The sequence below is a fragment of the Arthrobacter sp. KNU40 genome (assembly GCF_051515115.1).
GTDB lineage: Bacteria > Actinomycetota > Actinomycetes > Actinomycetales > Micrococcaceae > Arthrobacter.
Genome location: NZ_CP195850.1, coordinates 3,530,772 through 3,587,080 on the forward strand (window position 1 = coordinate 3,530,772; position 56,309 = coordinate 3,587,080).

The 56,309-nt window shown below is 63.8% G+C and carries 57 protein-coding genes (2 of these 57 cut by a window edge); 9 read left to right on the forward strand and 48 right to left on the reverse strand.

The genetic code is table 11. The annotated features are described in order from the left end of the window. From ACSKT0_RS16400 to ACSKT0_RS16420, 5 genes are all read right to left on the reverse strand, one after another. Positions 1–1,491, reverse strand: partial view of an AAA family ATPase gene (locus tag ACSKT0_RS16400; protein WP_437770732.1) — the beginning only. The gene continues 1,530 nt to the left of window position 1, outside the view; the window shows 1,491 of its 3,021 coding nt (coding positions 1–1,491); its start codon is at positions 1,489–1,491; its stop codon lies off the left edge, out of view. Continuing rightward, the gene (locus tag ACSKT0_RS16405) at positions 1,488–2,675 is read right to left on the reverse strand and encodes an exonuclease SbcCD subunit D (protein WP_437770733.1); all 1,188 of its coding nucleotides are present in this window, start codon (positions 2,673–2,675) and stop codon (positions 1,488–1,490) included. Before ACSKT0_RS16405 ends, ACSKT0_RS16400 begins: the two co-directional genes overlap by 4 nt. A 90-nt stretch (positions 2,676–2,765) precedes the next feature. Then, on the reverse strand, positions 2,766–3,704 hold the full coding sequence (locus ACSKT0_RS16410) for an MIP/aquaporin family protein (RefSeq protein WP_437770734.1): 939 nt from the start codon (positions 3,702–3,704) through the stop codon (positions 2,766–2,768). A gap of 142 nt (positions 3,705–3,846) precedes the next feature. Further along, entirely contained in the window at positions 3,847–4,197 is a 351-nt protein-coding gene (locus ACSKT0_RS16415) for a DUF202 domain-containing protein (RefSeq protein WP_236811668.1), read from the reverse strand. Beyond that, positions 4,194–4,550, reverse strand: coding sequence for a YidH family protein (locus tag ACSKT0_RS16420; protein ID WP_437770735.1), 357 nt, complete (start codon positions 4,548–4,550; stop codon positions 4,194–4,196). The genes ACSKT0_RS16415 and ACSKT0_RS16420 overlap by 4 nt, the downstream gene beginning before the upstream one ends. A gap of 77 nt (positions 4,551–4,627) precedes the next feature. Here ACSKT0_RS16420 and ACSKT0_RS16425 point away from each other — a divergent pair, with 77 nt between their 5' ends. After that, positions 4,628–5,713, forward strand: a complete 1,086-nt coding sequence (locus tag ACSKT0_RS16425) for an ADP-ribosylglycohydrolase family protein (protein WP_437770736.1) — start codon at positions 4,628–4,630, stop codon at positions 5,711–5,713. Positions 5,714–5,725: 12 nt separating this feature from the next. Here ACSKT0_RS16425 and ACSKT0_RS16430 read toward each other — a convergent pair whose 3' ends face one another. From ACSKT0_RS16430 to ACSKT0_RS16445, 4 genes are all read right to left on the reverse strand, one after another. Then, complete coding sequence (locus ACSKT0_RS16430) at positions 5,726–6,274, reverse strand: DUF4395 domain-containing protein (protein ID WP_437770737.1); 549 nt, start codon at positions 6,272–6,274, stop codon at positions 5,726–5,728. A 66-nt stretch (positions 6,275–6,340) separates the two neighbouring features. After that, on the reverse strand, positions 6,341–7,366 hold the full coding sequence (locus ACSKT0_RS16435) for an exonuclease domain-containing protein (protein ID WP_437770738.1): 1,026 nt from the start codon (positions 7,364–7,366) through the stop codon (positions 6,341–6,343). 71 nt (positions 7,367–7,437) lie between these two features. Then, positions 7,438–7,698, reverse strand: coding sequence for a DUF4235 domain-containing protein (locus ACSKT0_RS16440; protein ID WP_345449885.1), 261 nt, complete (start codon positions 7,696–7,698; stop codon positions 7,438–7,440). A gap of 129 nt (positions 7,699–7,827) precedes the next feature. Continuing rightward, entirely contained in the window at positions 7,828–9,051 is a 1,224-nt protein-coding gene (locus ACSKT0_RS16445; RefSeq protein ID WP_437774056.1) for an MFS transporter, read from the reverse strand. Positions 9,052–9,253: 202 nt separating this feature from the next. Between ACSKT0_RS16445 and ACSKT0_RS16450 the strand changes: the two genes are divergently transcribed. After that, entirely contained in the window at positions 9,254–10,018 is a 765-nt protein-coding gene (locus tag ACSKT0_RS16450) for a VTT domain-containing protein (RefSeq protein ID WP_437774057.1), read from the forward strand. Between the two features lie 76 nt (positions 10,019–10,094). On the opposite strand, the gene rdgB is transcribed toward ACSKT0_RS16450, so the two are convergent. The 6 genes from rdgB to clpS form a co-directional block, all read right to left on the reverse strand. Then, entirely contained in the window at positions 10,095–10,736 is a 642-nt protein-coding gene (rdgB, locus tag ACSKT0_RS16455; protein WP_437770739.1) for an RdgB/HAM1 family non-canonical purine NTP pyrophosphatase, read from the reverse strand. Continuing rightward, the gene (gene rph / locus ACSKT0_RS16460; protein ID WP_345449882.1) at positions 10,733–11,491 is read right to left on the reverse strand and encodes a ribonuclease PH; all 759 of its coding nucleotides are present in this window, start codon (positions 11,489–11,491) and stop codon (positions 10,733–10,735) included. Before rph ends, rdgB begins: the two co-directional genes overlap by 4 nt. A gap of 69 nt (positions 11,492–11,560) precedes the next feature. Then, the gene (locus ACSKT0_RS16465; RefSeq protein ID WP_437770740.1) at positions 11,561–12,358 is read right to left on the reverse strand and encodes an MBL fold metallo-hydrolase; all 798 of its coding nucleotides are present in this window, start codon (positions 12,356–12,358) and stop codon (positions 11,561–11,563) included. Beyond that, positions 12,355–13,425: a glutamate racemase gene (gene murI / locus ACSKT0_RS16470; protein WP_437770741.1), complete on the reverse strand. Its 1,071-nt coding sequence runs from the start codon at positions 13,423–13,425 to the stop codon at positions 12,355–12,357. Before murI ends, ACSKT0_RS16465 begins: the two co-directional genes overlap by 4 nt. Before the next feature lie 94 nt (positions 13,426–13,519). After that, positions 13,520–14,086 (reverse strand): DUF2017 domain-containing protein, encoded by a 567-nt coding sequence (locus ACSKT0_RS16475; protein WP_345449879.1) that lies wholly within the window; start codon positions 14,084–14,086, stop codon positions 13,520–13,522. After that, a complete protein-coding gene (gene clpS, locus ACSKT0_RS16480; protein ID WP_345449878.1) occupies positions 14,079–14,489 on the reverse strand; it encodes an ATP-dependent Clp protease adapter ClpS in 411 nt (136 codons plus the stop codon). Before clpS ends, ACSKT0_RS16475 begins: the two co-directional genes overlap by 8 nt. Before the next feature lie 100 nt (positions 14,490–14,589). Between clpS and ACSKT0_RS16485 the strand changes: the two genes are divergently transcribed. Beyond that, the gene (locus ACSKT0_RS16485; RefSeq protein ID WP_437770742.1) at positions 14,590–15,918 is read left to right on the forward strand and encodes a nicotinate phosphoribosyltransferase; all 1,329 of its coding nucleotides are present in this window, start codon (positions 14,590–14,592) and stop codon (positions 15,916–15,918) included. Further along, the gene (locus ACSKT0_RS16490) at positions 15,919–16,545 is read left to right on the forward strand and encodes an isochorismatase family protein (RefSeq protein ID WP_437770743.1); all 627 of its coding nucleotides are present in this window, start codon (positions 15,919–15,921) and stop codon (positions 16,543–16,545) included. It abuts the gene before it with no gap. A gap of 24 nt (positions 16,546–16,569) precedes the next feature. Here ACSKT0_RS16490 and ACSKT0_RS16495 read toward each other — a convergent pair whose 3' ends face one another. The 8 genes from ACSKT0_RS16495 to ACSKT0_RS16530 form a co-directional block, all read right to left on the reverse strand. Continuing rightward, positions 16,570–18,348, reverse strand: coding sequence for a DEAD/DEAH box helicase (locus ACSKT0_RS16495; RefSeq protein WP_437770744.1), 1,779 nt, complete (start codon positions 18,346–18,348; stop codon positions 16,570–16,572). A gap of 180 nt (positions 18,349–18,528) precedes the next feature. Beyond that, on the reverse strand, positions 18,529–18,867 hold the full coding sequence (locus ACSKT0_RS16500; protein WP_437770745.1) for a DUF3039 domain-containing protein: 339 nt from the start codon (positions 18,865–18,867) through the stop codon (positions 18,529–18,531). A 36-nt stretch (positions 18,868–18,903) separates the two neighbouring features. Then, the gene (gene nagB, locus ACSKT0_RS16505) at positions 18,904–19,686 is read right to left on the reverse strand and encodes a glucosamine-6-phosphate deaminase (protein WP_437770746.1); all 783 of its coding nucleotides are present in this window, start codon (positions 19,684–19,686) and stop codon (positions 18,904–18,906) included. Positions 19,687–19,779: 93 nt separating this feature from the next. Next, positions 19,780–21,351, reverse strand: a complete 1,572-nt coding sequence (locus ACSKT0_RS16510) for a transporter (RefSeq protein ID WP_437770747.1) — start codon at positions 21,349–21,351, stop codon at positions 19,780–19,782. Then, entirely contained in the window at positions 21,333–22,124 is a 792-nt protein-coding gene (locus ACSKT0_RS16515) for an ABC transporter ATP-binding protein (protein WP_437770748.1), read from the reverse strand. Before ACSKT0_RS16515 ends, ACSKT0_RS16510 begins: the two co-directional genes overlap by 19 nt. A 98-nt stretch (positions 22,125–22,222) precedes the next feature. Next, complete coding sequence (locus tag ACSKT0_RS16520) at positions 22,223–23,326, reverse strand: NADH:flavin oxidoreductase/NADH oxidase (protein WP_437770749.1); 1,104 nt, start codon at positions 23,324–23,326, stop codon at positions 22,223–22,225. After that, positions 23,326–24,291, reverse strand: a complete 966-nt coding sequence (locus tag ACSKT0_RS16525; RefSeq protein ID WP_437770750.1) for a co-chaperone YbbN — start codon at positions 24,289–24,291, stop codon at positions 23,326–23,328. Before ACSKT0_RS16525 ends, ACSKT0_RS16520 begins: the two co-directional genes overlap by 1 nt. A 36-nt stretch (positions 24,292–24,327) precedes the next feature. After that, on the reverse strand, positions 24,328–26,136 hold the full coding sequence (locus tag ACSKT0_RS16530; protein WP_437770751.1) for a hypothetical protein: 1,809 nt from the start codon (positions 26,134–26,136) through the stop codon (positions 24,328–24,330). A 299-nt stretch (positions 26,137–26,435) separates the two neighbouring features. Between ACSKT0_RS16530 and ACSKT0_RS16535 the strand changes: the two genes are divergently transcribed. Next, a complete protein-coding gene (locus ACSKT0_RS16535; protein WP_437774058.1) occupies positions 26,436–27,626 on the forward strand; it encodes an AI-2E family transporter in 1,191 nt (396 codons plus the stop codon). A gap of 39 nt (positions 27,627–27,665) precedes the next feature. On the opposite strand, the gene ACSKT0_RS16540 is transcribed toward ACSKT0_RS16535, so the two are convergent. Both ACSKT0_RS16540 and ACSKT0_RS16545 read right to left on the reverse strand, forming a co-directional pair. Continuing rightward, a complete protein-coding gene (locus ACSKT0_RS16540; protein WP_437770752.1) occupies positions 27,666–28,460 on the reverse strand; it encodes an alpha/beta hydrolase in 795 nt (264 codons plus the stop codon). 18 nt (positions 28,461–28,478) lie between these two features. Continuing rightward, positions 28,479–28,811 (reverse strand): ATP/GTP-binding protein, encoded by a 333-nt coding sequence (locus tag ACSKT0_RS16545; RefSeq protein WP_236811708.1) that lies wholly within the window; start codon positions 28,809–28,811, stop codon positions 28,479–28,481. Positions 28,812–28,880: 69 nt separating this feature from the next. On the opposite strand from ACSKT0_RS16545, the gene nucS reads away from it, so the two are divergent. From nucS to ACSKT0_RS16560, 3 genes are all read left to right on the forward strand, one after another. Continuing rightward, entirely contained in the window at positions 28,881–29,576 is a 696-nt protein-coding gene (gene nucS, locus ACSKT0_RS16550; RefSeq protein ID WP_437770753.1) for an endonuclease NucS, read from the forward strand. 64 nt (positions 29,577–29,640) lie between these two features. Next, entirely contained in the window at positions 29,641–30,888 is a 1,248-nt protein-coding gene (nagA, locus tag ACSKT0_RS16555) for an N-acetylglucosamine-6-phosphate deacetylase (RefSeq protein WP_437770754.1), read from the forward strand. A 311-nt stretch (positions 30,889–31,199) separates the two neighbouring features. Further along, on the forward strand, positions 31,200–31,403 hold the full coding sequence (locus tag ACSKT0_RS16560; protein ID WP_028264741.1) for a cold-shock protein: 204 nt from the start codon (positions 31,200–31,202) through the stop codon (positions 31,401–31,403). Between the two features lie 142 nt (positions 31,404–31,545). Here the strand turns inward: ACSKT0_RS16560 and ACSKT0_RS16565 are convergent, their stop codons facing one another. The 14 genes from ACSKT0_RS16565 to ACSKT0_RS16630 form a co-directional block, all read right to left on the reverse strand. Continuing rightward, entirely contained in the window at positions 31,546–34,038 is a 2,493-nt protein-coding gene (locus tag ACSKT0_RS16565; RefSeq protein WP_437774059.1) for a bifunctional lysylphosphatidylglycerol flippase/synthetase MprF, read from the reverse strand. Positions 34,039–34,103: 65 nt separating this feature from the next. Next, entirely contained in the window at positions 34,104–35,378 is a 1,275-nt protein-coding gene (locus tag ACSKT0_RS16570) for an alpha/beta hydrolase (protein ID WP_437770755.1), read from the reverse strand. Between the two features lie 5 nt (positions 35,379–35,383). Continuing rightward, positions 35,384–35,815 carry a DUF2550 domain-containing protein gene (locus tag ACSKT0_RS16575; RefSeq protein ID WP_437770756.1) on the reverse strand — a complete coding sequence of 144 codons (432 nt, stop codon included), beginning with the start codon at positions 35,813–35,815 and terminating at the stop codon, positions 35,384–35,386. 10 nt (positions 35,816–35,825) lie between these two features. After that, positions 35,826–36,110, reverse strand: a complete 285-nt coding sequence (locus ACSKT0_RS16580; protein ID WP_059387616.1) for a F0F1 ATP synthase subunit epsilon — start codon at positions 36,108–36,110, stop codon at positions 35,826–35,828. Between the two features lies 1 nt (position 36,111). Further along, positions 36,112–37,566, reverse strand: a complete 1,455-nt coding sequence (gene atpD / locus ACSKT0_RS16585) for a F0F1 ATP synthase subunit beta (RefSeq protein ID WP_284984685.1) — start codon at positions 37,564–37,566, stop codon at positions 36,112–36,114. 86 nt (positions 37,567–37,652) lie between these two features. Further along, positions 37,653–38,540, reverse strand: coding sequence for a F0F1 ATP synthase subunit gamma (locus ACSKT0_RS16590; RefSeq protein ID WP_236811718.1), 888 nt, complete (start codon positions 38,538–38,540; stop codon positions 37,653–37,655). Positions 38,541–38,633: 93 nt separating this feature from the next. Beyond that, positions 38,634–40,271 carry a F0F1 ATP synthase subunit alpha gene (atpA, locus tag ACSKT0_RS16595; protein WP_234748626.1) on the reverse strand — a complete coding sequence of 546 codons (1,638 nt, stop codon included), beginning with the start codon at positions 40,269–40,271 and terminating at the stop codon, positions 38,634–38,636. Between the two features lie 83 nt (positions 40,272–40,354). Beyond that, a complete protein-coding gene (locus tag ACSKT0_RS16600; protein WP_234747860.1) occupies positions 40,355–41,182 on the reverse strand; it encodes a F0F1 ATP synthase subunit delta in 828 nt (275 codons plus the stop codon). Beyond that, the gene (locus ACSKT0_RS16605) at positions 41,182–41,742 is read right to left on the reverse strand and encodes a F0F1 ATP synthase subunit B (RefSeq protein ID WP_236811722.1); all 561 of its coding nucleotides are present in this window, start codon (positions 41,740–41,742) and stop codon (positions 41,182–41,184) included. Before ACSKT0_RS16605 ends, ACSKT0_RS16600 begins: the two co-directional genes overlap by 1 nt. Before the next feature lie 54 nt (positions 41,743–41,796). Beyond that, positions 41,797–42,015, reverse strand: coding sequence for an ATP synthase F0 subunit C (atpE, locus tag ACSKT0_RS16610; protein ID WP_028264751.1), 219 nt, complete (start codon positions 42,013–42,015; stop codon positions 41,797–41,799). Positions 42,016–42,097: 82 nt separating this feature from the next. After that, positions 42,098–42,898: a F0F1 ATP synthase subunit A gene (gene atpB / locus ACSKT0_RS16615; RefSeq protein WP_236811724.1), complete on the reverse strand. Its 801-nt coding sequence runs from the start codon at positions 42,896–42,898 to the stop codon at positions 42,098–42,100. 81 nt (positions 42,899–42,979) lie between these two features. Next, positions 42,980–43,318, reverse strand: coding sequence for a hypothetical protein (locus ACSKT0_RS16620; protein WP_345452836.1), 339 nt, complete (start codon positions 43,316–43,318; stop codon positions 42,980–42,982). Then, positions 43,305–43,793 (reverse strand): hypothetical protein, encoded by a 489-nt coding sequence (locus tag ACSKT0_RS16625; protein ID WP_437770757.1) that lies wholly within the window; start codon positions 43,791–43,793, stop codon positions 43,305–43,307. The genes ACSKT0_RS16620 and ACSKT0_RS16625 overlap by 14 nt, the downstream gene beginning before the upstream one ends. Before the next feature lie 128 nt (positions 43,794–43,921). Continuing rightward, positions 43,922–45,031, reverse strand: a complete 1,110-nt coding sequence (locus tag ACSKT0_RS16630; RefSeq protein WP_437770758.1) for an MraY family glycosyltransferase — start codon at positions 45,029–45,031, stop codon at positions 43,922–43,924. Between the two features lie 213 nt (positions 45,032–45,244). On the opposite strand from ACSKT0_RS16630, the gene ACSKT0_RS16635 reads away from it, so the two are divergent. Continuing rightward, complete coding sequence (locus tag ACSKT0_RS16635; RefSeq protein ID WP_437770759.1) at positions 45,245–46,141, forward strand: glycosyltransferase; 897 nt, start codon at positions 45,245–45,247, stop codon at positions 46,139–46,141. Here the strand turns inward: ACSKT0_RS16635 and ACSKT0_RS16640 are convergent. The 9 genes from ACSKT0_RS16640 to lysA form a co-directional block, all read right to left on the reverse strand. After that, entirely contained in the window at positions 46,138–46,935 is a 798-nt protein-coding gene (locus tag ACSKT0_RS16640) for a WecB/TagA/CpsF family glycosyltransferase (RefSeq protein WP_437770760.1), read from the reverse strand. The genes ACSKT0_RS16635 and ACSKT0_RS16640 overlap by 4 nt on opposite strands. Further along, positions 46,932–47,744 (reverse strand): L-threonylcarbamoyladenylate synthase, encoded by an 813-nt coding sequence (locus ACSKT0_RS16645; protein ID WP_437770761.1) that lies wholly within the window; start codon positions 47,742–47,744, stop codon positions 46,932–46,934. Before ACSKT0_RS16645 ends, ACSKT0_RS16640 begins: the two co-directional genes overlap by 4 nt. Positions 47,745–47,756: 12 nt before the next feature. Then, the gene (gene prmC, locus ACSKT0_RS16650) at positions 47,757–48,629 is read right to left on the reverse strand and encodes a peptide chain release factor N(5)-glutamine methyltransferase (protein ID WP_437770762.1); all 873 of its coding nucleotides are present in this window, start codon (positions 48,627–48,629) and stop codon (positions 47,757–47,759) included. Positions 48,630–48,647: 18 nt separating this feature from the next. Beyond that, positions 48,648–49,721, reverse strand: coding sequence for a peptide chain release factor 1 (gene prfA, locus ACSKT0_RS16655; RefSeq protein ID WP_028264759.1), 1,074 nt, complete (start codon positions 49,719–49,721; stop codon positions 48,648–48,650). A gap of 177 nt (positions 49,722–49,898) precedes the next feature. After that, the gene (gene rho / locus ACSKT0_RS16660) at positions 49,899–52,055 is read right to left on the reverse strand and encodes a transcription termination factor Rho (RefSeq protein WP_437770763.1); all 2,157 of its coding nucleotides are present in this window, start codon (positions 52,053–52,055) and stop codon (positions 49,899–49,901) included. Between the two features lie 301 nt (positions 52,056–52,356). After that, entirely contained in the window at positions 52,357–53,331 is a 975-nt protein-coding gene (gene thrB / locus ACSKT0_RS16665; RefSeq protein ID WP_437770764.1) for a homoserine kinase, read from the reverse strand. 2 nt (positions 53,332–53,333) lie between these two features. Continuing rightward, positions 53,334–54,440, reverse strand: a complete 1,107-nt coding sequence (thrC, locus tag ACSKT0_RS16670; protein WP_345452819.1) for a threonine synthase — start codon at positions 54,438–54,440, stop codon at positions 53,334–53,336. After that, positions 54,441–55,757, reverse strand: a complete 1,317-nt coding sequence (locus ACSKT0_RS16675) for a homoserine dehydrogenase (RefSeq protein ID WP_437770765.1) — start codon at positions 55,755–55,757, stop codon at positions 54,441–54,443. Beyond that, positions 55,750–56,309 carry the end of a diaminopimelate decarboxylase gene (lysA, locus tag ACSKT0_RS16680; RefSeq protein ID WP_437774060.1) on the reverse strand. It continues 862 nt past the right edge of the window, so the window shows 560 of its 1,422 coding nt (coding positions 863–1,422); its start codon lies off the right edge, out of view; it ends in the stop codon at positions 55,750–55,752. The genes ACSKT0_RS16675 and lysA overlap by 8 nt, the downstream gene beginning before the upstream one ends.

The window sequence follows — 56,309 nt, forward strand, 5'->3', positions numbered from 1 at the left end:
CAAGCGGGATTCACGGAGATCCAGCCAGAGTTGTCGGAGGTCTTGGGAAAGCGCCCGGGCAAACGCGTGGCGCTTCACCGCCGCGGACTGGGAATCAAGGGCGCCTGCGTAGCGGGCTACGGTCTTGACGGTGTTCTGCGCTGCTGCAGCTTCGCTTTCCCGGAGGGGCAGCTCCGAGGCGGCCGCATCCAGCTGGCCCAGCGCGCGTTCCAAAGCTACCGCCTCCGAGCGAAGCCCGGTCAACGCAAGGGACCGCGCCGCATCGGCCGATTCCCGCTGCCGTGCAGCGAGGTCGAGGGCTTCAAGCCTTGCAGTGATGTCCTCGAGCTTTTGTTCGTCCCCGACCCTGGCCTCGACGACAGCCATCGTCTCTTGGATCCTGGCGAGCGAGGTGCCGGGGTCCTTCGTGTCAAGAGAAGCGGCGAGTAGCTTCGCCGTCGCCGATTCCGCCTTCGAGGCCGCCAGGTCGAGGGCCTTAGAGCCACGGTCGACGGCGTCGAGCTGTCCGCCGAGGACGGCGGCTTTGCGGTGGCGTCCAAGTCGCTCCCGGAATTCCTGCACTTCAGCCGCGCGTGCGGAGAGGGCTTCGTGCCGGCGCGTGGCGGCGTCGAGCTTTGCGTGCCGCTGAACCCGTTCCCGGGCGGAGTTGAGCTTGTCTGCCAGCTGACGCCGGAAGGCATCGGCAGAGCCAGCAGCTTGATGCCGCTCCAAAGATTCGCTCCGGGCCCGGGCCTCGAGGTTCCCGAGACGGAGTTCAGGCGTATGCTCACCGGATCCGGAGTCATCAAGATCCGGGTCAGCGCCCTCTTCAATACCCAGTTGCGCGTACTCTGACTCCGCCCGCTGCACGAGCAACTGAAGTCCGTTCTGGTTGTCCTGCACTTTTGCGCGCGCGGCGTTGGCTTGGAGGGCCAGCTGCTGCTCGATCGCTTCAAAACGCTGGGTTCCGAAGAGCTTCTGCAGGAGATCCAGCCGGTCGGACGCCTTGGAACGCAGGAAAGCCGCGAAGTCTCCCTGAGGAAGCATGACCACGCGGGTGAATTGTTCCCGGTCCATCCCCAGGACGTCGCCGATTTCCATGCCGGCTTCGTCGTTGCGTGAGGTCTTTTCTTCCCACGATCCATTGACCCGTTCGCGCAGAAGCGTTTTGGCCTGCTGGGTGGTAAAGCCCTTGCGCCCGCGGGCACTTGGCCTGCCCCACGCCGGGGAACGAGTGACCTCAAAGCGCCTGCCGCGCGCCGAAAATTCGCAGACAACCCGCGGCTCCGCAGTCGGTTCCGCGTGGTCGCTCCGCAAGCGTTTGCCGTCCTGGCGTGCGCCCGGTACCGAGCCATACAGCGCAAAGCAGATAGCGTCGAGCACACTGGTCTTTCCCGCACCGGTGGCGCCGTTCAAGAGGAACAGGCCCTGGGCTCCCAGCTGATCGAAATCAATCGACTGAAGCCCGGCAAACGGCCCGAAAGCCTCAATTTCAAGGCGGTGGATTCTCACAGCTCCGCCCCTTCCAGCCGGACCGCTTCCAAGGCTTCTCGAAGGGCGGAAAGTTCAGCGTCGTCTGCCGGCCTTCCGCGCACATGGTCAAGGAAGCCGCAACAAACGCCAAGATCGTCCTCGGCCTCTGCAAGCCTGCTGCTGTAGCTGGCCTTGACCTTTCCCGCAGCGTCTTCAGGGTCAAAGCCCAGCACTAGTGTGTCAGGGAACCGGGCTCGCAACTGTTCCATGGCCTGCGCCGGCCGCGCGGAGTCCGTGAGGGTGACTTGGCAATACGCAGTCTCGGCCCAGGAGTATTCCTCAGATTCCAACAGCTCGGCAAGCTTCCCCCGGAGAATCGCCAGCTCCCGTGGCGCTTTCCACAGAATTTCCTCGACGCTCTCCACACCGTCGACGCCGACGTCAATCAACCATGCACCCTTGCGATGCTTGGCCTCGGAGAACGAGTACGCCAGCGGCGAACCGGAATACCGGACGTGCTCCGAAAGTTCCTGTCGCCCGTGCAGATGTCCAAGGGCCGTGTAGCCGAAGCCGTCGAAGAGATCCAGGGGCACTGCCCCGAGACCTCCGATGCTCAAATCGCGTTCGCTGTCCGAAGTGATGCCGCCGCTCGCGAAAGTATGTGCCAGCACAACGGAGTGCACCGGTCCTGCCTCACTTCTCCGGGCAACGTCCGCGCGGATAAGCTGCACTGCGGCCTGCGTGACGTCAAAATGACTCGCGGTTTGTGTACCGAGCCGTTCGGCGACAAGCCTCGGTTCAAGGTAAGGAATACCGTAGACGGCAAGTACCGGGGCGCCTGCCTGAGCTGGCCGGTGCTTGCTGTCCAGTGGAAACAGGATAGGGGAATCGAGATCCTCTACCCGGGTCCGCAGATGGACTCCCCCGCGCTCCAGCAGGCGTGAAGCGAAACCAAGGCGGATCGCGGAATCGTGGTTGCCGCTGGTCAGCACCACCTTTGCGCCGGCGTCCGTAATCCGCACGAGGGCGTCGTCGAGGAGCTTCACGACGTCAAGGCCCGGAAGGGCACGGTCGTAGACGTCGCCTGCAATCAGGACGACGTCTACCGACTGCTCCCGGATGACTGCGAGCAATTGCTCAATGAAGTCGCGCTGGGCGTCAAGCATCCCGACGCCATGGAACGAGCGTCCCAGGTGCCAATCCGAAGTGTGCAAAAGCCTCATGTTTTCAAGCTAACTGGAGGCCCGGACACTATTGGCGCGGCGCGGCGGCACCGTCCGTAACAAGGCCTTCCAGGCAGCTGAATTCCCGCGTCAGCCCCGCTTGCCGTCGAAGAAATCACGGGCCGGGTCGACGTCGGGCTTCACTTCAGTGGGAGCCACAGCGGGAGCCTCAGCGGGCGCATCAGCCGGTGTGGAAACCTCAGCCGCACTTTCCGGGACAACCGCTTCAGCGTCGTCGTCGGACTTTTCTTCCAGGCCGTCGGCCGGCAAAGGCTCCTCGATCTCAGCCACGGCAACCGGGGTGGTCTCGCCGAAACCGCGGAAGATGAGGCCTGCGATCGCCGCTCCGACCAACGGTGCCACCCAGAAGAGCCAGAGCTGCTCCACTGCCCAGCTGGAACTGAAGATGGCGGATGCAGTGGCACGGGCCGGGTTGAAGGCAAGGTTGCCCGTGGTCTGACCCAGCTGCAGCAGGACTGCAACCGTCAGGCCGACGGCAAACGGTGCTGCGAGCTTGCTGGGATTTCGTCGAGCGGTGACGCCTAGGAAGACTCCCACGAGGAGAGCGGCGCCGAGGACCTCGATGAGCATCACGCCGGTCACGGGCACCTGGAAGCTGGAATGGGTACCAAAGCCGGAGGTTGCCGTGTCAAAGACAGTCCGGCTGTCAGTGATCCCGGGAACGGTTCGCACGACAGCGAAAATCGCCAGCGCGCCCAGCAAGCCACCCACGATCTGGGCCCCCACGTACGCAGCCCCATCTACGAGCTTCATCCGGCCGGCAACCAGGTGACCAACCGTGATGGCGGGGTTGAAGTGCCCGCCTGACAGGTAACCGAAGGCAAGCATGGCCGCTGTGACGGTCAGCCCGCTGGCTAGCGAGGCCGGCATCGGAACCGCTTGGGGATTGATGAAGATCAACACGCCCAGGCCAATAACCACAAGGAACAGCGTCCCCAGAGCTTCAGCGAACGCCCGGGCAAGGAGCCGGGGGCCGCGGGAGGAGGGAATGGACACAGTCGTGGTCATGTCGAGGGATTCCTTAGTTCGAAGATCGGGTGGTCTTGTGCGGAGGCGAATGCTCAAGCCAGGGCAACAAGCCACGCGGCGGACCGCATTCCTGCCCCGCAGCATCCTGTCAGCCGAGTCTGGACGCTTCCTGAATCCGAGCCTAGCCGCCCAACGCGATTGCTGCGACCGCAGCACAGGCGAGCGCGATGATGGACACTGCGCTTGCAAGCATCAACGCAGCCGACGCTTCCTCTGCGCCGTGGTGCAACTGGTGGGACCTGACCCAGACAACGCAGCCCAGGACGATCGTGGCAGCCGCGGCCGTCAAGGCGCAGATTCCTTGGTAGTCGAGTCCCGGTATCCCGGTGGGAAGTTGCCCCGCGCCGGACTTGGCCGTCAACCACCTTCGCCAGATAAAGAGATCCACCACAAGAAGCGAAATCAGGGTCCGGCGCCAAGCGAGCGTGGTGCGCTCGGGTTGCAGCCCCGGATCCCTGGCGTCAATCGTCAACGCGCCACCAGGATCAACACGGCAAAGGTGAAGGCTGCCACGGCAACCACGATGGTCATGAGCAGCATGACCCGGGAGAACGGCAAGGCCTGCTCGTTACGCATGGCGGCCTCCATCTGCGCCCACCGGCGGTAGGCAAGCGTCGCGAGGCCCGCGCCGATCATGGATAGCACGACGCACAAAACGATGCGCACGGGCTGGGGCGCAATGTTCGGAGCAAGCTGGTCGATGGCGACGGCACCCGCCAGCAGGGCCAACGAGGTACGGATCCATGCAAGGAAAGTCCGCTCATTTGCGAGGGAGAATCTGTAGTCCGGGGTCTTCCCGGTTTTCCGCCACGCGGGTTCACGCATCACTGCCTCCTGGTTCACGAGCCACCGTATCAGCGGCGATGTGAAGACCGACGAAGCAGCCACGGTAAATTACCACTATGAGTGCTGAACCGTCCCCCTCCGCCGTGCCATCCTTCGAATCGCGGGTCCACGGCTGCCTGCTGGGCGGTGCCTTGGGCGATTCGCTCGGCTACGCCGTCGAGTTCGACGACGTAGCCACCATCCGATCCCGCTTCGGCCCCGCGGGCCTCAGCTCTTTCGGCCAGCTCGACGGCGGCAGCCACTTCTCAGACGACACCCAGATGACGCTGTACACCGTCGACGGACTCGTGGAAGCCCTCGAGTGGGCCAACGACGGCGTAGCGGCGGATGAAACAGCATGTCTCTGGCTGGCTTACCTGCGATGGCTCGCGACCCAGGGCGTCGCGTTGCCGTCGTCGGCCCCCGTTCCCCAACCGCGTTGGATCGACAGCCAGGAGGTGCTCCGGCACCGCAGGCATCCGGGCAAGGCGTGCCTGAGCGGACTCGCCACGGGCCAGATGGGGACCAAGTTCCGGCCCGTCAATCCGGAATCGAAGGGATGCGGCACGGTGATGCGGTCCGCTCCCTTTGGCTTGGTCCCGCATATTTCCGAAGCCACGGTCTACAAACTGAGCACCGATGCCGCGTGTTTGACCCACGGGCACCCTTCGGCGCGGCAAAGCGCGGGTGCCTTCAGCGTGCTGGTGCACCAACTGACCGCGGGCTCGGATGTACGGACTGCGGCCGAGCACGCCTTGAGCGTGGTGTCAGCGCTGCCGGATCCAGCTCCCGAGCTCCTGGAGCGCCTCCGCCAGGCGCTGGAACTTTCTTTCTCCGGCACGCTGCTCAGCCCGGAAGAACTCACGGCGCAACTGGGCGAAGGCTGGGTCGCGGAGGAGGCACTCGCCGTCGGGCTCTATGCCGTGCTGGCAACCACCGCGGCAGCGAAGAGACAGCGTGATCCGTCCGACCATTTCCGCCAGGCCATTGCGGTGGCGCTGAACCACAGCGGTGACAGTGACTCCACCGCTTCGATCGCGGGCAATATCCTCGGGGCCCTCCATGGGGAAGAGGCCCTGCCCCCGGAGTGGCTTGAGGCCCTCGAAGCTCCCGACGTCATCCGCGGGATGGCGCAGCGGCTGATCGCAGTCACGGTCGGCTAGGAAGCAGCAGGTTCAAAGCCTGCGAAGCTCGATGTTGTTGCACGCTTCGCACACGTCCTCAGGGATGAGTCCGTGCCTCTGCAGGAACCCGAAAATGGCGCAGCCAAGGCAGAATCCGACAAACGATTCGAGGGACGCAGCGACGATCAGCAAGGCGAGCAGGATCCAGGCACCTACGGCGAAACCGGCGAAGAACAGGACCGCGGCCGCCGTGCTGAGCGCCGCGCCGATTCCCTGTGCGAAACGCTTGGGCGGGCCCGGGACAAGTTTGGCGGGACCCACCCTGGGTGCCAGGACCTTGACAGACAGCAAGGCGAACGGCGAGATCCTCGGCCCGAACAACACCCGCAGCCAGAAGCCGACGGCGATCAGCACGAGTCCCCAGCCGAGGCCGCTCACGAGGGTGGCCACTGCCGCAAGAACCACCAGGCCGGCCGTGATCCTCGCGGCGTACTCATTGACGGGGTTGGGGAAAGCGAAGACGGCGCGCCATCCAGTGGCTGACGGAGCCGGCGTTCCTGCGGTGAGCCGTGCAGTGGCTGCCTGTTTTCCCTGAGTCATGGCTCAAGGCTAGGAGCGCCGCGACACAACGGGAAGCTTTGTTGCTCCGTGTGAACGTTGCCCCCGCTAGCGTCCGCCGACCATCTGCAGGAACTCCCCTTCGGACAGGACCTCGATCTGCTGGCCGCGGCTGTGCAACTCCAAGACCCGCTTGGCCTTGCCGGTGAGGCGGCCGTTCCGGAGATCGCCGGCAACGAAGCCGTCGCCCACCACCAGGACCGTGGTCCTTCCGGTCACGCGGCTCTCTGGACGCGCGCCCAACTCGGCCGTCCGCTGTTTCGCTTCCGGCCGGGCAATGGCAAGCTCACCGGTGAAGACGACAGTCTGCCCGAACAGGGGGTGGCCCGGTTCGGCCGCAGGGTTGGGGGCCGGGTTGGTGCCCTCTTCCGGCCAATTACTCCAGGCGCGTCCAAGCTGGCCGGCGCCATTCCCGACGCCGGTTCGCCCGGCGACAGCACTGCCCCCTCCTCCGACGCCCGCGAGCGCGGCCATCGTTTGCTTGGACAGTCCGTCTCCGGGCTGGAAGGCCTGCTGTTTGGGTATGGCCAGGCCAAGGGACAAGTAGAGCTCGGCGATGCTGTTGGCGTTGTTCCGGTGTGCGATGTCCACCAAAATTCCGGCGCACGCCCGTGCGTCCTCCGCGGCGTCGTGATGGTTCACGAGGGGCACGCCAGCCTCCTCCGCGGCGTAGGGCAAGGAATTGGATACCAAGGAGTAGCAGCGCCGGGACAACATCACCGTGCAGACGTACTCGTAGCCGGGGCCGGGCAGGCCGGAAACTTCGAGTCCGGAGCGGATCACCCCCAGATCGAACGCAGCATTGTGGGCGGCAAGGATATCTCCGCCGATGAACGCCCCTATTTCAGGGAAGAGTTCGCCAAAGCGTGGAGCACCGGCGACGTCCTCGGCGCGAATGCCGTGGATCCGGGTGTTGTGGTACTCGAAGTGGTCGTGGTTTTCCGGCGGCCGCATGAGCCAGGAGGCTTCCTCCACCACGACTCCGCCGCGGACCTTGCTCAGCCCGACCGAGCACGGAGAACCCCTGAAGCCATTCGCAGTTTCAAAGTCGATCGCCGTAAAGTCCAATGCCACTGGTCAAGGTTACAGGTGGATATGGCTTCCTATAGCGGTGGTGATGGCCGCCACTTGCTACGAATCGTCGTTCAGACCTCGTCCGCGGTCTCCTGCAGCTTGGTCAGCGCCTTCTTGGTTGTCCTTTGGGTCAGGACATGGATGACCGCCCCTACCGCACCCCCGGCGAAGGCGAACAGCACTACGCCCGGCAAGGAGTCCTCCAGATTGGTCGCATCCTTTGGTGCGGGCTTCCCGGTGGACTTACTCCAGATGGCCTCCAGGGCCTTGTTCGCCGCAACTCCGGCGCCCATGCCCACGACCAGGCCAAGTAGTTTGATCAAGATGTTCATCTCGCTCCTCCGATTGTGGCTGGCCCTGTGGTCCAGTGCCAGCCGCCTGCGCCCTAGATTATCAGCAGGCTTATCTTCTCTTCCCGACGAGGGTCGCGCCCGCAATGTCTGGCGCAGCACGGGTGGGACCTACCGAGTCCCCTTGGGTTTCGTCTCCCGGGGACCGGCAGGGTAACCGCCGCGGCGGCTGGCCAGGATGATTGCGAGCGCTGCCGCCGTCGGGACGGCTGCAGCCAGTGGCACCCACAGTGCGCCGACAGTAGTCAAGGCCAGGGCGCCATAACCGGCGCCGACGGCGATGCCGAGTTGAATGGTCACCACGGTCAAGCCGTTCGCGGCGTCCCTGTGCTCTCCGCCGGCGCGGAGGATTGCTGCCTGGTTGTAGATGCCGATGGCCCCAAAGGCGCTTCCCCACATGGTGACCAGGACGAGTTCGCCCACCCATGTGCCACCAAGTAGCGGCAAGAGGCCGAAGGCCACCACGAGCAGGGCGACCGCGCAAAGCAGGGAACGCCGCGGATGGGAATCGGCGGTGAGACCGGCGATCCAGATCCCCACGAGGCTAGCCGCCCCCACGACGGACAGCGAAATGCTCGTGAAGGCATCCGGCAGTCCGGAGACGTGGAGGAACGGCGCGATGTAGGTGAACAGGGTGAAATGGCCCAAAAGCAAGAGCGGCCAGGCTGTGGCCACGGCGATCACGCCGGGCAGCTTCAGGGCTCCACGGAGGGTCGGCGTCGTATGGCCGTCCTCGTCGGGGGCTGCGGGGAGCACCCAAACGGCGAACAAGGCGAGAACCGCACCGACTCCGGCCAGGATAAGGAAGGAACCGCGCCAAGTGAGCACCGAGCCCATGAGTGTGCCGATCGGAGCGCCGACCGCCAGCGCGATGCTGTTACCGCTGAAGACCATGGCCATGGCTTTTCCGACAGAGTGCGCGGGGACGATCCTGGCAACGTAGGGGGCCATGCTTGACCACAGCATCCCGTGGGCGACGCCCCCGAGGAGCCTCGCCGCAACTGCCAATCCCAGGCTCGGGCTGGACGCCAACAGTACGTTGCTGAGTGCGAACGCGAGCACGGTGCCGATCAACAACGCCTTTCGGGGAACTCGTCCGCCGAGCAGTCTGGACAAGGGAAGCGCTGTGAAGACGATGACGGCCGCATAGGCGGCAGTCAGGGAACCTACGGCCGATTCGTCCACTCCCAGGTCCCGGCTGATCTGGGGCAGCAGTCCGGACGGCAGGAGCTCGGTGGTGACGGCAGTGAAGCCTGCTGCGGCGAGGATCAAAAGGCTTCCCCACGGGAACACCGGGGCTGACCCAGCAGCGACCGTCGCCGGTGTCCTGGATATGGCTACATCTCGCTTCAAAAGTTCTTCCTCGTCATTCACGTGCAGTTAGCTGCGCATGCAGAAGTCTTCATGTCTTCTGCCCACCTCCACCACGCTACGCACGTCGGGCGACTGGAGGCAGGGTCTACCAGACACCCCCAACGGAGGTCCCAAGGGCCCGACGGCGGTTGTCCCGTACCCTTGAAGGGTGACCCTTTCTGCGATGAACGACTTTGCCGTATCCGCTTTGGTGGGTGCAGGACCGGTGCAGCCGCATATGTCCGCGCTCCTCCCCGACTGGTTGAACCCCCAGATCTTCCTGGCCGACCCCGCCTTGGCGCCATGGGTAGTCCTGCTCGTGTGCGGCATCGTGTTCGCCGAGACGGGACTCCTGGTGGGCTTCTTCCTGCCGGGTGACTCGATGCTCTTCACCGCGGGGCTCCTCGTCGCCACGGACACCATCAAGTTCAATATCTGGGCACTCGCCGCCCTCATCGTCGTGTCAGCGATCATCGGCAACCAGAGCGGCTACCTCATCGGTTCCAAAGCCGGACCCGCCATCTTCAACAAACCTGATTCCAAGCTGTTCAAGCGGGAGAACGTCGAGAGCGCGCACGCCTTCTTCGAAAAGCACGGCGGCAAGGCCCTGATCCTGGCCCGCTTCGTTCCGATCATCCGCACTTTCGTCCCGGTGATTGTCGGCGTCGCGCAGATGGACAAGCGCAAGTTCTTCATTTTCAACGTCATCGGGGCGGTGCTCTGGGGCGGTGGCGTCACGCTGCTCGGCTACCTTCTCGGCGACAAGGTTCCGTGGGTCCGGGACAACCTCGACATCATCTTCGTGGTCATCGTGCTGCTCTCCGTGGTTCCCGTGGCCATCGAGGTCATCCGCGGCTTGCTCGCCAAGCGCAAGGCCACTGCCCGCGGAGCGGAACCCGCCGAAGAATTCGGGGACCGAAGCGAAGCCGGAAAGCACGGCGAGCGCTAAGCGCACTGGCTTAAAGAAAGAGGCACCCCGCAGTTCGTTTGCGGGGTGCCTCTGGCGTTAATGCTTGCCCGGAGTCTTAGCGCAGGGCGTCCACAATGGCCGGTAGCAGCGCCCGGAACGCCTTGCCGCGGTGGCTGATGGCGTTCTTCTCCTCGGCACTCAGCTCCGCGCAACTGCGGTCCAGCCCCTGCGGCTGGAGCACGGGATCGTACCCGAATCCACCGGCGCCGCGGGGTACACGCAAGAGAGTGCCTTCCAGCTGGCCGTACTCGACCACCTCGCGTGCCCCGCCGTCGACGGCGGCCGGTACAGCGAGTGCTGCCGCGCAGACAAACGCGGCTCCCCGGTGTGCGTCGGGAACGTCCGAGAGTTGCGCCAGCAAGAGCTGGAGGTTAGCGGCGTCGTCACCGTGCCGCCCGGACCAGCGGGCCGAGAAGATGCCCGGAGCTCCACCCAGGACGTCCACGGCCAGGCCGGAGTCATCGGCAATCGCCACCATTCCCGTGGCTTCAGCCACGGCCCGTGCTTTGAGCAGGGAGTTCTCTGCAAACGTCACGCCGGTCTCGGCAACATCGGGAGCGCCGGCCGCGGCCGCGTCAATCACCTGGGTATCGACGTCGAGTCCTGGCACTTGCCCCCTGAGCAGTTCCCTGAGTTCGCGCAGTTTTCCCTTGTTGTGGGTGGCGAGGACTAGCCGCGGCGTGGTGTCGATGCTCACGGGGCCTCGGCCAGGGTCTCGCGCTGGATTGCTGCCAACTCCCCCGTGCCGATGAGGGCAAGATCCAGCAAGGCATTCAGTTCATCGCGGTCGAAGGGGGCTCCCTCGGCGGTGCCCTGGACTTCCACGAACTTGCCGGAGCCCGTGACCACGACGTTCATGTCGGTTTCGGCGCGCACGTCCTCGACGTAGGGCAGGTCCAGCATCGGGATACCGTCGATGATTCCCACGGAAACGGCAGCAATCGTGTCGATCAGCGGCTGCGCATTCTTTGCGATCATCTTGTTCTCGCGGGCGAAGCGGATCGCTTCGGCGAGTGCCACGTAGGCGCCGGTGATGGCGGCGGTGCGGGTGCCGCCGTCGGCCTGCAGGACATCGCAGTCCAGCACGATCGTGTTCTCGCCCAGGGCCTTGGTGTCAATGATGGAACGCAATGAGCGGCCGATCAGGCGCGAAATTTCGTGGGTGCGTCCGCCGATCCTGCCTTTGACGGACTCACGGTCGGAACGGGTGTTCGTGGCCCGCGGCAGCATCGCGTACTCGGCCGTGACCCAGCCGCGGCCTTCGCCTTTGAGCCAGCGCGGGACGCCCTCGGTCAGGGAAGCCGTGCACAGCACCCGGGTGTTGCCGAATTCGATCAGGGCCGAACCTTCGGCCTGCTTGGACCAGCCGCGGGTGATGCTGATGGGACGGAGTTGATCGGGCGTACGGCCGTCGGCACGGATGACGGGGGCAGATGTGGCTTCGGAAGTCATACTGCAAGCTTAGCGATCTCCCGGCCTCCGCTGGACTGCACGGTCGGTCTGGGCAGCCGGACTCCGGGGTCAGACGGTGTAGTGGACTCCGGCCACCGCGACGGCGACATCGCCGGCGAACTCGGGCCGCGCCTCGGCCATGACTTTAGTCTGCGATGTCCAGACCGGGATGTGCGTCAGCAGGAGGCGTCGGGCTCCGGCGGCTGTCGCTGCCTGCCCCGCGCGCTTGCCGGTCAAGTGCACATCCTTGATGTCGTCGTCGCGCCCTTCTTCGAAGGCAGCCTCGCACAGGAAGAGATCGGCGTCGCGGGCGGCATCCTCAAGGCCCTGGCACGAGTCGGTGTCTCCCGAGTACGTGAGGACCCTGCTCACAGCCTTGCCGTCCTTGCCCGGCTCGGTGACCTCGACGCGCAAGGCGTAGGCCTCTTCCACCGGGTGGTTCACGGCATACGGTGTCACGGTGAACGGTCCTAGCTGCACGGATTGGCGTTCGCTCCAGTTGCTGAAGTCGAATTCCTCGTGCATTCCGGGGTCCAGCTCAAGCCCGTAGGCGGTGGCCATCCGGTCGGCTGTCGCGGCGGGACCCCAGACGGGGATCCTGTCCCGTCCCCAGCCGCCCGGCTTCCATCGGACGGCCACGTGCAGTCCGCAGAGGTCCATGCAATGGTCCGGGTGCAGGTGGGTCAGGAAGATGGCGTCGATATCTTCGAGGTCCGTGTAGCGCTGGATGGCCCCGAGGGCACCGCTGCCGAGGTCCATGACGATCTTCCACTGGCGTTCACCGTCGTGCGCGGTCAGCAGATAGCACGACGCCGGAGAGCCGGGACCGGGGAAGGAACCCGTGCAGCCAACGATGGTCAGTTTCACTGGATGCGGCCCCCGCGGGCCGCGCCGAATTCGTTCACGCTGAACGCTGCAGGGTCGACGAAATTGGACGTCCTCGCATGATGTCCGCCGGCGCGGGCGGCCTCCAACATTTCCGGGGTGATGCGGGCGAGGCTTCCGGTCGGGTATTGGGCGGCCACATGGTCCACGTGCCTTACGGACAGGACCTCCGGGCCGAGGAAACGGCGCGCCAGGGTTTCGAACTGGACAGCGTCGCCGGTGGCCATGAAGTCGTGCCGCGGCAAGCCGGGATCGGTCCGCTGGATCCCGTGGGTGGCCAAGGCGCGGTAAACGTCTTTGGCGGTTTCCTCGGCGCTCGACACAAGGGTGACGTCTTCCCCCATGACGAAGGAAATCACGCCGGTGAGCAAGGGATAGTGCGTGCAACCCAGGACCACAGTGTCCACACCGGCATCCCTGAGCGGTTCCAGGTATTCGTGGGCCGCGGCCAGCAGCTCGGGACCGGTGGTGATGCCGGCTTCCACGAAACTCACGAATTCCGGACAGGCCACCGAGGTGATGCTCAGGTCCGGGGCAGCGGCGAAGGTGTCCTCGTAAGCGCGGGAACCCACCGTGGCTGACGTCCCGATCACGCCGATCCGGCCGGACCTCGTCGCGGACACCGCGCGCCGGACTGCGGGTTGGATGACCTCGATGACGGGAATCCCGTAGCGGGCCGTGTAGCGTTCACGGGCATCGCGCAAGACCGCGGCCGAAGCTGAGTTGCAGGCGATGGTCAAGAGCTTGACGCCGGAGTCCACGAGCTCGTCCATGACGCCGAGGGCATTGGCCCGGACTTCGGCGATGGGCAGCGGCCCGTAAGGTCCGTTGGCAGTGTCTCCCACGTAGATGATCGATTCATGGGGCAACTGGTCGATGATGGACCGTGCGACGGTGAGTCCGCCGACTCCGGAATCGAAGACACCGATGGGGCGTGATCCCAGCAACGGGTTGGGTGCTGTGCTGTTCAGTGTTTCCGGCTTGCGCTGGGACTCCAACGCCGCTGCGGCGCTCTCCCCATCCGATACCGCGTCCGATGCTGAGTTCATGATTCTTAGAGAATAAGCCAAGGCATGTGCTGCAGCCACGACATGTGGCGGGGGCCTCGTGTCTGTTTTGTCACACGGCCGGCCACAAGCCCCTTCAGGGCTTCCGGTCCATCGAGGCCATCATGGCCTGGACCAACGATTCCTGGAGCCAGGTGGTGAAGTTGTAGACGAGCGCCAGGTAGCTCTCTACGTCTTCGGCCTGGGACCAGTCCTGCATGGCGTGGACATGGTCGGCATCCGCCTCGTCGCGGATATCGAGGCGCTCGGCCAGCACCAAACGAACATCGTTGAGGGCCATGGACCAGAGCTTCGCCTCCTCCGGGGTGAGGACGAGCTCGTTGCGGTCCAGGCCCATCGCGGCGGCCCGAAGGGCGCCGATTTTTCCTTCCCGCAGCGAGCGCTCGGTGAGCTGACGGAACTCGAGGGACGCGGCGTCGTCGTTCTTCATGACGTTCGGCAAGAGCCGCAAAAGGGCGCGATCGGACGGTTCCTTGACGTTCATGTCCAGGCCGATCATGGCCGTCAGGGGATCTTCGTTGCTGGACAGCTCCGGTTCGAGCATTGAAATGACATCATCCAGGAGTCCGCGCAGGAGTTCGCGCTCGGCGGGCTCAAGGTAGCCGGTGATGCCCTTGAGTCCGTACTTGAAAGCCTTAGCCACGTGCGCCACCCTTGCGTCCCCGGCCGTCGCCGCTGCTGCTTGCCTTTTCAACCGTTGCCCACAAACCATAGCCGTGCATGGCAACCGCGTGCTGCTCCACTTGTTCCTTGCCTCCGTGCGCCACGATGGAACGGCCCTTCTTGTGGACCTCGAGCATGAGTTTGTTGGATTTGGCCTCGGAATAGCCGAAATAGCTCTGGAACACGTAACTCACATAGCTCATCAGGTTGACGGGATCGTTCCACACCACCAGGTTCCAAGGGATGTCGGCAGCGCTGAGGACGTCGGTGGACGACTGCTCCGAGAGGTCCGTCCGTTCTTTCCCCTTTAAGCCTGCGTCTGTCACTGTGCAGGTGGCTGTATAGGTGCCGGGGGCTGTGCCGGGGCCGACGGTAGTGGTCATCTGTCCATTCTAATGGTGATGGATGGGCGAACTAATGGCGGTTGAGCGAAGCACCCACAGCGGCGAGACCTGGGAGCCGCTGGGGACTAGAGTGAATTTCGTGAGTAGATCCGTCGCCTGGGACCACCCCCGCACGTCGTTGTACACCGATCACTATGAGCTGACCATGCTGGAAGCTGCCCTCCATTCGGGCGCGGCGCACCGGCGCTCCGTCTTCGAGGCCTTCGCGCGCCGCCTGCCCGACGGCCGCCGCTACGGAATCGTCGCCGGCACCGGCCGGCTGCTTGAGGGAATCAAGGACTTCCGATTCGGAGACGCCGAGCTCGCGTTTCTCGATCAACACAAAGTAGTTGACAGGCAGACACTGGACTTCCTCGCCGACTACAGGTTTTCCGGCGACATCTGGGGCTATCCGGAGGGCGAGGCCTACTTCCCCGGCTCCCCCATCTTGATCGTCGAATCCACGTTCGCGGAAGCATGCATCCTGGAAACATACATCTTGTCCGTGCTCAACCATGACACCGCGATCGCTTCGGCTGCCTCCCGGATGACCAGCGCGGCCGGCAACCGGCCGTGCATCGAGATGGGCTCCCGGCGCACCCAGGAGGAATCCGCGACGGCGGCAGCCCGTGCCGCGGTCATCGCCGGTTTCGGCAGCACGTCCAACCTTGAGGCCGGCCGGCGCTATGGCATCAAGACCGTGGGCACGGCCGCCCACTCGTTCACGCTCCTGCACGATACCGAGCGCGAGGCCTTCGAAGCCCAGATCGCCGCCTTCGGGCCGGGCACGACGCTGCTGGTGGACACGTACGACGTCGAGGCCGGGGTACGCACCGCGGTGGAACTCGCGGGTGACAAGCTCGGGGCAGTCCGCCTCGACTCCGGAGACCTCGTGGCCCAGGCCCAGTGGGTTCGAGAGCTGCTGGACAACCTTGGCAACACCAACACCCGGATCGTCGTCACCTCGGATCTCGATGAATATGCCATCGCGGCACTGCAATCGGCGCCCGTGGATGTCTACGGCGTAGGCACCTCCCTGGTCACAGGATCGGGAGCCCCGACGGCCAGCATGGTCTACAAGCTCGTCAGCCGGACCAACGATGCCGGGGAATTCGTTCCGGTGGCCAAGGTAGCCAAAAACAAGGCCAGCGTGGGCGGCCGCAAATACGCCCTGCGCAAACTCAACGAACTCGGCATCGCCACCCAGGAGATCGTGGGCATCGGACACCGGCCGGAGGACGACGGCAACGACCGCCCGCTGCTCCAGCAGTTCATCAAGAACGGCGAACTGCTCCCGGGATGGACGGGACACGAGGGCGTCGTCCGGGCACAGGAACGCCACGCTGCCAGCATGGCCGAACTCCCCCCGGTAGTCCGGCGGCTGCAGCGCGGCGAGCCGGCAATCCCCACCGTCTATGAGGAGGACTGAATGTCCCGTGCCCTGATTATCGTGGACGTCCAGAACGATTTCTGCGAGGGCGGGTCCCTCGCGGTGGAAGGTGGCGCCGCCACGGCTGCCGCCATCAGCGAATACCTTGACGAGAACCACCAGCACTTCGACCACGTCGTGGCCACGCAGGACTGGCACGTAGACCCGGGCAGCCATTTCTCGGAAACACCGGACCTTGTGGACACTTGGCCCCCGCATTGCCGCGCAGGGAGCAAGGGCGCCGAACTCCACCCGGATCTCGACGCCGAGTACATCCAAGCTTACTTCCGCAAGGGACAATACACCGCGGCCTACTCAGGCTTCGAAGGAGTCCTCGCTCCCGAAGACGAAGTGCCCATGGGCGAACTAGCGCCCGGCGCCGACCCCTCCGTCGAGCTGGACGAGGACGCCCTCGGGCTCGATGACTGGCTGCAGAGCCACGGAGTGGAGGAAGTGGTCGTGGTAGGTATCGCCACGGACTACTGCGTCAGGGCCACGGCACTGGACGCCGTGCAGGCGGGCTACTCCGTGACAGTGATCGGTGAACTCACCGCCGGAATCGCCGAGGATCTCGACGAAACCTACGCGGAACTGGAAGAAAACGGCGTCGAACTGGGGCAGCGCTAAGGGGTAGGGCCCGGCCAAGCAGTCCTACTTCCGTCCGATGAACCAATCCTGGAGCTTGCGCAGCCGTGACTGCAACTGCTCCTCGTTCGCCTGCGCGACTGCCGGTCCGCCGCACACCTCGCGCAACTTGTTGTGGACGACGCCGTGCGGGGTACCGGTGCGGGCCGACCAGGCCGCGACGTTTTTTGCGAGCTCATTGCGCAGGTCCATCAACATCCGGTGGTCCGGAACCGCGGGTGACGCGGCGGCAGCCAACGGAGATTGGCGCTTCTTCCTCGACTGCTGATCATGCTGCCGCTGCCGGAGCAACGTTCCCACTTGTTCAGCGTCGAGCAGCCCGGGGATCCCGAGGAAATCAAGTTCATCCTCGGAGCCGATATCGGCTCCCGTGCCGAACTCGCCGCCGTCGAACAGCACCCTGTCAAAGGATGCCTGCGAATCGAGGGCCTCGAATTTGCCCTTCTCGAGGGAGTCCGAGGCCTTCTCTTCGCGGTTGGCCTCGGCCATCAGGTTCTCTTCGGGGTTGAAGAGGCCGTCCGGATCTTCCTTCTCGGGCCGGTCCAGGGCGTGGTCCCGCTCGGCTTCCATGGAGTTGGCCAAGGCCATGAGGGGCGGAACCGACGGCAGGAAGACCGAGGCCGTTTCCCCGCGTTTGCGGGCACGGACGAAGCGGCCCACAGCTTGGGCGAAGAACAGGGGCGTCGAGGTGGACGTCGCGTAGACGCCGACCGAAAGCCTGGGGACGTCGACGCCCTCAGACACCATCCGGACAGCCACCATCCAGCGCTTGTCGCTGGCGGTGAACTCCTCGATCTTGTGCGAAGCCTTGGAATCATCGGACAGGATCACCGTGGGCGACTGACCTGTGATTTTCTTGAGCTGACCTGCATAGGCGCGGGCGTCGTCGTGATCCGTGGCAATGACGAGGCCGCCGGCGTCGGGCACGGTACGGCGCACCTCGCCGAGGCGCTTGTCGGCGGCAGCAAGAACCGCGGGGATCCATTCGCCGCCGGGGTTCAGCGCGGTCCGCCATGCCTGGGAGGTGATGTCCTTGGTGACGGCGGCCTCGCCGAGCGATGCCGCCATTTCATCTCCCCCGCTGGTACGCCAACGCATCTGGCCCGAATACGCCATGAACAGCACGGGACGGACAACGTGGTCCCTCAAGGCATTGCCGTAACCATAGGTGTAATCCGCCTTCGAGCGGCGGATGCCATCGCGGTCTTCGGCGTATTCCACGAAAGGGATGGGTGAGGTATCGGAACGGAAAGGCGTGCCTGTGAGCGCCAAGCGTCGCGCGGCAGGATCGAAGGCCTCGCGCAATCCGTCGCCCCAGGACAACGCTTCGCCACCGTGGTGGATTTCATCGAGGATGACCAGCGTGCGGGCGGCCTCGGTCTTGGCCCTGTGGAGCATGGGCTTGCTCGCCACCTGCGCATAGGTGACCGCGACGCCGACGAAGCCCCTGCCGTGCTGGCCGTCGGAATTCTTGAAGTTCGGATCGATAGCAATGCCCACCTTGGCCGCGGCGTCCGCCCACTGCCGTTTCAGGTGGTCAGTGGGAGCGACGATCGTCACGCGGTTCACGGTTCCACTCTCAAGGAGTATTGAGGCAATCCGCAGGGCGAAGGTTGTCTTACCTGCTCCCGGCGTTGCCACGGCGAGAAAATCGCGCGGGCTCGCGTTGAGGTACAAGTCCAGCGCTTCCTGCTGCCAGGCGCGCAGCTTCGGGGCGGTTCCCCAGGCTGCGCGTTCCGGATATGCCGGAGGCAGCGCGGGGCCGCCGAAGAGTGTTTCAGTCACGCGGATTCCCCCCGACCAGCAACGATTCCAAGCAAGTCCGCTGCGGCCAGCGAAACCCAAATAACCACAAAAAACACCAATCTGTTCCGGACGCGCCGAATCACGCAGGGCAGCAAACAGGCAGGAGGAAGCGCTCCCCCGCCTACTACCAGGAAATACCCGACTACTTGGGCTTACTCGCTACTCGGAGCCGCCCGGGCCGCCTTTGTCTCCGCCGTCGTTACCGGGGCGAAGTCCTTCATAGATTTCTTTGCACTCGGGGCAGACCGGGAACTTCTGCGGGTCCCGGCCAGGGGTCCACACTTTGCCGCACAGGGCAATCACGGGTTCGCCTGTCAGGGCGGACTCCATGATCTTTTCCTTGCGGACATAGTGCGAGAAACGCTCCCGGTCACCGGGTTCCACTTCCTGGCGCACTTCCTCGCGCTCAATGGTTGCAGTGGAAGTTCCGGCTCCGGAAAGCTCGCGCATGGGATCGTTTTCGAATGGGTCCGGAGGCAGCGTCGTCATGCCATCCATCTTAGCCGCTGATGCTTCGCGATCAGATGCACTGTGTCAGATGCTCTGCCATTTCGGCTTGTTGTCATAGGTGTGGCGATAGTAATCGGCGAGCTTGAGCGAGGAAGCCGCAGCCTCATCGATCAGGATGGTAGCGTGCTGGTGCATTTGCAACACCGATGCCGCGCAGATGGCCGCCACCGGCCCCTCGACAAAGTCCCTGACGGTCTGGGCTTTCTGCGCCCCCGTGGCAATCAGGACAACGTGCCGGGCGTCCATGATGGTTCCCAAGCCCTGCGTGACCACGTGGTGGGGAACGTCGTCGATACTCTTGAAGAAGCGCGCGTTGTCCTTGCGGGTCTGCTCGATCAGCGTCTTGATCCGGGTCCGCGAAGCGAGCGAGGAACCGGGCTCATTGAATCCAATATGGCCGTCCGTGCCCACGCCAAGGATCTGCAGGTCAACGCCACCGAGTGCCCGCATGGAGTCCTCGTACGCCTCGCAGGCTGCGGGAAGGTCGGCCGCAGTACCGTCCGGGCTGTGCACGTTGGCGGGGTCGATATTGACCCGGTCCGTGAATTCACGGCGGATGACTTCACGGTACGACTCCGGATGCCCGGGTTCGAGCCCGACGTATTCATCAAGGGCGAAGGCGTGTGCCTGGCTGAAGTCGAGACCCTTTTCCTGGTGGCGGCGCGCCAGTTCGTCATAGACAGGGAGCGGAGAGGACCCTGTGGCCAGGCCCAGGACGGCGTTCGGCTTTCGGCGGAGCAGTGCCTCGATGGCATCCGCGGCAAGCGCCCCGATCTGTTTGCTTCCCGGAAGGATGACAACTTCCATCGTCCACGACCTTTCTAGCTGTGTTTCCCGGATGAACTGATTCAAACTCGAGGTTATCCCATGTCCCATAACTTGTCATTGTTGGTCATGGAATCAACGGTTGACGCTCAATTGTGCGAAGAGCTCGGGCCCGCGCCGGTCAAGCCAACGTCCGCCGATCCGGACTCCCGACACGAACAATGCCACCCCAAGAACCGTACCAATTGCCAGATTGATCCATCCCCACAGCGGATCGCCCGTGACCGACTGGACAATCACGAGGACAAGTTCCGGAAGGACCAGGAGGAACAGCACCGCCATTCCCCCGAACTGGACCGCCAGTGTCTGGGCAACGTTTCCCGGCGGCTTCTTGAACGGACTGTCCCCGGGCAACGGCACAGTGGACGTGTACCGCGCCGACACGACGGAGGCCAAGCCCAGGCCCGTGAACAGCACGCCCAGGGAAAGCCCCAGGACACCTGGCAACCAGCCCCACTCGCGGGTCAGGAAAAAGGGCCCGACGGCGAAGATCAACACCACCGGGAGGGCGAATGCCAGGCAGGCCAAGGCCCGGCCGAGCCGGTCATGAACGCCGCGGACCCCGGTGGCCAGATGCAAGGCAAATGCGGTGTTGTCGTAGGAGACATCCGCGGCGATGGACCATGCGAGGACAAAGGCAGACATTGGTCCCAGAATCACCAGCATGGAGTAGCTTCCGGACTGCCCGGACTGGAACAGGAAAATCACGGGCAACAACGGGACCACCATCAGCGAGGCTGCGTAGCGCGGATCACGGATCCAGTAGCTGAGGGAGCGTGCGGCAACGGCACCGGTGGGAGTTGCCGGCAGCAGTCCGAACAAGCCAAGCTTCCCGCCGCGTTTCCTTGATCCACCGGAATATGGCGGAGTGACCAGTGCCCGCTTGAGCAAGGCATTCCAGGCGGCAAACAACACGAGGAGAGTGGCGAGGGCGATCAATGCCTTCAGGCCGGCGGCGGCAAAATCTCCGGACGCCAGATCCCCGCCAAGCGACCAGGAAGCTCCGAGTGGAGTCCAGGAGACCGTCCGGGCAAGTTCCGGGAGGTAGCCCGTGGAACCGGACACTCCCCTGAAGACGCCGGCCACGATCGGTCCCATCAGCACGAGTGGCACAAAGACCACAATGCTGCTCGCATCTTTGAAACGGCGGGAGGCAGCGAGGCTTGCAGTCGCCGTCGTGATGACTTTCGACAAGACCACGCAGCTCAGCACGCCCAGCACGGCACCCAGAAGGGCGCCGAGCACCGCCGGCACGCTGCGCCACCATGTCGCCGCGGTGAATAATGCCACAATCGTCGTGGACAAGCCCGGCAATCCGATGAATCCGGCGAGGGCAAGCCCGGTCAGCAGCTGGCGCATCGGGATCGCCGACGTCGTGAAGCGGGAAGGGTCAAGCGTCATGTCAGCGGCCGAGGCCATCAGGGGCACGATCGCCCAGGCCAGGATCGCGGCGGCGCCACCGAGGACGACGGCGGTGTGGGCCGTCTCGGCGTCGGCCCAGCGCAGGGCGACGAGCGTCACCACGAGGGTCGCGACGACTCCCAGCGCATAGAGCCCGCCGATCGCGATGCCCACAAGCTGGCCCGGGCTGCGCCGGAAGCCGTTCCGCAGGAGCCGCCACTTCAGGCTCAGAAGGTGCGCAACCATTCCAGGCCCCCTGTCTGGTTTCCGCCGCCCACGAGCTGCACAAACCGGTCCTCGAGCGTGACACCGTCACGGACCTCGTCGACGGTTCCGGCGGCGAGGACCCTGCCGGCAGCCACGACGGCTACGTGGTCGCACATGCGCTGCACAAGGTCCATGACGTGGCTCGAGACGATGACCGTCCCTCCCGAGGCCACATAGTTGTCAAGAATTCCCCTGATGTTGGCTGCCGACACGGGATCCACGGACTCAAAGGGCTCGTCCAGCACGAGCAGCCTGGGCGCATGGATGAGCGCCGACGCGAGGGCAATCTTCTTTGTCATGCCGGCGGAGTAGTCAACCACGAGGGTGCCGGCGTCGCCGCTGAGATCCAGCGCGGCCATCAACTCTCCCACCCTTTGGGCAACGACGTCCCGGTCCATGCCACGGAGCAAGCCGGCGTAGGTGACCAGCTGTTCACCCGTCAAGCGGTCGAAGAGACGGACGCCGTCGGGCAGTATCCCCATCAGTTTCTTGGCTTCGAGCGGCTTAGTCCACACATCCACGCCGTGGATGAAGGCCGTCCCGAAATCCGGCCGCAAGAGCCCGGTGGCCATGGACAACGTGGTCGTCTTGCCCGCCCCGTTGGGACCAACGACGCCGTAGAAGGAGCCGGCGGGGACATCGAGGCTGATGCCGTCGACGGCGATTTTGCCGCCGAAGCGTTTTGCCAGTCCGCGCAGGGCCAAGGCCGGCACCGGGAAGATAGGAGGGGAACCGGGAAGCTGGACAGTCATGCAGCCAGCCTAGCCCCGGTGACGGTTCCAGGAGTCGTCCCGGAGGGGGAACTACGGGGCCCCTTTTCCGGAGCAGCCTCATCCCAAAGGACTAGCTCTTAGAAGCTGTGCCGTGGAACTGCGCGCTGATACTGCGGAGCCCAATCCAAGGGAAAGCCGAGTTCAAAAGCCGCGCGAAGCCACCAGTGCGGATCGCGGAGGGCTGCCCGTGCCATGAATACGCCATCGGCTTGGCCCGTGGCCACCGTGTGTTCGGCCTGTCCTGAGGATGTCAGGAAGCCGACTGCACCGGTGGGAACCCCTGCTTCGCGCCGGATCTGTTCCGAGAATCCCGTCTGGTATCCAGGACCCGCCTTGATCCGCTGGTGGGCCACTGCGCCTCCGCTGGAGACGTCCACCAAGTCCACGCCGTGCTCGGCCGCCGCCCGCGCAAGGCGCACGGAGGCGTCAATGTCTACGCCACCCTCGGCCCAATCACTGGCGGATATCCGCAGCAGCAACGGCATCGAATCGGGGATGACCGCACGGACGGCGTCGATGACCTCAAGCATCAAGCGGTTTCGTGCGGCCTCGCTGCCTCCCCAGGAATCGTCGCGCTTGTTGATCAAGGGACTTTGGAATTCGTGCAGGAGGTAGCCATGCGCGCCGTGGATCTCCACCGTGTCGAACCCGGCGTCGACGGCCCGTGAGGCTGCCGCCGCGAAATCCGAAATCACGGCATAAATGTCCTCATCGCTCATTGCAAGCGGACTTGCAAGGCCGGCAAACGCCTCGTTACCCGGCCCCCGGGCCACCCACCCGCCGTCGGACTCCGCGACGGATCCGCTCTCTTCGGCGAACGGCCAGTAGGTGGAAGCCTTGCGGCCGGCGTGCGCCAGTTGGACGCCGATCTTGCCGCCCACGGCACTGTTGCGGTGGACGAAGTCCACAATCCGCTCCCAGGCGGCCGCCTGCTCGTCCGTGTACAGTCCAGCGTCGCGCGGACTGATCCGCCCCTCGGGGCTGACGGCCGCCGCTTCGGTGAGGATGAGCGCGGCGCCGCCCGTGGCAAACGCGCCAAGATGCACCAGGTGCCAATCGTTGGGTACGCCGCCCCCGCCGTCGGGCGAGCAGCTGTACTGGCACATCGGGGAAACCCAGCCACGATGCGGGACCGTCAAGGAGCGCAATTGAAGCGGGCTGAACAACGCCGGTTGCGTCATTAGAAGAGGACCCGCGCCAGACCTTGCCGGGCCTTGGCGACACGCTGGTCCGAAATGCCGACGACGTCGAACAGTTCCAGCAGGCGCACACGCGCCGCCTCACGCTCGGGACCGAAGTTGCGGCCAATGAACGCGATGATGCGGTTGAACGCGTCCTCGATGTGTCCACCCGAGATGTCGAGGTCGGCCACCGTGAGCTGTACTTCGATGTTGTCCGGCTCCTCCGCCGCCCGCTGACGCATGGCTCCGGCTTCCGTTGCCGTCAGGAGCTCGAGCCTGCCCATCAGTTCCACTTGGGCGAGTCCGGCCTTCGCCTCGGCATCAGCCGGTTTCTCAGCGAGCGCCTGGCGGTAGGCGGTGGCCGCAGCGGCGTAATCTCCGGCTTCAATGGCATCGAAGGCTGCCTGGTGCAGCGGAGGCAAAGGACGGGCTTCCGCACCCGCGGCGCCCGCGCCGATGCTGCCTGTCACTCCGTTGGCTTCGGCCACCTTGAGGAGTTCGTCGATGAGGGCACGGATTTCCTGGTCCGACGCGGGCCCCTCGAAGAGCGGCACGGGCTGGCCCTTCAAGACCGCGACGGCGGTGGGGATGGCCTGGACCTGGAATGCCTGCGCAAGCTGCGGGAACGCGTCAACATCCGCCGCAGCCAGCACGACTTTGCCGGCGTAACCTTCGACGACAGCTTCGAGGCTGTGGAGGAGGGTCGAAGCCTCCAGGGACCGGTTGGACCACAAAAGGAAAAGGACGGGAATCTTCGCGGACAGCTGGACGAGATCCTGGAAGTTGGCCTCGCTGGCATCTACGCGAAGGGGCTGGCTGCCTCCGGGGCTCCCGCCGGACGCCGCCGGGGCACCACTCGGTGCCGCCGGCGCAGGGCGCCGCAATGCAGAGAGGTCGACGGCGCCGCGCAGGTTGAGCTGGCTGGCAGCGGCTGGAGAGACGGGACGGGATCCTGGCGAACTCATACCGTCCACTCTAGCCGCTGCGCCAACAGCATTTGCCTACTGGAAGCTGGCCCCCACCAGACCGCGGACCGCGGCAACGAGCTTCATGGGAGCAGTCGAGCCTGCCGGTGGAACGTAAATGGCTACCGACTCCGAGAAGGTCTGCACGAGGCCGACTTTCGTGGAATCCCCGCCCGCGAGCACTGCCGCGGCTTTGTCCACGGTCAGGGTGTCGCCATCCGACTTGGGCTTGCTGGTGAAATCGAAGTTCAGCTTTCCCACGACCACGGCGCCGCCGTCGGACGTCCGGAACACAGCCGTATCCGTCGGAGAGGGCGTGTGCGTGAAGGTGAAATTGCCGTTGGTGCCGGACTTGACGGTGCTCGCCTGGTAGTCAAGGACATCGGCAATGTAGGGCGAGTTGGTGCCTTCCACGAGCTTGTCCTTGAACGCCGAATCGGCCTTCGTCAAGCGATCGCCCAGGGCTGCCATCGCCTCGGTCCCGCTGTACTGCAGCCCGGGCTTGTCTCCGGCCGCCAACTGCGCGGTTCCGCCCAAGGGAATCGCCGGGAAGGACGTTCCCGGCTGAAGCGGGGAAGTGCTCTTCAGCTTGTAGTTCTCCCGCGGCGAGGCCTGCACGAGGGTCAGGACCTGGGGAACCACGTTGCCATCGCCCTGGGTCAGGGCGATCACTGTGCGCGGCCAGGTTCGCTGGGTGGAGATGACGCTGCCCAGCAGTTTGCTGGACCGGACGGGCATCCGCGCCTCGTGCGTGGCGACCTGGGACCGGATCTTATAGTTCTGTGTGCGCACCTGCAGCTCCGTGCCGTCAACCCTGGGAGCGAGTTTGGAGGCATCACGAGCGGCATCCCCGGCAGCCACGGCGCCGGCGACCTGGTCCAGGATGCGCTTGAGCTGAGCGTCCACCAAGACGGGGACGTTCTGCGCACCGGCGGTCCCCGCGGGGCTCGCCGTCGCGGATCCGGACGGTGCCGCGGATCCGGAGGGAGACGGAGTCTCGGCCGCCTGGGCGCTTGCCGCGGTGCCACCGACGAGGGCGGTCACAACAGCTGCAGCTACAAGTGAAATACGAAGTGCGGGACCACCGCTTGTGCCTTTGTTGGTCTCCTCGGCAGGTGCGTCCTCGCCGATGATTTCCTTGCCGGTTTCCCTGGCGGTGTCTTCGCCGGCGGTCTCCGGAACAGTTTCCGTGTTCCCACCGCCCCGCGGACCGTTCGGGCGGGAGCCCCGACCCCTGGTGAACTTGCTGACGAACGGCAACGCCGCACCCGCGACGATGAGGATCGCGCCAATGACGATAAGCGGGACCGCCCACGGCATAGTGGCATCGTTGGCGAAAGTTATGGAGACCGACGACGGCGCCGGCTTGGTTCCGTCGCTAGCCAGGAGGAGGGACCAGTTGCCACTCGCGGGAGGGGTAAAGGTGTAGTCCAGCTGTCCGTTGGCGTTCTCCGTTTGCACCCACAGGTCCGATCCGGCAGGCGACGGAGAGCTTGCTTCGCCGTCGGTGCCGGCAACCTGGAGGGACTTGCCGTCCTCGGAGACACCGGTGATGCTGTTGTGCGCGGTCTTGCCTACCCACGCATCGACGTCATCCGGACGTCCGACAGCCAACACGAACTTGCCATCGCCCTTGATGCTGATTTGTCTGGGACCGCCCTTGTGGGTCAACACATCTTGGGTTATCACGGTCAGCGGAGCGGCTTTGGAGTCGCCGGGGGCGGACGCGGTTACGGTCTCGGCCGGGGCCCAAAAGGTCAGCTGGCCAATGCCGGCCAACAGTGTCAGCAGGCCAAGCAGCACCAGCGAAACTGCAGTCTTCAAGCGCACAGGAATACCAATCATCAGCGGTCGTTGAACTTCAAGGGTAACGGTTTTGTTACCAAGGAGTCAGTTCGGGGCCCTCCCGAAGGGCTTCCCGCCGCATGGCTCACCCTCTAGAATTCGCCGATTCCGGCCTGCTGATAGTGTGGCGAACAACATGACATCGGGCGATCCTGGAGCCTGACCGCGGAACGAAAAGGCAGCTGAAGAACGTGAAAGAGCGCATGGATCCCACTCCCGCCGGACAAGAACCGGGGACCAGCCCGGATGGCTTGGGTGATGGGTCTGCCCGGGACGGCAAAGATCATGGTGAGGGACTGATGGCCTCCTTCGTGCGCCGCCTCCGCCAGCCCATTCCCGGAGCCCAACCGCGGGTCCGTTTCGAAATGCCTCCCGAACTTGAGCACGATGCAACAACCGAGCCCGCCCAGGATGAATCCGACGGTGCGCGCTTCGGTTCCCCCGGCCCCAGGATGTCCGCGCAACACCCCCTGTACGTCGGCTTCATGGGCACGGCCGGCGTCGGCGTCGCCCTCATGCTGTATTACATCGGCACCAGTACCGTCCAACTGTTGTTGTGGATCGTTACGGCCCTGTTCATTGCCTTGGGACTTGACCCCGTGGTCCGTGGGCTTGAGGAGCGCAAGGTGCCGCGCCCTGCCGGCGTCGTCATCGCCGTCGGGGTCCTCGTTGCTGGAGTAGCGGCGTTTTTCGCCACCCTGATCCCCACCATCGTCGAACAGGTCTCGCAGATTGTGCGGCAGGCTCCGGACTGGATCCGGGGTTTCGTGGATTCGGATTTCTTCCGCTCCCTCGACAGCCAATTCGGCGTCCGCGACAAGATCAGCCAGGAGCTCGACAAGTTCGTCAAGAACCCCGACGCCATGGGCGGTATCTTCGGCGGCGTCGTCGGTTTCGGATCCACGGTGGCCAACGGGGTCTTCGGAACGCTGATCGTCCTGGTCCTCAGCCTCTACTTCCTCGGCGCCCTGCCTGCCATGAAGAGATGGGGATACCGGCTCGCACCACGGTCACGCAGGCCCCGGGTGGAAGCGCTGTCCGAGGAGATCACACGCTCGGTGGGCAATTATGTGATCGGCCAGGTTTGTGTCGCCTTGCTCAACGCGTTGTTCGCGTTCATCGTCATGAGCATCCTGGGCATTCCGTTCAGCGTCCTGCTGGCTTTCGTGGTTGCCCTGCTTGCGTTCATCCCCTTGGTGGGAGGCTTGATTGCCGCTGTGGTGGTCATCCTGGTAGCCCTGACCGCCGGTTGGCAGACCGCCGTGATCTACGCCATCTGCTACTTCGCTTATCTGCAGTTCGAGGCCTACTTCATCTCGCCGCGCATCATGCAGAAGGCCGTTGCCGTTCCGGGTGCTGTTGCCGTGATCTCGGTGATCGCGGGCGGCAGCCTACTGGGCGTACTCGGCGCCTTGATCGCCATCCCGACGGCGGCAGCCATCATGCTGCTGATCAAGGAAGTCTTCATCGTCCGGCAGGACCGCCACTGAGCGGTGACTGTCAGGCGGTGACTGTTAAGCCGTAACCATTTAGGCAGTGGCCACTGGGCCTGTCCATTGGCGCGGAAGGCCGTCGGGTCCTGCACCGGCTTCCGTCACGTCGTCCACGATCTGGTCCAAGACCCGGGCCGCGTACTTCTCACCGACCCACAGGTGCTTCGCGCCGTCGATCCCCAAGACCCGGGCCTGAGGCACCAGGCTGAATCGCGCGGCGGCCTCGGCCGGCTGAAGATAGTCGTCGTGTTCCGGAACCAGGACCGTCAGCGGCTTCCCCGAAGCAGCCCATTCCTTCAAGTGCACATCCGTGGCACGGTGGAGCGGCGGGGACAGGAGGACGGCACCCTCCACGTGGGAAGCCACAGGCTCCACGGCACCGTACATCAAGGCCAGCTCGGTGCCGAAAGACCAGCCCACCAGCCAGCGATTAGGAAGACCGCGTTCCACCGCGAAGCGAACAGCGGCCTCGACGTCGTACCGCTCACCGATTCCTTCGTCGAACTGCCCCTGGCTGGTACCCCGGGGCGAATGCGTTCCGCGCGTGTTGAAGCGCAGCACCGCGATGCCGGCGAGTGCCGGAAGCCGATAGGACGCCTTCCGGTAGACGTGCGAATCCATGAAGCCACCGTGCGTAGGCAGGGGGTGCAGCGTAATAAGGGTCGCCGAGATCTCGCCCGATTCCGGCAGTGCCAGCTCACCCACAAGCAACTTGCCGTCTTCGGTGCGGAACTCCACGTTTTCGCGGTGCGCCGGCAAAACCGTGGATGCCCTGATGTCCGTGGCAGACTCCGGCTGGCTGAAAACGAGGGAAGCGGGATCGAAACTCATGTGTCCAAGCTTAAGTGGTTAGCGGTACCGGTACGTTCGGCCCGTCCAGCAGTTGTTGTGCCAGTGGCGCCGTTCCGCCAACCCTGCGGCATCACCGAAGAGGTGCGTCTCGGACCACACCACCAAATGGGCGATTCCGGGCACGATGGCCATCGAACAACCAGGACATATATAGGTCTTCTCGGCATTCCGTGCGGTCATGGTCCGGACCATCCAGTCGCCGTCGGGGGCACTTTCCCTGCGGGCAATGCCCGAACGGGCACGTTCCAGATCCAGTTCCGGCGACTCGCCTGTCCGTTTCCAGCTTGCCTTGGCTGATTCGGTGCGTCGGGGGCGGTTGGAGCGGGGCATGACTCCATTCTGCCCCAGTCGCTAGTTGCGCGCGGCAGGGGTGGCGGCAGAGGAAGTAAAGTGGAGCGGGTGCGACTCGTCATAGCCCGTTGTTCCATAGATTACGTTGGCCGCCTCAAGGCCCACCTCCCGCTTGCCACCCGGCTTTTGCTCGTCAAATCCGATGGTTCCGTGCTGGTCCACTCCGACGGCGGCTCCTACAAGCCGCTCAACTGGATGAGCCCGCCCGCTACCTTGCGGGTGACCACGCCGGAGGAAACCGAGGTCGAAGAAGGCGTGGTGGAGCAGTGGACAGTGCAGTCGGCAAAGACCGATGACCGGCTCATCATCAACATCTACGAGCACCTCCATGACACGTCCCACGACCTCGGAACTGACCCGGGGCTCATCAAGGACGGCGTCGAAGCCGATCTGCAGCGACTGCTAGCCGAGCAGATCGAAACCCTTGGAGCAGGCTATTCGCTCATCCGGCGCGAGTACTTCACTGCCATCGGTCCGGTGGACATCCTCGCCCGCGACGGCCACGGCAGGACAGTCGCCGTCGAACTCAAACGGCGCGGCGACATCGACGGCGTCGAGCAGCTCACGCGCTACCTTGAACTACTCAACCGCGATCCACTGCTGGCCCCGGTGCGGGGCATTTTCGCCGCGCAGCAGATCAAGCCGCAGGCGAAGGTCCTTGCCAACGACCGCGGAATCGACTGCATCACCCTGGACTATGACGCGATGCGCGGCGTAGACGACAGCGAGTCGCGCTTGTTCTAGCGGTCCTGGCCGTCATCCCGGATAAACCGGGTCAGGCGCGCGCCCCGGCAACTAGAATCAAAACATGACTGTCCCAGACCGGCCTGTAACTTTTTCTGCGCCTGTGCGCCACTTGATTACCGGAACCATCGTCAGCGACGGCGTGGTGATCGAAGATGGCCTGGTGGCGGTGGAGGACGACCGCATCGCCTTCGCCGGGCCGGCCGCCGAATTCCACGAAGCAGCCTTCGAAGGGTTCGAGGAAACTCCCCGGACCGATTTCCCTGCTGAGCGGTACATCGTTCCCGGATTCGTGGATGTGCACTGCCATGGAGGCAACGGAGGCGATTTCCCCGGAGCCGATGAATCCTCGGCACGCAAGGCCATCGATTTCCTGCACCGCTCCGGGACCACCACCCTCCTCGCCAGCATGGTCACCGCACCCCGGGAGGACCTGCTCCGCGGCATCGAGCTGTTCGTACGTTTGGCCGATGAAGGACTCGTCGCGGGAATCCACCTTGAGGGGCCTTTCCTCTCCCATGCCCGCTGCGGCGCGCAGAACCCTGCCTATCTGCTGGATCCGGACCTGGACCTCATGACCGAGCTGGTTGAAGCCGCTGCCGGCAAGCTGGCCACCATGACCTACGCCCCCGAGCTTCCCGGCGCCGCGGCACTCGTGGACTTGATGACGTTCCACGGAGTGACGCCTTCTCTCGGCCACACGGATTGCGATGACGCGACGGCGGCCGCCTCCCTCACTGCGGCGCGGGAGGGCTTGGAATCCGCTGGTTTCGACGGCGTCAGCTCCTTGCCGACTGTCACTCACTTGTTCAATGGCATGCCTCCTATGCACCACCGCTCCCCCGGCCCCGTGGCGGCCTCCCTTCGCACGGCCCAGGAGGGCAAGGCCGTGGTGGAACTGATAGCGGACGGCACCCACCTTGACCCGAGCACCGTCGCAACCGTTTTTCAGCTGGTAGGCGCCGCAAACGTCGTCCTTGTGACCGATTCAATGGCGGCGGCGGGACTCTCCGACGGAAACTACATGCTGGGCCCCTCGCCAGTGACCGTGACGGACGGCGTCGCTACTTTGGATGCGACGGGATCGATCGCCGGTGGCACTGCCACCATGCTCGACGTCGTCAGGCGCACCGTTGCGGCCGGTGTCGGGCTCGCCGACGCGGTTGCCTCGGCGACGGCGGTTCCCGCCGCGGTCCTGGGGCTCTCCGATGAACTCGGCGGCCTCCGCCGGGGCCTGCGGGCCGATCTCGTCGTCGTCGACAAAGAGCTTCAACTCGCGGGTGTATTGCGCAATGGGGATTGGCTGGCGTAGGGGGATTGGCCGAATTTGCAGGCTCCCAATGGCGCATCCAGTGGCGGGCGCGCTTTCTTCCGTTACCTTCTTTTTACTTAAAATTTGTCGGAATTCCCCAGCAGACCGTTGACCTCCAGTTTCCGCCATGAAAGTGTTGTAGCAGTCTTTGTGTAGGTGTGATTCATGCTCGCAAGACGTGTTGCGAGCGTGAAGCTCCTGCGAAGCCAACCAAGCCTTGCTTGGACGGACAACCAGGTCTTCTCGCGGAGTAACCAAGGCCGGCACGCGGTGTGCCGGACTTAATAGTTCCACAATGAGGAGAAACAAAAATGGCACTGGGCACCGTCAAGTGGTTCAACGCTGAAAAGGGCTTCGGCTTCATTACTCCGGACGACGCTGAAGGCGACGTCTTTGTCCACTACTCCGAGATCCAGACCGGCGGATTCCGCACCCTCGACGAGAACCAGCGTGTTCAGTTCGAGATCGGTCAGGGCGCAAAGGGCCCGCAGGCCACCGGCGTAACCGCCGTCTAGTTTGACTGCTTGAATTCTGCCTGGCAGATTCAGGGGAGGGGTTCCGCACAGGTTGCGGGACCCCTTTTCCGTTCCCAACTAACTCGCAGTTGTTGTCGTTATGGCGTCTCAAAACGACAACAAATGCGAGTCAGTTGGGGTTTCAGGCAACGAGGGTGCGGAGAAGCCTCGCTGTTTGCCGGACGGACAGCCCCGGCAAGTACGCCCTGCTTAGCGCGGCGCCGATCGCGGGAATCTCCAGGCTGTCTTGGTAATACATATACAAAGTCCTGTACTCCGGCTGGAACTTCGATTTGAAGCGGGCCAAAGAGCGGAATCCGTAAACAGGCTCCAAGGTCCTGCCAACGAGGTCGAGAATGCCCTCCAAGCCGGCTTCCCCGCCGGAGAATTCCTCGGTCTCCCCGGCCAAAGGCGAGCCCGAGAGAGAAATGACCTCCACTCCCTGTCTCAACTCGTAGACCGCCGAGGCAATCATGAATTCCATGATGCCGGGGAAGGCGTCGCTGCGCCGGCGCATGAAGTCCAGTGTCCAACTGATCACTTGGCCGTCACGGAACACCGGAAGCCAGCTGGTGACACCGTAGACAAACCCTTTGCTGTCGACAGCTATGCAGCAAAGCACTTCACCGTCCATCAGCTCGTCGAGGGAACCCAAGGTAAAGCCCATTTCAGGAACCTTTTTCCTGGCGGCCCACTCCTCCGACACTTCGCCGAGTTGGGAGCGGATGTGTTGCGGGAACTCCGAATAGCGCCCCCACCGGGCTTCAATCCCGGCCTTCAGTGCGCGGTTCCTGGCTGTACGGACGTTTTGCCACGCTTTGCCGGTGAACTCAAGGTCGCGGATGGATAGCCGGGTTTCCTGGGCAACCGCAATTCGGCGAAATCCCGTGGATTGCAGCATCGGCCACAATTCCTCAGTGCAGGAATAGAGGCACGGCACCAATGCATGGTGTGCGCAGTAGTCCAGGAATCCCTCGGTCGCGGCAGTGGCTTGCGCGGGATCACCGAACGGACCGGCAAGGGTCAATGCGACGTTTCCGTGCTGCTGGTAGGCAACACCGGCATCCATTCCGGGAGTGAACCAGAACTTGTTCGGCTCCCATAACGCCATCCAGGACAGGGACTCCCCGCCGCGCTTGACCAAATTCCTGGCCGCCAAGCGAGCCGGATCGTCACCGCCGGGGCCGTGCTGCCGTTTGAGAAGGAGCGTCCACACTGCGCCCATGGCCACAAGCCAGAAGATGATCCCCGACCACGCGAACAATATCGACTCGGCAGCGCTTCGCTCTGCGAACACGCGGCCGAAAGCCGTGGGAATGGGCAAGGGAAGATACTGTCGGGCGAGTTCGGCGATGAGGCCCAGGATGCCGCCGTCGTGCGCCAAACCGCCCGAGCCGAGCCACGCCCCGGTGTAGCCACTCGCCAAAATGAGCCACGTACCACCAACCAGCCAGGCCATCTTCCGGCGGAGCGGCGCCCTCGATCCCACCACAAAGTTGCCCCTGAACAGGAAAAGCAGAACCGCCAGGACCAGAGGAACCAGGGCGAGGGTCAGGATGTGGAACACCGCGGAGCCGATGACGACGGTACGGCCCCGTCCTGGAAAATGCGGAATGCTGGCAAACAGCACCAGGTAGGCAAGGGACAGCGCCACCACGCCAAGTTGCACGCCGATGGCGATTTTCAGGGCCAAGCGCCTTCCTTGGCGCATGCCCACCGCGCAGATCAGGAGAAGCAAGGCGGGTACCACCGCGAGGGCGACGCCGGCGGGCCCGGGATAGCCCTGGCGTCCAAGTTGAAGGCAGTTGATGTCCACGGTTCCACCGCAGTTCGCCTGCAATTGGTTGAGCGTGGGAACAGGGTTCAGGACCATTTCGCGCAGCAACGCCAGCGGCCCCGCGGGGCTCCTCACCGCACCCGCCACTAAGGGCCCGACGCCGAAAATCGCCACCATGAGGGACAGCAGGTTTCGCGTTTCACGCCTGGTCGCCCAGTGGCTCGGTTGAATGCCGTGGTCGAGCTGGAGCCACAGTCCGGCCCCCAGACCGAGCACCGCACCGGTCAGGGCCATCACAGCCGAGGGGTCGCCAACGTACAGGACCAAGAGAAGCGCCACGGACACGACAGTCGCCCTCAGGCGCCGACGCCACAGAGTCGGTAGAAGGCCACTGGCTGCCATCGAGACGAAGAGGGTCGCCGGAAGGGGCCCGGAGGTCCTGGCATCCATCATCCGTCCCAGCCAGCCGTCGTCGGCATAGGCTGCCAACTGGACCACCAGCAAAAAGGCCGTGACCGTGGCAAACTGCCCGCCAAAGAAGCCCGCCGCTGTGCGGAACCACCCCAGCTTGCGCTCTGAAGAACCCAACAACACGACCAACAACAATGAGCTCATGACGTAGTCGAGAGGGTTGGCGGCAAAAAACATCGAGGTCCAGATGGACCACCAGTCCCCCGACTTCAATCCTCCGCCGCTCACGCTCGAAAGATGCCGCAACACGTCAGGGCCGTACCCGAGATCGGAGTCGAAGATCGCCGGAGTGAGAAGGTAAAGCGCGAGCACAATCACCGTGAAGGGGATCGCGCCAATATGGGCAGCCACGTTGCCCAGGATGGCCCGGGCAAGGGCTGCCACCATCTTCCGGGCCGGCCTGGCATCTTCGGGGTCAGCCTGGTCCTTGGACAATTGGGCTTCCTGGGTACTCACTGGACGAGTCCCCACCGGGGCGCCAGGAATTCCATTGCCGAAGGAAGCTCCTGCACGGCCACGGCCCACGAATGGCCCGCTCCGGAAACTGGAGCATGCCTGATATCGAACCCGGAAGTAGTGGCGGCTGCCGCCAGCTCGGCGGCGTAGCGGACGAATTCGCCGTCCGCGGCCCCGACGGCGAAGAAGCCTGCATGGCCGTCGTAGCGCCGCTGTTTCATCAGGTTCAACGGCGTGAGGGCGTCGAAGGCGGCAGAGTCCCCGCCAAATGCGGTCTGGATGGTCCGCTGGCGATCAGGGCCAAGCGAAGGCTCCCGCTCTCCAGAGAAGGCGATGAAGGAAGGGTAGATTTCCGGATGCAGCGTGGTCATCTGAACGGCACAAGTTGCACCGAAGGAGAACCCGCCGACCGCCCACTTCCTTGGGTCGGCGGAAACCTCGAGCGTCGAGTTGATCCAGCGCGGAACGTCGATCGCGAGGTAGGTGTCGGCACGCCCGATCCGGCTATCCATGCACATGGTGTTTGCGGTATCCGACCCGTTTGGATCGACCACGACGACGACGGGCGCCACGCCTCCGTGCCGGGCGGCGAAGGAATTCATTGCCTGTTCAAGCAGGCCTCCGGTCAGCCAATCGGCGGGACGTCCGGGCTGGCCGGCAAACAGGACGAGCACGGGAAGTTGGCTGCGATCAGCGGCTTGATATGCCGGTGGCAGGTAGAGGAAAGCGTCCTGGGCCTTGAAGCCGGATTCGATTCCGGGAATCGATGCCCTGCGGACTATTCCCCCGTCAGGCAGTGAGACGGGCAGGGTCCGGGAAAAACCCCTTTTGAGCCCTTCCTCAAGCTGGGGGATCCGTCCCACATTGTGGCCCAAGAGATCAGCCGCCGTGTGATTGAGCCCGAAGTAGCTGTTGATCTGCAGGGCGGCGAGGAGCAGCACGGCGACGAACGAGACCCCTGCGGCGCTCCTGCCGCGCCACGACGAACGAGGAAGCCGAAAAAGGAAGAGGGCCAGTGCGGAGAAGGCAACCGTCGACCAAGCGAGGACGTCGAAGGGGAGATCCTCCGGGAATACGGTCAGGACGTTGACGAGCAGCCAATGGATGACCGAGACAACTCCACTTGCCACGACAAGCGACACAACTATGGAAAGCAACCAGCGCCGGTCTCGTCGCAGGAGCAGGAGGAATGCGCTCCCCGCAATTCCAGTGCCAAGGATGGTCCAATAGAACGGACCATCAACAAGGCTTAGGTTGTACAGGAATTCCACTGTCCTCAGCGCCAGGTGCCGACGCCCACCACAGGGCCGGCCTCCAGCCAGGACGACAACCCGGCGTAGGCATCAAATCTCATTGCCAGCATGAACGATTGGCCTTCATGCTGGAGTTCGACTACCACGACGTCGGGCTGAAGCCTCGTCCGTTCTTCCTCCGTGGGCTTCCGACGGCCCAAGAGCTCCAAGGAGCTGCGGCGGAAGCTGTGTTTCGGACGGAAGCTAAGCGAGAGCAGGCGAAACCACTCGAGCTCCGAGTCCTGATAACGACAAACCCCCATCCGCCAGCTGTTTCCAGCCGTGCAAATGGAGGCGTCGACTGTGCCCAGGGCGCGCCGCAAATTGAAGCGGCGCACCCCGACGAGGCACAGTGTAAAAATCAGCAACGCAAACGCCGTTGCCAAGGCGATGAACGGAATAGCAGAATCGTCCATCAAGGTCTTGCTATCGGATCCCCGCAGTAGCTGAATCGCCCAGCTGGGCGTTGTCAGCGACGATCACCACGCGGTTGTTGTCGACGGAGAAGAATCCGCCGTCCACAACTACTGCAAGGCGGTCTCCGGTAACCGGCTCGATGGCCAGCTCGCCCGCGGCCAGAATGGCGAGGAGCGGCGAGTGGCCCGGCAGGATCCCGATTTCACCATCGCTGGTGCGGGCCTTGACCATCTTGGCCGCACCGGACCACACAAAGTGGTCCGCTGCGACAATCTCAACCTCGAGCTCAGCCATACTACTTGGTCTGTTCCTGGATCTTGGCCCACTGGCGCTCGACGTCATCCAGGCCGCCGACGTTGAAGAACGCCTGCTCTGCGATATGGTCCAGCTCGCCGTCGCAAATCGCCGTGAAGCCTTCCACGGTGTCCTTGATGGACACGGTGGAGCCCTCGACGCCGGTGAACTGCTTGGCGGTGTAGGTGTTCTGGGACAGGAACTGCTGGATGCGGCGTGCACGCGACACGACGATCTTGTCTTCTTCGGACAGTTCGTCAACGCCGAGGATGGCGATGATGTCCTGGAGTTCCTTGTTCTTCTGCAGGATCTGCTTCACACGGACAGCCGTGTTGTAGTGGTCCTTGCCGATGTACTGCGGGTCCAGGATTCGGGACGTCGACGTCAGCGGGTCAACGGCCGGGTACAGACCACGAGAGGCGATTTCACGGGAAAGTTCCGTGGTCGCGTCGAGGTGTGCGAAGGTCGTTGCCGGAGCCGGGTCGGTGTAGTCATCAGCAGGCACGTAGATGGCCTGCATCGACGTGATCGAGTGGCCCTTGGTCGAGGTGATGCGCTCCTGAAGGAGGCCCATCTCGTCGGCGAGGTTCGGCTGGTAACCAACTGCGGACGGCATGCGGCCGAGCAGGGTGGAGACCTCGGAACCGGCCTGGGTGAAGCGGAAAATGTTGTCGATGAAGAGCAACACGTCCTGGTTCTGCACATCGCGGAAGTACTCCGCCATAGTGAGCGCAGACAGGGCGACCCTCAAGCGCGTTCCCGGCGGTTCGTCCATCTGGCCGAATACAAGGGCGGTGTCCTTGAGGACGCCCGCCTCTTCCATTTCAACCCAGAGGTCGTTGCCTTCACGAGTACGCTCGCCGACACCGGCGAACACCGAGGTACCACCGAAGTTGCGGGCGACACGAGTGATCATTTCCTGGATCAGAACAGTCTTGCCGACACCGGCGCCACCGAACAGACCGATCTTTCCACCCTTGATGTACGGGGTGAGAAGGTCGATGACCTTGATGCCGGTCTCGAGCATCTCCGTGGAGCCCTCGAGGGACGCGAAGGCCGGAGCCTTGCGGTGGATCGGCCAGTAAGCGTCCGCGTTGATCTCGGACTCGTCAACGTCCAGCGGCTTGCCGAGAACGTTGAAGATGTGGCCCTTGACGCCGTCGCCGACAGGCACGGAGATCGGGGCGCCGGTGTCCTGCACGGAGGTGCCGCGGACGAGTCCGTCGGTGGCCTGCAGGGAGATAGCGCGGACGAGGTTGTCACCCAGGTGCTGGGAGGTCTCGAACGTGATGGTCTTGGTCTCACCGTTGAGGGTTACCTCGGTGGTAAGCGCATGGTAGATCGACGGGATTGCGTCAGCCGGGAATTCGACGTCGACAACCGGGCCAATGACACGGGCAATGCGGCCGGTTGCGCCGGCCGTTGCAGCTGCGTGCTCGGTAGCGGTGGCAGTCATCTCTCTCACTTCACTCAGTAGATGGCGTGGGGTTAAGTTTATCTATTTGGTGCAGGTGTAGCTTGCGCCGAACCATGCACCGGCAACTACGCGCTCAGGGCGTCGGCGCCGGCCACGATTTCGGAAAGCTCCTGCGTGATCTCAGCCTGGCGGGCCGTGTTGCGCAGACGCGTGTACTTCTTGATCAGTTCGGTCGCGTTGTCGCCTGCCGACTTCATGGCGCGCTGGCGGGCGGCGAGCTCGGAAGCTGCTGCCTGCAGCATTGCTGCGAAGATGCGGGACTCGATGTAACGCGGAAGCAGTGCGTCAAGCACCTGCTCCGATTCCGGTTCGAACTCGTACAGCGGCAAAAGCTCGGACTCAGTGACCGCTTGCTCTTCAACTTCGAGAGGCAGCAGACGGACAACTGTGGGCTCCTGCGTCACCATCGACTTGAAGCGGGTGTAAACAACGTGGATTTCATCCACGCCACCCTCAGCGAAGTCGTTGGCGAACTCTTCGAGAAGAGCGGCGCCGACTTCCTTGGCAGTCTCGAATTCCGGTGCGTCCGTTCCGCCGGTCCACACGCGGGAGTACGAACGGCTGCGGAAGTCGAAGTATGCCTGGGCCTTGCGGCCAACCAGGTAGGTCTTGACTTCCTTGCCCTCTGCCCGGAGAAGCTCGTTGAGACCTTCGGCCTTCTTGAGCACGCTTGCGGAGTAAGAACCAGCCAGGCCACGGTCCGAGGTGATAACCAGGACTGCGGCACGGCGGATCTGCTCGGGCTCGGTGACTAGCGGGTGATCGATTTCGCTCTGGCTTGCGACAGCAGAAACAGCACGGGTAATCGCGTTTGCGTAGGGCGTCGAAGCTGCAACGCGGGCGCGGGCCTTACCGATGCGCGAGGTAGCGATCAGTTCCATCGCCTTGAAGATCTTGCGCATCGACGTCGTCGAGCTGATCTTCTGGCGGTAGACCCGGATCTGGGCTCCCATACATTTCCTTTCCTAAGATCCCGATGGATCAGCGGCTAAGGCTTTGGCGAAGGCCCCGGGCCTGCGGATTCCGCAGGCCCGGGAACCAATGCTCTAGCGCTTCTGCTTGACGATCTTTTCCTGGTCGACTTCGCCGCCGGAAATCGCTTCGTGCTCTTCGTGGCCGGCACCAACCAAGCGGTTGTCGCCTTCTCCGAAGAAGCCCTTCTTGAAGTCGATGATCGAGGACTTCAGCGCTTCAGCGGTGTCGTCGTCCAGGACGTTGGTCTGCGCCAGCGTGGTCAGGATGGAGGACTTGTGCTTGAGGTGCTCCAGGAACTCGGACTCGAAACGGCTGACATCCTCAACCGGAACATCGTCCAAGTAGCCCTTCGTACCGGCCCAGATGGATACAACCTGGTCCTCGACCGGGAACGGCGAGTACTGGCCCTGCTTGAGCAGTTCCATCAGGCGGGCGCCACGGGTCAGCTGCTGGCGTGAAGCCGCGTCGAGGTCGGACGCGAACATCGCGAACGCCTGCATGTCGCGGTACTGCGCCAGGTCCAGCTTCAAGGTACCGGAGACCTTCTTCATGGACTTGACCTGTGCCGCACCACCAACACGGGACACGGACACACCGACGTCAACAGCGGGGCGCTGGTTGGCGTTGAAGAGGTCCGACTGCAGGAAGATCTGGCCGTCGGTGATGGAGATGACGTTGGTCGGGATGTAAGCCGAAACGTCGTTCGCCTTGGTTTCGACGATCGGAAGACCGGTCATCGAGCCTGCGCCCAGCTCGTCGGAGAGCTTGGCACAACGCTCCAGCAGGCGGGAGTGCAAGTAGAAAACGTCACCCGGGTACGCTTCGCGTCCCGGCGGACGGCGGAGCAGCAGCGACACTGCGCGGTAGGCTTCGGCCTGCTTCGACAGATCATCGAAGATCACCAGTACGTGCTTGCCGCCGTACATCCAGTGCTGGCCGATGGCCGAGCCGGCGTACGGAGCCAAGTACTTGAAGCCGGCGGGGTCGGATGCCGGGGAAGCCACGATGGTGGTGTATTCCAGCGCGCCGTGGTCTTCCAGGGTCTGGCGGACAGCGGCAATGGTGGAAGCCTTCTGGCCGACACCGACGTAAACGCAGCGCACCTGCTTGGTGACATCGCCCGAAGCCCAGTTGGCCTTCTGGTTGATGATGGTGTCCACGGCGATGGCAGTCTTGCCGGTCTGGCGGTCACCGATGATCAGCTGGCGCTGGCCGCGGCCGATCGGAATCATGGCGTCGATAGCCTTGAGACCGGTCTGCATGGGCTCGTGGACCGACTTACGCTGGGTAACGCCCGGAGCCTGGAGTTCCAGTGCACGGGTGGTCTCGGCTTTGATCTCGCCGAGGTCGTCGATCGGCATGCCCAGTGGGTCGACTACGCGGCCCAGGAAGGCGTCGCCTACCGGGACGGACAGGATTTCACCGGTGCGGTGGACTTCCTGGCCTTCTTCGATGCCGGTGAAGTCACCGAGGATGATGACGCCGATTTCGCGGACGTCGAGGTTCTGGGCCAAGCCCAGGGTGCCGTCTTCGAAGCGAAGCAGCTCGTTCGCCATGACCGAGGGAAGGCCCTCAACACGGGCGATGCCGTCACTTGCGGCGGTCACGCGGCCGACCTCTACGCGCTCTGCGTTTCCGGGTTCGTAGGACGCCGCGAACTCGTTCAACGCATTACGGACGTCGTCGGCGTTGATGGTCAATTCGGCCATCTGCAGTCCCTGCTCTCCTGTTTTCGTGATCATCGTTGCTCACGATGACCGGTGTTTGTATCAGTTAAGTTGTGCTTTTCTGGCTAGCCAGCGAGTTGCCGGCGGAGCTCGGACAGGCGGGCTACGACGGAAGCATCAAGTACTTCGTCTCCCACCTGGACCCGGATTCCACCGATCAGCGTCGGATCAACGCTGATGTTGACCTTCAGCTCGCGGCCGTAGAGGGCATCAAGCCCGGCCTGCAGACGGCTGGCCTGCGCATCCGTCAACGGACGGGTAACGCGGACAGTTGCGATCCAGCGCTGCTGGCGCTTGGCTGCAAGCTTGGCGAAATTGTCGATGAGCTTGCTCGGCTTGACGCCGCGCGGCTGCGACACGGCCTGGCCGATGAGGAGCTGGGCTTCCGGGCTTGCACCAGGAAGCAGCTTCTCCGCCAGACTGATCTTGGCCGCAGCACTTGCCTGCGACTCTCCCAGAGCACGTTGTACCTCGTGGCTGGAAGCAACGGTCTGGTTGAAAGCAAACAGATCGTTTTCCAGCTCTTCCAGCCCCGTGATTCCGGAGGCAGAAACGGCCGACTTGTTTTCAGCCACGGCAATGACCACCGTGGCGGCAAGAGTCTCGAGTGCATCGCCGATATCGCGTGCCGATGCCCAGCGCAAGCTGGCCAATCCACTCGCGATTTCCGCAGCATCAGCGGAGACTTTTCCGCCAACCAGCTGCTTGACCAGCGCCGACTTTTCTTCTCCGCTGCGGGAGGGGTCAGTCAGGGCGCGGCGCAAGCCAGCCGAGCTGTCCACCGTTCCCAGGATTCCGAAGAGGTCCTTAGCCAACTGCAGCGAGGCCGTCGGAAGCGTGGCTTCCAACTGCTCCAGCGCCTTGGTCAGCGATTCGCTCGATACACCTGCCATTACTTAGCTGCACCTGCGCTCTGGGTCTCCAGATCTGCGAGGAAGCGGTCCACCACGCGGGCGGCACGCTCGTCATCGCTGAGCGATTCGCCAACGATGCGCTCTGCCAATGTCGTGGCCAGGGTACCCACCTCGGAACGCAGGGAGACAACAGCTGCCTGGCGCTCTGATTCGATCTGGGCGTACGCCTGCTCGGTGATGCGAGCCGACTCGGCTGCTGCCTTGGTCTTCAGCTCCGCAAGGATCTGGGCACCTTCGGCTCGAGCTTCTTCGCGGATGCGGTTGGCTTCGGCGCGGGCATCGTGGAGCTGCTGCTTGTACTCTTCGAGAGCTGCAGAAGCTTCTGCCTGGGCCTTTTCAGCCTTGGCAATGCCGCCCTCAATCGCCTCTGCGCGCTCGGCGAAAGTCTTCTCGAACATCGGGACAACAAACTTGACCACGATGTAAAAGAGGACCGCAAAGCCAGCGAGGACGACGCCCATTTCCCAGACGTTGGGAACGAGCGGATTAGCCGACTCGGCGGCACCTTGAGCGGCGGCTGAGATGATCTGCTGATTCATATTTCACCCGTCCTTATCTACTCGGTTCTGAATGTTCGCTTGGTTCTTAGCGGTTTACTTGAGAACGAAAGCGAAGACCAGGCCGAGGATGGCGAGGGCTTCCGTCAGAGCCAGACCAAGGAACGCGATCGGCTGGAGCACGCGCTGGGCTTCCGGCTGACGTGCAACACCGTTGATGTAAGCAGCAAATACGAGACCCACACCGATACCACCGCCGATTGCGGAGAGACCGTAGCCAATGAGGTTAAGGGAGCCGTTGATATCGCCGTTCATTGTTTTCCTTTCAAGATGCCGCAGTCGCGGCAGGTTGTTTGGTTTGCTTCAACCCCCGGAGGGGAAGATTGAGGGGTTGTGCCTAGTGGCTGTCGGCGTGGAGCGCGCCTTCAATGTAGATCGCAGTCAGAAGCGTGAAGACATACGCCTGCAGCACCATGATCAGGGCTTCGAGCATGTACATGGCGACTGCGCCAACGAGCACCAGCACGGACGCGCCCTTGAGAAGGACGTTTTCCTGCATGACGAGGAACTCAATGCCGGAGCCGGCGATCATCACGATGAGGTGACCTGCCATCATGGTGGCGAAGAGACGAAGGCTGTGGGTGACCGGCCGGACCATGAAGTTGGAGATGATCTCGATCGGCACGACGATCGGCAGGATGTACCACGGAACACCGGAAGGAACAGTGGCCAGCTTGAAGTACTTCAGGCCGTTCTTCTTGATGCCGATGCCGATCCAGGTGACGTACACAACTGCGGCCAGCACATAGGCCCCGCCGACGTGCGAGAAGCTCGGAAGCTGGATCACGGGAATGGCGCCGTAGATGTTGTTCACCAGGATGAAGAAGAACAGCGAGAACAGAAGGGGCACGAACTTCATGAAGTCGCGTCCGCCGATAATGTCCTTGGCGATGCTGTTGCGGACGAAGCCGTAGGCCATCTCGCCCGCGAACTGCAGCTTGCCGGGAACCAGCTGCTGCTTGCGCGCAGCAAGGATGAAGAATGTAGCGATAAGGACGACCGACAGGATCACCAGCAACATCTGCTTGGAGAAGCCATCGCTCGCACCCCACGGCAGGATAGCCGGCAGGTGCATTTGGTCGATTCCGGGAGGAGTGAAGGTCCCTGAATCCTGGGCCGGGAGCGCAAGCGCGATCAACGCGTTTCCTCTCTGCAGTGTCCATCATTGGGCGTTGTTGAGGATCCGGCCGCGTTTCTTGCAGCCATTTCCCGTGTGAAATTATTTGGCATTACTGTCCCCGTCCTGGGACGGACCACTGTCTGCTTTGCTTCCACCGGAAGACGAGCGATGACTTGTGAGGCCGTGCATATGGGAAAGATAGAACCCTCCTGCGGCTCCAAGCAGAGCGCCAAGGAGCACAATCCAGCGAGTCCCCCACAGATTATCCAGACCCCAGCCTATCAAACTCCAGACTATGATTCCGCCAACAATATAGCTGAAGACGGCGATGCCGGCGTTGTATCCGCCGTCGCTTCCGTCGCTCACTTGCTCAGTGGAATCGCCGGGTTTTGGGGCATTGGGCGTAGCGGAGCGTCGCTTGTTCCTAGGAGTGAACATCGTCGCCCCCTTTGCCTGCTGCGGGGTCGTTGTAGATCTGGAGCCGGGCCTTGCTGAAGCCGTAGATCTCGGCGGCTTGCCATGAGACAACCGTGACGACGGCGCCGATCACGAACCAGCGTCCGTGCAGCCATGCGGGGGCTCCCAACACGAACAGCACCACCGCGAAGCCGACGACCTTGACAAAATAGCTGGCAACGAAAAGGCCAACCGCGCCGGAGGGGTTATCCCTGCCGACAAAATGGCCGATCAAGAGGCTGATGGCAAAAAAAGCCATCACGATCGCACCGCCGAATGCGGCAGAAAGCACTCCTACGCCACCGTTCATGACCGCCGCAACAGCCGCCGTCGCAGCGAGAGCCGCCACCGCCGTCGTCGAGCTGAGGAAAAGAAGCCGCAGCCACAGCGAAGAGGTGGAGCGGGGGGCAGCAACGCCGCTCGAGTCGGACTGCTGTCCGCCGGCGTTGGTGGTCATGGGGATGCCAATCGTCGTGGCAAAAATGCCAAAGTCTCAAAAAGGGTGGGTGCGCGGGCGAGTGACTGTCCGCCCTAGAATTCTACATGAGATAGAACTGTGATGTTAACGCCTTCGTCACACACCGTCTACTGGACGGCGCGCCCTTTTCGGACGAAGTATGGCCAGGCTGTTACTCCGGCCATGATCAGCGCGGCCACGATGTCGACCGTGAGGACCATCTGCCACGGGAAAATGGCAAACGCGAGGCCTCCGAACGCCAGAATGCAGGTCCAGACGTACATCATCAGCACCGCCGTGCGGTGGGTGTGGCCGAGCTCGATGAGCTTGTGGTGCAAGTGACCGCGGTCAGCCGACCAGGGCGATTGGCCGCGAGCGGTCCGTCGCAACACCGCCAGTCCTAGGTCCAGCAACGGTAGCGACAGGATGGCGAACGGCAGAAGGATTGGCACGATGGTCGGAATACCATTGGCGCGGTCGTACAGTCCTGAACTGATCTGGCCCGTTGACACCACACCGGCCGAAGCCATCACGAGGCCCAGAAGCATGGCGCCGGAATCGCCCATGAAGATTTTGGCCGGGAACCAGTTATGCGGCAGGAATCCGATGCAACAACCCACGATGATCGCCATCAGCAGCGCCGCCAGATCCGAGCGGTCCGTGAGCGTTGCATTGCGGTGGACCCAATACGCCGTCAGGAAGAACGCAACCCCGCCGATTGCGGCGACGCCGGCCGCCAGGCCATCGAGGCCGTCGATGAAATTGACTGCGTTCATGGTGGTCACGATGAGGAGCGCGGTCAGGACGATCCGCAACGGCTCCGCCTCAATCCGTATGGGTTCCGGAACAAACGGAATCACGGACATCTGCACTCCCCAGACCGCAACGATCGTAGCGGCCGTGCATTGGCCGATCAGTTTGACCCACCAGCGGATGTCCATCACGTCATCGGCGACACCCACCGCCACGATCACAAGGGCACCTGCCAGGATTCCCCACGGCGCACCGTTCCCGTGGAATATGTCCTTCACGAAGAACGAATTGCTGGCTACCACGAGGGCCACGGCAAAGCCTGCGAAGAGTCCCAGGCCACCGAGTCGGGAAATCGGCACCGAGTGCATATCCCGGCTGCGGATGGGGGCGAAAAGCCGAAGTTTGTTGCCCATCTGGCGGGCTACCCACGTAGCGAGGTACGACACGACGGCAGCCGTGAGCATCATGAGCGAATACATGATCACGTGGCGGCTCCTGTTGGCGGTGGCGGTGGATTCTGTCCCTGGCGACTAGCTGCCGGCACAACACCTGCAACACCTCTGCGCACCGCCGAATATTGCTGTACTACAGTTGGACTCTGTCAAGATACTAGCGGCTACGGCGGCTTTGCTCCGTTTCACGCGCCCCTAGGGCGAGCCGGGAGGACCCTCCCCGCAACTGCCCGGAAGGAACCCTACATGCCAGTCTCCGTTGCCGTTGCGGCTGTGACCTTTGACCGCCCCGGAGAGCTAGCAGTCCTGCTCGACGCCATCAACAAGCAGTCCATGCCCGTGGACACGATTTGCCTCGTGGACAGCGGAACCGTTCCTTCGCGGGAGCTTGCGTCAAGCCATCCAAAGGTGGATTACGTCCGCTCGGAGGCGAACCTGGGCGGCGCGGGCGGCTTCGCCCTTGCGATCCTCAAGGCGGTGGCCAGCGGTGCCGAATGGGTCTGGATCATGGACGATGACGCCGAACCCGGCGATCCCGCCTGTCTCGAAACCCTGGTTCGCGAAGCGGAGGCCCGTGGACTTGATGCAGTCGTTCCGCTTGTCGTCGCCCCCGGCCACCCGGACAAGCTTTCCTTCTTCTTCCGGATTGACGGCAAGGTGACCCACGAGCGCGCCGAAGTCGAGAAGGCGGGGTTCCTGCCCGACGTCGGGCACTTCTTCAACGGTGCGCTCATCCGTTCCAGCGTCTTCTTCAAAGTCGGAGTGCCGGATATCCGGCTGTTCATCCGGGGCGATGAGGTGGACTTCATGATCCGCCTCAGGAAAGCCGGGATACGCTTCGGTACGGTCGCGACGGCGTGGATCACCCACCCGCACGCGTTCTCCGAAACAAAGCACGTCTTCGGCGCGCGCTGGCACGTGATCGTGCCGGATTCTGCCTTCAAGCGCTACTTCTACTACCGCAACCGAGGCTACTTGATCCGCCGCTACCGCCGCGGCAAGTCGATGGTAGCCGACGTCGGCGGCTACTTGGGCTACTTCCTCCCCCGCGGTGACTTCCGCGGGCTCGCCGAATGGTTCAGGGCATTCTCCGCCGGTTTGCGGGAAAAGGGCTTCGGCCCGCTGGAGGACCAGAAGTTCTAACGGCCCACCGGGCGCTGCGTCCTGTTCCTGCGGGAAAGCCGACGGCGGACCAGCAGGCCGAGGAGCACCCACGGCTCGCCGAAGACCCGGTAAGCGACGCGTCCCGGATGCAGGACGAGCCGCCAGGCCCACTCGAGCCCGAGACGGCCCAGCCAGCGTGGAGCGAGCTTCTGGAGGCCCGCCAGCTGCTCGATGGCGCCGCCGACCGTGCAGTAGACCGCAGGCGGAAGCTCGTCCAAACGGCGGTGCAAGACCGATTCCTGCAATGGCATTCCAAGGCCAAGAAGCACGAGCTGCGGACGGAATTCCGCGAGCCAGGCGACGGCGGCCTCTTCGCTGGCATCGTTCCAATTCTCACCAGGCCGCCCGGAGACCTCGGCGCCGGGCACGATTTTGCGGAGGCGCTCCACCGTCTTGCTGTTGGCCTCGGGGCCGGCGCCCACGACGGCGATCCGGCGTAGCCCCTCGACTCCGCCGAGGGCCGGTACCCAGTCAGTGGATCCCAAACGGTATTCCATCAACCCCGCGCCATCGTCTCTTGAGCCTGTGCGGCGACCTAGTCCCCAGAGCATGGCGACAGGCGCACCATCCATGAGCACCACATCGCTGCGCTCATAGAGGCGGCGGAAATCCGGGCTCGAATGGAACAGCGTGACACTGTGCAGATTGTGTCCAAGGACTACCTTGGTGGTGCCGTCCGAAACGTACCCGCTGATGGCCTCGATAAGTTCGTCGGCGCATAGTGCGGTGACGTCTACGTCCAGAAGGGGAACACGATCCCGAACCAGGCTCATTCGGCCCTGGTCTCCGTGTGGACAACAGTCCCAGCTTGTTCCCCCGGGGCCGTTTCGGTCTCAGTCGCCGGTTCGGTTTCAGGGGCGGTTTCAGACGCCGCTGCAGTTTCCGGCGCGGCTTCAGCCGCCGGTTCAGTTTCAGGCGTGGTTTCTCCAAGGGCCAGCACTCCGGGAACTATCTCGCGGAGGCGTTCCAGGGAAATGGCACCATCGCGGACCACACGGAGCGGCAGAGTGGTTGCGTCGACAATCGTGGACGCCACGGACTCGGTTCCCTCGACAGGCCGGAAGCCGCCCTCAAGGTATACCTCGACCGATTCAGCGAGCTGGGTCCTCGCCTCGGAGGCTGTCTGCGCTGCCGGCTGACCGGTGCGGTTTGCCGAGGACACCGCCAGCGGACCGGTGCGGTTGAGCAGTTCGAGCGCAATTTCGTCGTCAGGCATGCGCAGGGCGACGGTTCCGCGGGTCTCCCCCAGGTCCCAATCCAGGGACGGCTGGGCGTGGAAGATCAGCGTCAGGCCGCCGGGCCAGAAGGCTTCTGCCAGTTTGCGGGCTTCTTCCGATACGTCGGTCGCCAGCCCGTCCAGCGCGTTGAGCCGCGGGATCAGCACCGGGGGCGGCATATGGCGGCCACGGCCTTTCGAGACCAGCAGCATGGTCACGGCTTGCGGCGAGAAGGCGTCGGCGGCAATGCCGTAGACGGTGTCCGTCGGCATGACGACACACTTTTTCTCGCTGATGGCGCGCTGCGCATGCTCCAGGCCTTCGGCGCGTTGTTCCTCTGACGTGCAGTTGTAGCTTGTGGTCACAGCGCTATTCTTTCATTCCCGCGAGGCGTCGATTGCCAATACTGCGCTCGTGGCACGTTCCTTGCCGTTGAGATCGAGGTGGGTGGTGACCTGCGTCCAGCAGCCGGCGGCCTTTAGATGCGCGGAAATCCACCGTGCCTGTACCTCCGCATGCTCCATCACGAAGAAGCCACCGCTCTTGAGGAGCCGCGCAGCCGAGGCGGCAGCCGCCGTCGGAAGATCCATTCCGTCCGCTCCCCCGCCGTAAAGCGCTTCCGGCGGATCGTGCAGTGCCACTTCAGGTTCGTTCGGAATTGCTTCAGCCGGGATGTAGGGCGGATTGGAAACGACGACGTCGAAAGTTCCGTCGTGTTCGGGCAAGGCATTCCTGAGGTCGCCTTGAACGAGCTTCACCCCGAGGGGCTTCAGGTTCTTCGCGGCCCAGGCATGGGCGAACGTGCTGAATTCGACGGCGTGGACCTCGGCCCCGGGCACTTCGTGGGCGATCGAGGCTGCGATGGCGCCGGAGCCGGTGCCAAGATCAACCACTTTGGGGTGCCCGAGTCCCTGGAGGTGGTCGATGACGAGCTGGACGACGGATTCCGTTTCCGGCCGCGGAATGAACACGCCCGGGCCCACGGCGAGCGTGAGGTAGCGGAAGTGCGCGACGCCGGTGATGTGCTGGAGTGGAACGCGCTGGGCGCGCTCGGCCACCAAGTCCGCGTAGCCTTCCGGGGCGGCGGAATCGCCAAGCAGCATGGCGCGCAAGCGGCCGAGGCCGACACCCAGGAGATGTTCGGCGAGGAGTTCCGCGTCCACGCGCGGAGTGGGGACTCCGGCGTCGGACAGGATGGTTGTTGCCTCGCGGACGGCGTCCGCGAGGCTTTGGCCCGGAAAGAGCGTCATGAAGTTCCTTGCAGTCTGTTACTCGCCCAGGGCATCCAGGCGCGACTGTTCATCCATCTCGATGGCCGATTGGATGACCGGTTCCAGGTCACCATTCATGACGGCGTCGAGATTGTACGCCTTGTAGCCGGTACGGTGGTCGGCAATCCGGTTTTCCGGGAAGTTATACGTACGGATGCGCTCCGAACGGTCCATGGTGCGGATCTGCGACTTGCGCTGGGCCGAGTTCTCGGCGTCGATCTGCTCCTGCTGGTGGGCGAGGATACGGGCACGGAGGACGCGCATGCCGGCTTCGCGGTTCTGGAGCTGGGACTTTTCGTTCTGCATGGCCACCACGATCCCCGTAGGCAAGTGGGTGATGCGGACTGCCGAGTCCGTGGTGTTGACGGACTGGCCGCCGGGACCCGAGGACCTGTAGACGTCGATCTTGAGGTCGTTCTGGTTGATTTCGAGTTCTTCGGGCTCATCCACTTCGGGGAGCACGAGGACGCCGGCCGCGGAAGTGTGGATGCGGCCTTGCGACTCGGTGACAGGGACACGCTGGACGCGGTGCACGCCGCCTTCGAACTTCAAGCGTGCGTAGACGCCCTCAGCGGGATCGTTCGAGTTGCCCTTGACGGCCATCTGGACGTCCTTGTAGCCGCCCAGATCCGATTCGGTGGCCGAGATGAGTTCGGTCTTCCAGCCGCGGGACTCCGCGTAACGCATGTACATGCGCAGCAGGTCTCCGGCGAAGAGCGCAGCTTCGTCGCCGCCCTCGCCGCCTTTGACCTCAAGAATGACGTTGCGGGCGTCGTCGGGATCGCGAGGGATCAGCAATCGCCGCAATTTCTCCTGCGCGGCCGGAAGCTTCGCCTCGATTTCGTCTACCTCGGCGGCAAATTCGGCGTCCTCGGAAGCCATTTCCTTGGCTGCTTCGAGATCGTCCATGAGCCCGCGCCAACGGTTGTACGCCTCAACGATGCCCTGCAGCTGGGCAGAGCGCCGCCCCAACTTGCGGGCCAAAGCCTGGTCGGCATAAACGGCAGGATCACTCAACTGCGCCTGGATAGCAGCATGCTCATCAAGCAATCCCTGTACGGACTCAAACATTTCAAAACCTCTTTCGACTTCTACAAGTCTAATAACTGCAACGCGGGGTCACTTACGGCCCATCCGGGCCTCCGGCATGGGCCGTAAGTGACCCCGCAACGCAACGGGAAGGGGCGGGAGCGGAACATCCGCGCGGAATCAACCGCACGAACGAACCAGCACCCGCCCCTAAAACAGCTATTTGTCGTTATCCGACTTGGCTCCAAGAGTCGTCTTCTGAACCTGCATGAGGAACTCGACGTTGCTCCCGGTCTCCCGGATCTTGTTGGTCAAGAGTTCAAGGCTCTGCTGGGTCTCGAGTCCGGACAGGACGCGGCGCAGCTTCCACATGATCTTGACTTCTTCAGCCGAAAGCAGGTTCTCTTCGCGACGGGTACCCGAAGCGTTGACGTCCACGGCCGGGAAGATGCGCTTGTCCGCCAGCTGGCGGGACAGACGGAGCTCCATGTTGCCCGTGCCCTTGAACTCTTCGAAGATGACTTCGTCCATCTTGGAACCGGTCTCGACGAGCGCGGTAGCCAGGATTGTGAGCGAGCCGCCGTTTTCGATGTTGCGCGCAGCACCGAAGAAGCGCTTCGGCGGGTAGAGCGCAGCGGAATCGACACCACCGGACAGGATACGGCCGGAGGCCGGTGCTGCCAGGTTGTAGGCGCGGCCCAGTCGGGTCATGGAATCCAGGAGGACCACCACGTCCATACCCATTTCCACGAGGCGCTTGGCGCGTTCGATGGAAAGCTCGGCAACCGTGGTGTGGTCATCGGCGGGACGGTCGAAGGTAGAGGCAATGACCTCACCCTTGACGGTGCGCTGCATGTCCGTGACTTCTTCGGGACGTTCGTCCACCAGCACCATCATGAGGTGGACCTCAGGGTTGTTGGTGGTGATCGCGTTCGCGATGGACTGCAGGATGAGCGTCTTGCCGGCCTTGGGCGGGGAGACGATCAGGCCGCGCTGGCCCTTGCCGATCGGGGCCACGAGGTCGATGACGCGCGGGCCGATCTTCTTGGGATCCGTTTCGAGGCGCAGGCGCTCGGACGGGTACAGCGGGACGAGCTTGGCGAATTCAACGCGGTCCTTGAGCTCTTCGGGCAATTTGCCGTTGACCGACGTGACGCGGACGAGCGCGTTGAACTTCTGGCGCGCAGTCTGCTGGCTGCGGTCCTCGCCGTCACGCGGGGCGCGGATTGCGCCGACGACGGCGTCACCCTTGCGCAGGTTGTACTTCTTGACCTGGGCGAGGGACACGTACACGTCGTTGGCACCCGGCAGGTAACCGGAAGTGCGGATGAACGCGTAGTTCTCGAGGACATCCAGGATGCCGGCAACCGGCAGCAGGACGTCGTCCTCGGTGACCTCGACGTCGTCGACGTCCGGGCCCTGTCCGCGGCCGCGGCGGCGTTCGTTGCGGTCGCGGAAGCGGTCGCTGCGGGTGTTTCCGTCGCGGTTGTCACGGTTGTCTTGCGGACCCGGACGATCGTTGCGGTCGCGGCGGTTGCGACGATTGCGGCGGTTGCCGGTGTCATCGCCGTCGTTCGTGTCTTCGCGACGTGTACGTGTGTTGTCACGGCGTTCGCGCTGGCCGGGTTCGCCGGCTTCGACCGAAGCCTGCTCGCCCTGGCGCGGCTGCGCCTGACGCTGCTCCGGCTGGCGCTGTTCGGCCTGGCGCTGTTCCGTCTGACGCTGCTCGGGCTGGCGCTGCTCGGGCTGACGCTGCTCGGCCTGGCGCTGTTCCGTCTGACGCTGCTCGGGCTGACGCTGTTCGGCCTGGGGCTGCTCGGCAGCGCGGGTCTCACCGGCTTCACCGGCCTCCGCAGGAGCGGCCTCGCCACGACGACGGTTCCGCGTACGCGGCTGACGGCGTTCGCCGGCGGCCTCGCTTGCTTCGGCGACGGGAGCGGCAGGAGCCTCGACGGCGGGAGCCTCCGCGGTTTCCGCGGCGGCAGGAGCGGCAACAACACCATCGCTAGTGGCGCGACGGCTTCGGCCACGGCCACGTGCCCGGGTGCCGTCTTGCGCAGGAGCTTCGGTGGATACTGCGGCAGGTGCGGCAGAGGTCTCAGCTTCCGGGGCTGCAGGCGCGGCTTTTGCCGCCACGGCCTTGGCCGCGGTGGGAGCCTTGCTGGTGGTTGCACCGGCACGGTGGGCCGAAATAGCCGAGACCAAGTCCCCCTTGCGCATCCGGGATCCGCCCGAAATGCCCAGCTGACTGGCGAGAGCCTGGAGCTGCGCGAGCTTGAGGCCTGCAAGGCCGCTGCTCTTAGCGGTTGCGGCCGTTGATTCAGCTGCAGAAGATGTTGTGTCCACAGCTGAAGCCAGCTCAGTGGTTTCTGTCACGAAGGATCCTTCCCCCTCGACGGCGTCCAGACCTAGAGCTGGACGCGATGATTTGTTCTGGACTGCAGTTCAGATCTGCAGCCGTGATTTCGGTCTTGCCGGTTTAGTTTCAGCAGGGCCGGATACTAATACGTCTTCGATGCTCCGGCGGGCGGGGCGCGGGCTGACGGTTCGGGTAACAGAAAGGGTTCTGTGGCACCTGCGACAGGCCGATAAGGAGACGACACCGGCAGACTTCGACACAGTAGGAGACGGGAACGGCATTTAGCCGGGATCCAATGTCAGGGAACTGCCCGCGGTTCTACCGCCGGTGCAAGTCCACTCTAGCACCTTCAACGTCCACTGCCAGTGTCATCACGCGCCAAGCAACGTCCGGAGTGTTGTCCGCGGTGAACGAGTTAATCAATTCGGCAATCGCCCCGGCTTCGTCCGCGCCGTTGGCCAATGTCAGAACCGTGGGCCCCGCTCCTGAAACGACAGCTGCATGGCCCGCCGAGCGCAATGCCGTGATCAGCGCCGCGCTTGGCCGCATTGCCTCTGCACGGTAGCTCTGGTGCAGGTAGTCCTCGGTTCCGGGAAGCAGGAAACGGGGGTCTGCCGTCAACGCGTGGATCAGGAGGGCCGCGCGTCCTGAGTTCATCGCTGCTGCGTGGTGGCCGATGGAAGCAGGCAGCAACCCTCTGGCGGTTTCGGTTGACAGTTCGTAGTCAGGCACGGCCACGATGGGAATGACGGACCGGACCACTTCTGCACGGGTGCTGCTGTACTGCTCGCTGTCCTGCCATGACAAGGCCAGTCCGCCGAAAATCGCGGGTGCGACGTTGTCCGGGTGCCCTTCCATCTCGCTCGTGAGCTGCAGGACCCACCCGCGGTCACGCTGGGCGGATTCGGGCACCAAGGCGTTGGCTGCGGTAACAGCGGCAACTACTGCAGACGCCGACGAGCCAAGTCCGCGGCCGTGCGGGTTGACGTTGTCCGCGGTGATCTTGAGACCGCTGTGCCGGAAACCGAGTCGTTCCAAGGCGGTGTTGAGGGCCCGCACGACCAGGTGGCTGGCATCGCGAGGGAGAGTGTCGGCTCCCTCACCGGAGAGCTCGAACTCGAGCTCTCCGGTGGTGAGTGTTTCGACAGTCAGGGTGTCGTAGATCGACAATGCCAGGCCGAGGCTGTCATAGCCGGGGCCCAGGTTTGCGCTGGTACCCGGGACCCTGACGGTCAGCTGCTGGCCTGCCGCGACAAGCTTGAGACCAGTCGCGGTGGGCTGCGTGGTTTCCACTCTTAGTTTTCTTCCAGTCCCAGTTCGGATGCCACGGTCACGACGTCGTTCGGCACCTTGACCGGCTGGACCTCGCTGCCGTCCTCCGTGCGGAGAGCCCACTGCGGGTCTTTGAGTCCGTGTCCGGTGACGGTGATGACGATCGTCTTGCCGGTGGGAACCTCGCCTGCGGCGTGCTTCTTGATGAGGCCGGCTACGCCTGCCGCGGAACCGGGTTCGACGAAGACGCCTTCCTTGGCGGAGAGCCAGCGGTGGGCATCGAGGATTTGCTCGTCGGTCACGGCGTCGATGAAGCCGCCGGATTCATCGCGTGCCGCGATGGCCGTGTCCCAGGATGCCGGGTTTCCGATGCGGATGGCCGTGGCGATCGTGTCCGGTTCGGTGATGGGATGGCCTGCCACGAACGGTGCCGCGCCTGCTGCCTGGAATCCCCACATGGCCGGCGTCTTGGTGGAGACGGCCGGAAGGGTGCCGGCAGTTGCGGACTCGAAGGGCGCGGAGTACTCCTTGTAACCCTTCCAGTACGCGCTGATGTTGCCCGCGTTGCCCACCGGGAGGACGTGGATGTCCGGAGCGTCTCCGAGGGCGTCGACGATTTCGAAGGCGCCGGTCTTCTGGCCTTGGATGCGCGCCGGGTTGACGGAGTTCACGAGGAACACCGGGTAGGACTCGCCGAGCTTGCGGGCGATGTCCAGGCAGTTGTCGAAGTTGCCGTCCACCTGCAGCAGCGTGGCGCCGTGCGCGATCGCCTGGCTGAGCTTGCCCATGGAGATCTTGCCTTCGGGGACCAAAACGGCACACTTCAGCCCGGCGGCCGTGGCGTAGGCTGCGGCCGAGGCCGAGGTGTTGCCCGTGGAGGCGCAGACAACGGCTTTGGCGCCTGCTTCGACAGCCGCCGTCATGGCCATCGTCATGCCGCGGTCCTTGAAGGAACCGGTGGGGTTCATGCCCTCCACCTTCAGGTACACAGTGGACCCGGTGAGTTCGGAGAGCTTCTGTGCGTGAACGAGGGGAGTTCCGCCCTCGCCGAGGGTAATGACCTTCGTGGCTTCCGTTACAGGCAAACGATCAGCGTATTCGCGGATTACTCCGCGCCATTGGTGAGCCACTTAGACCCCTTCTACCCGCAGGACGGATGTCACAGAATTGATGACGTCCAGGCCCTTGACGGCCTCGACGGTTGCCGCGAGTGCGGCTTCGGATGCGCGGTGGGTGACAATCTTCAGCTCGGCCGACTCAACCTTCGAGGCGGCGTCGCGGTGGATCGTCTGGCGCATGATTTCAATCGATACGCCGTGCTCGGCAAAGATGTGGGTGATCCGGGCCAGCACGCCGGCCTGGTCGGCAACGTCGAGGCCGATGTAGTAACTCGTGGTCGACGCATCGATCGGCAGCGCAGGCACGTAGCCGGTGGTTGTCTCGGTACGACCGGGACCGCCAAGCACCACCCGGCGCGCCGCGGAGACGAGATCGCCCAGGACGGCAGACGCCGTCGGGGTTCCGCCGGCGCCCTGGCCATAGAACATCAGTTCGCCGGCGTTCTCGGCCTCGATGAAGACGGCGTTGAACGCACCGCGAACGGCTGCAAGCGGGTGTTCGCGAGGCAGGAGGGTGGGGTGGACGCGGACTGAAATGCCGCCGTCGCCGTTTGTATTGGTGATCTTCTCGGCGATGGCCAGCAGCTTGATGACGAAGCCTGCTTCCTTCGCGGCTGCAATGTCGGCTGCGCTGACCTTCGTGATGCCTTCGCAGTAGACGTCTTCGAGGGCGAAGCGCGTGTGGAAGGACAACGACGCGAGGATGGCGGCCTTGGCCGCAGCGTCATGGCCTTCGACGTCGGCAGTCGGATCGGCTTCCGCGTATCCGAGCCGTTGGGCCTCGGCCAGCGCGTCAGCGAACTGCGCACCGGTGCTGTCCATCTGGTCGAGGATGAAGTTGGTGGTGCCGTTCACGATGCCCAGGACCCGGGTGATGCGGTCGCCGGAGAGGCTGTCGCGGATGGGGCGAAGGATCGGAATGGCTCCGGCGACGGCGGCCTCATAGGAGAGCTGGACGCCGGCCTTGTCGGCCTCTTCGTAGAGCGTGGGGCCATCCTGTGCCAGGAGCGCCTTGTTGCCGGTCACGACGCAAGCGCCGTTCTGCATGGCGGTCAGGATGAGCGAGCGGGCGGGCTCGATGCCGCCCATGAGTTCGATCACCAGGTCGGCGTCCTTGACCAAGGTGTCGGCGTCGGTGGTGAACAGATCGCGCGGCAATTCGACGTCGCGCTCTGAATCAATGTTTCGCACGGCGATGCCGGACAGCTGCAAGCGTGCGCCAGTGCGGGCAGCAAGGGCGTCGGCGTCGTCCAGGAGAATCCGCGCTACCTGGGCTCCCACGTTGCCACAGCCCAGCAGGGCCACCTTCAGGGTTCGCACTTCAGACATTCGCCACTCCCATGTCGCGGTTCAAGAGATCTTCTTCGGTTTCCCCGCGGACGATCAGCCGGGCGGATCCATTGCGCACAGCGACAACGCCAGGCCTGGCCAGATAGTTGTAGTTGCTTGAGAGGGCCCAGCAGTAAGCGCCGGTTCCCGGTACAGCGAGCAGATCACCGGCTGCCACGTCTTCGGGCAGATATACATCTCTAACAACTATGTCGCCGCTCTCGCAATGTTTGCCCACTACTCGGGACAGTTGCGGGGCGGCGTCCGAGGTCCGGGAGGCGAGAATGGCCGAATAATCCGCGTCGTACAGCACCGGACGGGCGTTGTCGCTCATACCGCCGTCCACCGACACATAGCGGCGCGGGAACGTAACGTTTTCCTTGCCTTCGGCACCGGCAGGCGCGTCCACGCGGACGGTTTTCAGGGTCCCGACCTCGTACAAGGTGAAGGTGCTGGTGCCCACGATTGCGCGGCCCGGTTCGATCGAAATGCGCGGCGAGGTGATGCCCAGCTCAGCGCACTTGGAGCGTACGACGGCGGCCATCGCCTGAG

What these genes read in the sequence shown, in the direction of transcription:
- ACSKT0_RS16405 (WP_437770733.1), bottom strand. Translation starts at nt 2,675, where the DNA reads ATGAGGCTTTTGCACACTTCGGATTGGCACCTGGGACGCTCGTTCCAT.
- ACSKT0_RS16410 (WP_437770734.1), bottom strand. Translation starts at nt 3,704, where the DNA reads ATGACCACGACTGTGTCCATTCCCTCCTCCCGCGGCCCCCGGCTCCTT.
- ACSKT0_RS16420 (WP_437770735.1), bottom strand. Translation starts at nt 4,550, where the DNA reads ATGCGTGAACCCGCGTGGCGGAAAACCGGGAAGACCCCGGACTACAGA.
- ACSKT0_RS16425 (WP_437770736.1), top strand. Translation starts at nt 4,628, where the DNA reads ATGAGTGCTGAACCGTCCCCCTCCGCCGTGCCATCCTTCGAATCGCGG.
- ACSKT0_RS16430 (WP_437770737.1), bottom strand. Translation starts at nt 6,274, where the DNA reads ATGACTCAGGGAAAACAGGCAGCCACTGCACGGCTCACCGCAGGAACG.
- ACSKT0_RS16440 (WP_345449885.1), bottom strand. Translation starts at nt 7,698, where the DNA reads ATGAACATCTTGATCAAACTACTTGGCCTGGTCGTGGGCATGGGCGCC.
- ACSKT0_RS16450 (WP_437774057.1), top strand. Translation starts at nt 9,254, where the DNA reads ATGAACGACTTTGCCGTATCCGCTTTGGTGGGTGCAGGACCGGTGCAG.
- rph (WP_345449882.1), bottom strand. Translation starts at nt 11,491, where the DNA reads ATGACTTCCGAAGCCACATCTGCCCCCGTCATCCGTGCCGACGGCCGT.
- murI (WP_437770741.1), bottom strand. Translation starts at nt 13,425, where the DNA reads ATGAACTCAGCATCGGACGCGGTATCGGATGGGGAGAGCGCCGCAGCG.
- clpS (WP_345449878.1), bottom strand. Translation starts at nt 14,489, where the DNA reads ATGACCACTACCGTCGGCCCCGGCACAGCCCCCGGCACCTATACAGCC.
- ACSKT0_RS16490 (WP_437770743.1), top strand. Translation starts at nt 15,919, where the DNA reads ATGTCCCGTGCCCTGATTATCGTGGACGTCCAGAACGATTTCTGCGAG.
- ACSKT0_RS16500 (WP_437770745.1), bottom strand. Translation starts at nt 18,867, where the DNA reads ATGGATGGCATGACGACGCTGCCTCCGGACCCATTCGAAAACGATCCC.
- nagB (WP_437770746.1), bottom strand. Translation starts at nt 19,686, where the DNA reads ATGGAAGTTGTCATCCTTCCGGGAAGCAAACAGATCGGGGCGCTTGCC.
- ACSKT0_RS16510 (WP_437770747.1), bottom strand. Translation starts at nt 21,351, where the DNA reads ATGGTTGCGCACCTTCTGAGCCTGAAGTGGCGGCTCCTGCGGAACGGC.
- ACSKT0_RS16515 (WP_437770748.1), bottom strand. Translation starts at nt 22,124, where the DNA reads ATGACTGTCCAGCTTCCCGGTTCCCCTCCTATCTTCCCGGTGCCGGCC.
- ACSKT0_RS16520 (WP_437770749.1), bottom strand. Translation starts at nt 23,326, where the DNA reads ATGACGCAACCGGCGTTGTTCAGCCCGCTTCAATTGCGCTCCTTGACG.
- ACSKT0_RS16525 (WP_437770750.1), bottom strand. Translation starts at nt 24,291, where the DNA reads ATGAGTTCGCCAGGATCCCGTCCCGTCTCTCCAGCCGCTGCCAGCCAG.
- ACSKT0_RS16530 (WP_437770751.1), bottom strand. Translation starts at nt 26,136, where the DNA reads ATGATTGGTATTCCTGTGCGCTTGAAGACTGCAGTTTCGCTGGTGCTG.
- ACSKT0_RS16535 (WP_437774058.1), top strand. Translation starts at nt 26,436, where the DNA reads ATGGCCTCCTTCGTGCGCCGCCTCCGCCAGCCCATTCCCGGAGCCCAA.
- ACSKT0_RS16540 (WP_437770752.1), bottom strand. Translation starts at nt 28,460, where the DNA reads ATGAGTTTCGATCCCGCTTCCCTCGTTTTCAGCCAGCCGGAGTCTGCC.
- ACSKT0_RS16545 (WP_236811708.1), bottom strand. Translation starts at nt 28,811, where the DNA reads ATGCCCCGCTCCAACCGCCCCCGACGCACCGAATCAGCCAAGGCAAGC.
- nagA (WP_437770754.1), top strand. Translation starts at nt 29,641, where the DNA reads ATGACTGTCCCAGACCGGCCTGTAACTTTTTCTGCGCCTGTGCGCCAC.
- ACSKT0_RS16560 (WP_028264741.1), top strand. Translation starts at nt 31,200, where the DNA reads ATGGCACTGGGCACCGTCAAGTGGTTCAACGCTGAAAAGGGCTTCGGC.
- ACSKT0_RS16565 (WP_437774059.1), bottom strand. Translation starts at nt 34,038, where the DNA reads ATGGTGGCAGCCCTTGCCCGGGCCATCCTGGGCAACGTGGCTGCCCAT.
- ACSKT0_RS16575 (WP_437770756.1), bottom strand. Translation starts at nt 35,815, where the DNA reads ATGGACGATTCTGCTATTCCGTTCATCGCCTTGGCAACGGCGTTTGCG.
- ACSKT0_RS16580 (WP_059387616.1), bottom strand. Translation starts at nt 36,110, where the DNA reads ATGGCTGAGCTCGAGGTTGAGATTGTCGCAGCGGACCACTTTGTGTGG.
- atpD (WP_284984685.1), bottom strand. Translation starts at nt 37,566, where the DNA reads ATGACTGCCACCGCTACCGAGCACGCAGCTGCAACGGCCGGCGCAACC.
- ACSKT0_RS16590 (WP_236811718.1), bottom strand. Translation starts at nt 38,540, where the DNA reads ATGGGAGCCCAGATCCGGGTCTACCGCCAGAAGATCAGCTCGACGACG.
- atpA (WP_234748626.1), bottom strand. Translation starts at nt 40,271, where the DNA reads ATGGCCGAATTGACCATCAACGCCGACGACGTCCGTAATGCGTTGAAC.
- ACSKT0_RS16600 (WP_234747860.1), bottom strand. Translation starts at nt 41,182, where the DNA reads ATGGCAGGTGTATCGAGCGAATCGCTGACCAAGGCGCTGGAGCAGTTG.
- ACSKT0_RS16605 (WP_236811722.1), bottom strand. Translation starts at nt 41,742, where the DNA reads ATGAATCAGCAGATCATCTCAGCCGCCGCTCAAGGTGCCGCCGAGTCG.
- atpE (WP_028264751.1), bottom strand. Translation starts at nt 42,015, where the DNA reads ATGAACGGCGATATCAACGGCTCCCTTAACCTCATTGGCTACGGTCTC.
- ACSKT0_RS16620 (WP_345452836.1), bottom strand. Translation starts at nt 43,318, where the DNA reads ATGTTCACTCCTAGGAACAAGCGACGCTCCGCTACGCCCAATGCCCCA.
- ACSKT0_RS16625 (WP_437770757.1), bottom strand. Translation starts at nt 43,793, where the DNA reads ATGACCACCAACGCCGGCGGACAGCAGTCCGACTCGAGCGGCGTTGCT.
- ACSKT0_RS16635 (WP_437770759.1), top strand. Translation starts at nt 45,245, where the DNA reads ATGCCAGTCTCCGTTGCCGTTGCGGCTGTGACCTTTGACCGCCCCGGA.
- ACSKT0_RS16640 (WP_437770760.1), bottom strand. Translation starts at nt 46,935, where the DNA reads ATGAGCCTGGTTCGGGATCGTGTTCCCCTTCTGGACGTAGACGTCACC.
- prmC (WP_437770762.1), bottom strand. Translation starts at nt 48,629, where the DNA reads ATGACGCTCTTTCCGGGCCAAAGCCTCGCGGACGCCGTCCGCGAGGCA.
- prfA (WP_028264759.1), bottom strand. Translation starts at nt 49,721, where the DNA reads ATGTTTGAGTCCGTACAGGGATTGCTTGATGAGCATGCTGCTATCCAG.
- ACSKT0_RS16675 (WP_437770765.1), bottom strand. Translation starts at nt 55,757, where the DNA reads ATGTCTGAAGTGCGAACCCTGAAGGTGGCCCTGCTGGGCTGTGGCAAC.